52 protein-coding genes (2 of these 52 only partly in view) are annotated in these 57519 nt (G+C 53.4%); 23 read left to right on the top strand and 29 right to left on the bottom strand.

Translation table 11 applies throughout. The features are described from left to right. The 3 genes from AAIG26_RS03740 to blr form a co-directional block, all read right to left on the bottom strand. On the bottom strand, positions 1 to 291 hold the 5' portion of the coding sequence (locus tag AAIG26_RS03740) for a DUF2569 domain-containing protein (protein ID WP_016496265.1). The gene continues 150 nt to the left of window position 1, outside the view; 291 of the gene's 441 nt are visible here — the first part of the coding sequence; the start codon lies at positions 289 to 291; its stop codon lies off the left edge, out of view. Between the two features lie 86 nt (positions 292 to 377). Then, positions 378 to 593, bottom strand: coding sequence for a transcription modulator YdgT (gene ydgT, locus AAIG26_RS03735; protein ID WP_016496264.1), 216 nt, complete (start codon positions 591 to 593; stop codon positions 378 to 380). 245 nt (positions 594 to 838) lie between these two features. Continuing rightward, positions 839 to 976 (bottom strand): division septum protein Blr, encoded by a 138-nt coding sequence (blr, locus tag AAIG26_RS03730; protein ID WP_016496263.1) that lies wholly within the window; start codon positions 974 to 976, stop codon positions 839 to 841. A gap of 203 nt (positions 977 to 1179) precedes the next feature. Here blr and AAIG26_RS03725 point away from each other — a divergent pair, with 203 nt between their 5' ends. Next, entirely contained in the window at positions 1180 to 2220 is a 1041-nt protein-coding gene (locus AAIG26_RS03725; protein WP_016496262.1) for an oxidoreductase, read from the top strand. A gap of 45 nt (positions 2221 to 2265) precedes the next feature. Here AAIG26_RS03725 and add read toward each other — a convergent pair whose 3' ends face one another. From add to manA, 5 genes are all read right to left on the bottom strand, one after another. Beyond that, positions 2266 to 3267 carry an adenosine deaminase gene (gene add, locus AAIG26_RS03720; protein ID WP_343179685.1) on the bottom strand — a complete coding sequence of 334 codons (1002 nt, stop codon included), beginning with the start codon at positions 3265 to 3267 and terminating at the stop codon, positions 2266 to 2268. Between the two features lie 100 nt (positions 3268 to 3367). Then, positions 3368 to 4552 carry a MalY/PatB family protein gene (locus AAIG26_RS03715; protein ID WP_343179684.1) on the bottom strand — a complete coding sequence of 395 codons (1185 nt, stop codon included), beginning with the start codon at positions 4550 to 4552 and terminating at the stop codon, positions 3368 to 3370. A 4-nt stretch (positions 4553 to 4556) separates the two neighbouring features. Next, positions 4557 to 6170: a maltose/glucose-specific PTS transporter subunit IIBC gene (gene malX / locus AAIG26_RS03710; RefSeq protein ID WP_343179683.1), complete on the bottom strand. Its 1614-nt coding sequence runs from the start codon at positions 6168 to 6170 to the stop codon at positions 4557 to 4559. 167 nt (positions 6171 to 6337) lie between these two features. Beyond that, positions 6338 to 7867, bottom strand: coding sequence for a YdgA family protein (locus tag AAIG26_RS03705; RefSeq protein ID WP_160270484.1), 1530 nt, complete (start codon positions 7865 to 7867; stop codon positions 6338 to 6340). Between the two features lie 104 nt (positions 7868 to 7971). Then, the gene (manA, locus tag AAIG26_RS03700; protein WP_269230882.1) at positions 7972 to 9144 is read right to left on the bottom strand and encodes a mannose-6-phosphate isomerase; all 1173 of its coding nucleotides are present in this window, start codon (positions 9142 to 9144) and stop codon (positions 7972 to 7974) included. A 197-nt stretch (positions 9145 to 9341) separates the two neighbouring features. On the opposite strand from manA, the gene fumA reads away from it, so the two are divergent. Continuing rightward, a complete protein-coding gene (gene fumA / locus AAIG26_RS03695; protein ID WP_017456630.1) occupies positions 9342 to 10988 on the top strand; it encodes a class I fumarate hydratase FumA in 1647 nt (548 codons plus the stop codon). Positions 10989 to 11122: 134 nt separating this feature from the next. Further along, positions 11123 to 12523: a class II fumarate hydratase gene (gene fumC / locus AAIG26_RS03690; RefSeq protein WP_343179682.1), complete on the top strand. Its 1401-nt coding sequence runs from the start codon at positions 11123 to 11125 to the stop codon at positions 12521 to 12523. On the opposite strand, the gene tus is transcribed toward fumC, so the two are convergent. The 3 genes from tus to rstA all read right to left on the bottom strand — a co-directional run bounded on the left by tus (position 12520) and on the right by rstA (position 15564). Then, on the bottom strand, positions 12520 to 13449 hold the full coding sequence (gene tus / locus AAIG26_RS03685; protein ID WP_343179681.1) for a DNA replication terminus site-binding protein: 930 nt from the start codon (positions 13447 to 13449) through the stop codon (positions 12520 to 12522). The two genes, fumC and tus, sit on opposite strands and share 4 nt — an antisense overlap. 75 nt (positions 13450 to 13524) lie before the next feature. Beyond that, positions 13525 to 14820: a two-component system sensor histidine kinase RstB gene (rstB, locus tag AAIG26_RS03680; protein ID WP_016496253.1), complete on the bottom strand. Its 1296-nt coding sequence runs from the start codon at positions 14818 to 14820 to the stop codon at positions 13525 to 13527. A 21-nt stretch (positions 14821 to 14841) separates the two neighbouring features. Then, on the bottom strand, positions 14842 to 15564 hold the full coding sequence (gene rstA, locus AAIG26_RS03675) for a two-component system response regulator RstA (protein WP_269230885.1): 723 nt from the start codon (positions 15562 to 15564) through the stop codon (positions 14842 to 14844). Between the two features lie 128 nt (positions 15565 to 15692). Between rstA and AAIG26_RS03670 the strand changes: the two genes are divergently transcribed. Continuing rightward, complete coding sequence (locus tag AAIG26_RS03670) at positions 15693 to 16028, top strand: GlpM family protein (protein ID WP_016496251.1); 336 nt, start codon at positions 15693 to 15695, stop codon at positions 16026 to 16028. Here the strand turns inward: AAIG26_RS03670 and AAIG26_RS03665 are convergent. Beyond that, positions 16025 to 17407 carry an amino acid permease gene (locus AAIG26_RS03665; protein ID WP_343179680.1) on the bottom strand — a complete coding sequence of 461 codons (1383 nt, stop codon included), beginning with the start codon at positions 17405 to 17407 and terminating at the stop codon, positions 16025 to 16027. The genes AAIG26_RS03670 and AAIG26_RS03665 overlap by 4 nt on opposite strands. Positions 17408 to 17599: 192 nt before the next feature. Next, positions 17600 to 18544 (bottom strand): DUF1471 family protein YdgH, encoded by a 945-nt coding sequence (gene ydgH / locus AAIG26_RS03660; RefSeq protein WP_016496249.1) that lies wholly within the window; start codon positions 18542 to 18544, stop codon positions 17600 to 17602. Between the two features lie 502 nt (positions 18545 to 19046). On the opposite strand from ydgH, the gene pntA reads away from it, so the two are divergent. From pntA to AAIG26_RS03645, 3 genes are all read left to right on the top strand, one after another. Continuing rightward, the gene (gene pntA, locus AAIG26_RS03655; RefSeq protein WP_045513440.1) at positions 19047 to 20576 is read left to right on the top strand and encodes a Re/Si-specific NAD(P)(+) transhydrogenase subunit alpha; all 1530 of its coding nucleotides are present in this window, start codon (positions 19047 to 19049) and stop codon (positions 20574 to 20576) included. Positions 20577 to 20586: 10 nt separating this feature from the next. Further along, positions 20587 to 21975, top strand: coding sequence for a Re/Si-specific NAD(P)(+) transhydrogenase subunit beta (pntB, locus tag AAIG26_RS03650; protein WP_016496247.1), 1389 nt, complete (start codon positions 20587 to 20589; stop codon positions 21973 to 21975). A 106-nt stretch (positions 21976 to 22081) separates the two neighbouring features. After that, complete coding sequence (locus tag AAIG26_RS03645) at positions 22082 to 23194, top strand: mechanosensitive ion channel family protein (protein ID WP_016496246.1); 1113 nt, start codon at positions 22082 to 22084, stop codon at positions 23192 to 23194. A 29-nt stretch (positions 23195 to 23223) separates the two neighbouring features. Here AAIG26_RS03645 and uspE read toward each other — a convergent pair whose 3' ends face one another. The 3 genes from uspE to ogt form a co-directional block, all read right to left on the bottom strand. Further along, positions 23224 to 24174, bottom strand: a complete 951-nt coding sequence (gene uspE, locus AAIG26_RS03640) for a universal stress protein UspE (RefSeq protein ID WP_016496245.1) — start codon at positions 24172 to 24174, stop codon at positions 23224 to 23226. 145 nt (positions 24175 to 24319) lie between these two features. Next, positions 24320 to 25072 (bottom strand): fumarate/nitrate reduction transcriptional regulator Fnr, encoded by a 753-nt coding sequence (gene fnr, locus AAIG26_RS03635; RefSeq protein WP_016496244.1) that lies wholly within the window; start codon positions 25070 to 25072, stop codon positions 24320 to 24322. Between the two features lie 209 nt (positions 25073 to 25281). Further along, positions 25282 to 25797 (bottom strand): methylated-DNA--[protein]-cysteine S-methyltransferase, encoded by a 516-nt coding sequence (gene ogt, locus AAIG26_RS03630; protein WP_016496243.1) that lies wholly within the window; start codon positions 25795 to 25797, stop codon positions 25282 to 25284. Positions 25798 to 26319: 522 nt separating this feature from the next. Between ogt and smrA the strand changes: the two genes are divergently transcribed. Beyond that, positions 26320 to 26883 carry a DNA endonuclease SmrA gene (gene smrA, locus AAIG26_RS03625; RefSeq protein WP_016496242.1) on the top strand — a complete coding sequence of 188 codons (564 nt, stop codon included), beginning with the start codon at positions 26320 to 26322 and terminating at the stop codon, positions 26881 to 26883. 77 nt (positions 26884 to 26960) lie between these two features. On the opposite strand, the gene AAIG26_RS03620 is transcribed toward smrA, so the two are convergent. From AAIG26_RS03620 to AAIG26_RS03600, 5 genes are all read right to left on the bottom strand, one after another. Then, the gene (locus AAIG26_RS03620; protein WP_343179679.1) at positions 26961 to 27164 is read right to left on the bottom strand and encodes a hypothetical protein; all 204 of its coding nucleotides are present in this window, start codon (positions 27162 to 27164) and stop codon (positions 26961 to 26963) included. A gap of 10 nt (positions 27165 to 27174) precedes the next feature. Continuing rightward, complete coding sequence (gene buk / locus AAIG26_RS03615) at positions 27175 to 28245, bottom strand: butyrate kinase (RefSeq protein WP_269230891.1); 1071 nt, start codon at positions 28243 to 28245, stop codon at positions 27175 to 27177. 2 nt (positions 28246 to 28247) lie between these two features. After that, the gene (locus AAIG26_RS03610) at positions 28248 to 29138 is read right to left on the bottom strand and encodes a phosphate acyltransferase (RefSeq protein WP_343179678.1); all 891 of its coding nucleotides are present in this window, start codon (positions 29136 to 29138) and stop codon (positions 28248 to 28250) included. A 72-nt stretch (positions 29139 to 29210) separates the two neighbouring features. After that, positions 29211 to 29948, bottom strand: coding sequence for an acetoacetyl-CoA reductase (gene phbB / locus AAIG26_RS03605; RefSeq protein WP_313625580.1), 738 nt, complete (start codon positions 29946 to 29948; stop codon positions 29211 to 29213). A gap of 40 nt (positions 29949 to 29988) precedes the next feature. Next, on the bottom strand, positions 29989 to 31176 hold the full coding sequence (locus AAIG26_RS03600; RefSeq protein ID WP_343179677.1) for an acetyl-CoA C-acetyltransferase: 1188 nt from the start codon (positions 31174 to 31176) through the stop codon (positions 29989 to 29991). Positions 31177 to 31702: 526 nt separating this feature from the next. Between AAIG26_RS03600 and AAIG26_RS03595 the strand changes: the two genes are divergently transcribed. Continuing rightward, positions 31703 to 32143, top strand: a complete 441-nt coding sequence (locus AAIG26_RS03595) for a MaoC family dehydratase (RefSeq protein ID WP_016496235.1) — start codon at positions 31703 to 31705, stop codon at positions 32141 to 32143. After that, positions 32143 to 33336, top strand: coding sequence for an enoyl-ACP reductase FabV (fabV, locus tag AAIG26_RS03590; RefSeq protein ID WP_016496234.1), 1194 nt, complete (start codon positions 32143 to 32145; stop codon positions 33334 to 33336). The genes AAIG26_RS03595 and fabV overlap by 1 nt, the downstream gene beginning before the upstream one ends. An 83-nt stretch (positions 33337 to 33419) precedes the next feature. Here the strand turns inward: fabV and umuC are convergent, their stop codons facing one another. Further along, positions 33420 to 34682 (bottom strand): translesion error-prone DNA polymerase V subunit UmuC, encoded by a 1263-nt coding sequence (gene umuC / locus AAIG26_RS03585; RefSeq protein WP_045513413.1) that lies wholly within the window; start codon positions 34680 to 34682, stop codon positions 33420 to 33422. Then, a complete protein-coding gene (gene umuD, locus AAIG26_RS03580; RefSeq protein WP_016496232.1) occupies positions 34666 to 35100 on the bottom strand; it encodes a translesion error-prone DNA polymerase V autoproteolytic subunit in 435 nt (144 codons plus the stop codon). The genes umuC and umuD overlap by 17 nt, the downstream gene beginning before the upstream one ends. A 291-nt stretch (positions 35101 to 35391) precedes the next feature. On the opposite strand from umuD, the gene AAIG26_RS03575 reads away from it, so the two are divergent. Then, on the top strand, positions 35392 to 35661 hold the full coding sequence (locus tag AAIG26_RS03575; protein WP_016496231.1) for a hypothetical protein: 270 nt from the start codon (positions 35392 to 35394) through the stop codon (positions 35659 to 35661). 239 nt (positions 35662 to 35900) lie between these two features. On the opposite strand, the gene AAIG26_RS03570 is transcribed toward AAIG26_RS03575, so the two are convergent. Then, a complete protein-coding gene (locus AAIG26_RS03570) occupies positions 35901 to 37472 on the bottom strand; it encodes a methyl-accepting chemotaxis protein (RefSeq protein WP_343179676.1) in 1572 nt (523 codons plus the stop codon). A gap of 577 nt (positions 37473 to 38049) precedes the next feature. After that, positions 38050 to 38832, bottom strand: coding sequence for a MipA/OmpV family protein (locus AAIG26_RS03565; RefSeq protein WP_238328393.1), 783 nt, complete (start codon positions 38830 to 38832; stop codon positions 38050 to 38052). 130 nt (positions 38833 to 38962) lie between these two features. Between AAIG26_RS03565 and AAIG26_RS03560 the strand changes: the two genes are divergently transcribed. The 9 genes from AAIG26_RS03560 to AAIG26_RS03520 all read left to right on the top strand — a co-directional run bounded on the left by AAIG26_RS03560 (position 38963) and on the right by AAIG26_RS03520 (position 51436). Beyond that, a complete protein-coding gene (locus tag AAIG26_RS03560; protein ID WP_045513407.1) occupies positions 38963 to 39658 on the top strand; it encodes a response regulator in 696 nt (231 codons plus the stop codon). Next, on the top strand, positions 39655 to 40851 hold the full coding sequence (locus AAIG26_RS03555; protein ID WP_016496226.1) for an ATP-binding protein: 1197 nt from the start codon (positions 39655 to 39657) through the stop codon (positions 40849 to 40851). The genes AAIG26_RS03560 and AAIG26_RS03555 overlap by 4 nt, the downstream gene beginning before the upstream one ends. A 78-nt stretch (positions 40852 to 40929) precedes the next feature. Beyond that, positions 40930 to 42084, top strand: coding sequence for an efflux RND transporter periplasmic adaptor subunit (locus AAIG26_RS03550; protein WP_343179675.1), 1155 nt, complete (start codon positions 40930 to 40932; stop codon positions 42082 to 42084). Beyond that, positions 42081 to 45137 carry an efflux RND transporter permease subunit gene (locus AAIG26_RS03545; RefSeq protein ID WP_343179672.1) on the top strand — a complete coding sequence of 1019 codons (3057 nt, stop codon included), beginning with the start codon at positions 42081 to 42083 and terminating at the stop codon, positions 45135 to 45137. The genes AAIG26_RS03550 and AAIG26_RS03545 overlap by 4 nt, the downstream gene beginning before the upstream one ends. A 207-nt stretch (positions 45138 to 45344) precedes the next feature. Next, positions 45345 to 46952: an EAL domain-containing protein gene (locus tag AAIG26_RS03540; protein ID WP_016496223.1), complete on the top strand. Its 1608-nt coding sequence runs from the start codon at positions 45345 to 45347 to the stop codon at positions 46950 to 46952. A gap of 95 nt (positions 46953 to 47047) precedes the next feature. Next, positions 47048 to 48112, top strand: coding sequence for an AI-2E family transporter (locus AAIG26_RS03535; RefSeq protein WP_016496222.1), 1065 nt, complete (start codon positions 47048 to 47050; stop codon positions 48110 to 48112). 381 nt (positions 48113 to 48493) lie between these two features. Then, positions 48494 to 48850, top strand: a complete 357-nt coding sequence (mdtJ, locus tag AAIG26_RS03530; RefSeq protein ID WP_343179671.1) for a multidrug/spermidine efflux SMR transporter subunit MdtJ — start codon at positions 48494 to 48496, stop codon at positions 48848 to 48850. Continuing rightward, positions 48837 to 49166 (top strand): multidrug/spermidine efflux SMR transporter subunit MdtI, encoded by a 330-nt coding sequence (mdtI, locus tag AAIG26_RS03525; protein ID WP_343179670.1) that lies wholly within the window; start codon positions 48837 to 48839, stop codon positions 49164 to 49166. Before mdtJ ends, mdtI begins: the two co-directional genes overlap by 14 nt. A 107-nt stretch (positions 49167 to 49273) precedes the next feature. Then, positions 49274 to 51436 carry a bifunctional diguanylate cyclase/phosphodiesterase gene (locus tag AAIG26_RS03520; protein WP_343179669.1) on the top strand — a complete coding sequence of 721 codons (2163 nt, stop codon included), beginning with the start codon at positions 49274 to 49276 and terminating at the stop codon, positions 51434 to 51436. 1 nt (position 51437) lies between these two features. Here AAIG26_RS03520 and AAIG26_RS03515 read toward each other — a convergent pair whose 3' ends face one another. The 3 genes from AAIG26_RS03515 to AAIG26_RS03505 all read right to left on the bottom strand — a co-directional run bounded on the left by AAIG26_RS03515 (position 51438) and on the right by AAIG26_RS03505 (position 54532). Next, complete coding sequence (locus AAIG26_RS03515) at positions 51438 to 52268, bottom strand: serine protease (RefSeq protein WP_343179668.1); 831 nt, start codon at positions 52266 to 52268, stop codon at positions 51438 to 51440. Positions 52269 to 52548: 280 nt separating this feature from the next. Further along, positions 52549 to 52884 carry an acid resistance repetitive basic protein Asr gene (asr, locus tag AAIG26_RS03510; RefSeq protein ID WP_016496216.1) on the bottom strand — a complete coding sequence of 112 codons (336 nt, stop codon included), beginning with the start codon at positions 52882 to 52884 and terminating at the stop codon, positions 52549 to 52551. Between the two features lie 163 nt (positions 52885 to 53047). After that, positions 53048 to 54532: a carboxypeptidase M32 gene (locus AAIG26_RS03505; protein WP_343179667.1), complete on the bottom strand. Its 1485-nt coding sequence runs from the start codon at positions 54530 to 54532 to the stop codon at positions 53048 to 53050. 133 nt (positions 54533 to 54665) lie between these two features. Here AAIG26_RS03505 and AAIG26_RS03500 point away from each other — a divergent pair, with 133 nt between their 5' ends. Beyond that, positions 54666 to 54758, top strand: coding sequence for a KPN_01571 family protein (locus AAIG26_RS03500; protein WP_343179666.1), 93 nt, complete (start codon positions 54666 to 54668; stop codon positions 54756 to 54758). Positions 54759 to 54819: 61 nt separating this feature from the next. Here the strand turns inward: AAIG26_RS03500 and AAIG26_RS03495 are convergent, their stop codons facing one another. Beyond that, on the bottom strand, positions 54820 to 56070 hold the full coding sequence (locus AAIG26_RS03495) for an MFS transporter (RefSeq protein WP_016496213.1): 1251 nt from the start codon (positions 56068 to 56070) through the stop codon (positions 54820 to 54822). Between the two features lie 120 nt (positions 56071 to 56190). Between AAIG26_RS03495 and AAIG26_RS03490 the strand changes: the two genes are divergently transcribed. Together AAIG26_RS03490 and mlc are read left to right on the top strand one after the other, a co-directional pair. After that, complete coding sequence (locus AAIG26_RS03490) at positions 56191 to 57087, top strand: LysR substrate-binding domain-containing protein (RefSeq protein WP_016496212.1); 897 nt, start codon at positions 56191 to 56193, stop codon at positions 57085 to 57087. A gap of 129 nt (positions 57088 to 57216) precedes the next feature. After that, positions 57217 to 57519, top strand: the start of a protein-coding gene (gene mlc, locus AAIG26_RS03485; RefSeq protein ID WP_016496211.1) for a sugar metabolism global transcriptional regulator Mlc. It continues 918 nt past the right edge of the window; only the first 303 of its 1221 coding nucleotides appear in the window; it begins with the start codon at positions 57217 to 57219; its stop codon lies beyond the right edge, outside the window.

Here is a 57519-nt window from a genome sequence, read left to right as displayed (position 1 = left end):
GCAGACCAAAAGCCAGATAATATAGTGCTTCGGCACGCTGCGGCGGCGTTTAAAAAAGGCGATAACCAGCCAGAAAGTGTAATACCAGATGGCGATCGCGAAGGCGAAAGAGACGAACCACAGTATGGTTTGTTTCAGCGGTTGTGCGCCCAGCGCCGTTACCGACTGGGGTGTCATTAAGGCAGTGGCATACAGCAATAATGCCAACGAGGTGCTTAATAACGTGACCAGCAACCAGGCCAGAGGGCCGAGTAACCAGCCTCCGATTCTTTCTGCGGGAGTCGTTGTCATGCGTATTCCTCTGTTAAGGCATTAATGCTCTGAATGGTTTCGCCGGGCGAGGAGTATAAAGCATTACACAACGAATGCCAGCGGCGTTACTGCACGTAGCGCCATACCGAGCGCGGAACGCACCCAATGTCAAACAGGCGGCCGCCAGAAACCAGTTCAGCCCGGCGATGATCGGCTGCGCGGTACATGTTGATAATTTCACCGCTGTCGGTCAGCGTGTAGTTAAGGTGATCAAACAATTTTTCCAGACTTTCAAGCGAACTGATTTTGCGGAATTTTAATAAATAGTCCTGAACGGTCATGTCGAGGGGTGTCCATATAATAAGAAAGAGGCAGAAAATATACGCGGGCTAATTTTGTACGAATAATAAACATTATTACCCGGGCGTAAATAGCACAGGAATGGTCTGCCACTAAATTAAGAGTTTTCTTTTCAGGTGAAACCAGGCACCAGAACAGCGCCCGGCTGTGAAGATTAACGCCCTTCGTCATGGCTGGCAATAAGCATATGACGCTTAATTGCACTTTGCGCGTTTTACGGCGGCAATTATTTCTTTTGTGCCGCGACGCTCTGTTCAGGGGGCTGATAATTATCGATATGGCTGGCAAAAACCAAAAGAATGGTCGATACGCCGAGCACCACCCAGCCCATTAATTCAATAATCCGATTGAAAATTCCGGCCATACTTTTACTACTCCCTGATGTTTACTTTTGTCTGCGGCTGTCGATAAAAACCGACGCCCGGTTGCAGATTTAAGCAGATTTTTTAGGCAGAAACCAGGGCTGAGCGCGGTAAATTCATTCGTTTCGCTAATGGGTTGCTGAAGCGGTTGTCGCCACCTGGCAGATGGTGTGAAATAGACGTTCCAATAAGGAGAGACCCCTCTATGAGCGATAATATCCGTGTCGGATTAATAGGTTATGGCTACGCCAGCAAAACATTTCATGCGCCGTTGATTGCCGGAACGGCGGGAATGGAACTGGCCGCGATTTCCAGCAGCGACGAAGCGAAAGTAAAAGCGGATTGGCCAGCCGTGCCGGTTGTCTCTGAGCCGAAGCATCTGTTTAACGATCCCTCGATTGACCTGATTGTCATCCCCACGCCGAACGATACCCATTTCCCGCTGGCCAAAGCGGCGCTGGAAGCGGGCAAACATGTGGTGGTGGATAAACCCTTTACGGTGACACTGTCACAAGCACGTGAGCTCGACGCGCTGGCGCGCAGCCTCGGGCGTGTGTTGTCGGTGTTCCATAACCGCCGCTGGGACAGTGACTTTCTGACGCTGAAAGCCTTGTTGGCCGACGGTGCGCTGGGCGAAGTCGCCTATTTCGAGTCGCATTTTGACCGTTTCCGCCCGCAGGTACGTAACCGCTGGCGCGAGCAAGGCGGGCCAGGCAGCGGCATCTGGTATGATTTGGCGCCGCATTTGCTCGATCAGGCGGTTAACCTTTTCGGCTTACCGGTATCGATGACGGTGGATCTGGCGCAGTTACGCCCTGGCGCGCAATCCACAGACTATTTTCACGCGGTGCTTGCCTACCCGCAGCGGCGCGTTGTGCTGCATGGCACTATGCTGGCGGCCGCAGAATCGGCCCGCTATATCGTGCATGGTTCGCGCGGCAGTTACGTGAAATATGGTCTGGATCCGCAGGAGGAGTGCCTGAAAAGTGGTGCGCGGTTGCCGCAGGCCGACTGGGGTTATGACATGCGCGACGGCGTATTAACCCGCGTTGACGGCGAAGAGCGTAAGGAAGAGAACTGGCTGACGCTACCGGGCAACTACCCGGCTTATTACGCGGCCATTCGCGACGCGCTTAACGGCGTGGGGGAAAACCCGGTTCCGGCCAGCCAGGCGATCCAGATAATGGAGCTGATAGAGCTGGGCATTGAATCTGCAAAACATCGTTCCACGCTGAGTCTGACCTGAAAATCACCGCTCACGCATTGTCGTGAGCGGTTTTCTTCTTTCTTCTTACGCCTTCGCAACCCTATTGCGCAGCGCTTGTTTTTCCGCCGCGCTGAGAAAAGCCATCTCCAGCCCGTTAATCTGCGCCTGGCGAATCTGTTCGCGACTCAGCCCGGCGGCCGGGGCCGCAACCTGGTATTCATGACCAATTTCGACACCTTGCACGGCCGGGTCGTCGGTATTGATGCTCGCCAGAATGCCATGCTCAAGGAAGGTTTTCAGCGGATGGCGGGCGAGGGAGGGCACGGTACTGGTCTGAATATTCGACGTCAGACAGGATTCAATACCGATGCATTGTTCGGCGAGAAAATCCATCAGCGCGGCATCTTCGATCGCCTTCACGCCGTGGCCAATTCGTACGGCGCCGAGTTCACGAATCGCCTGCCAGATGCTTTCCGGACCGGCGGCTTCACCCGCATGAACAGTAATCTGCCAGCCCGCATCGCGCGCACGGTTAAAATGCGAAAGGAAAAGACTACCAGGGAAACCCAGCTCATCACCGGCCAGATCCAGCGCGGTAATGCCGTCGCGGTGAGCCAGCAGCGCGTCGAGTTCCTGCAAACACGCGGCCTCGCCGAAGGTACGGCTCATAATGCCGATTAAGCGCACCTGCACATTGAAATCACGGCTCCCTTCGCGCACGCCGGCAATCACCGCTTCGACAACGCCCGCGACCGGCAGGTTGTGGGTCATCGCCATATAACCTGGCGAAAAGCGCAGTTCAACGTAGTGCAACCCGTTCAGCGCCGCGTCCTGCATGTTTTCGTAAGCGACGCGGCGACAGGCATCCAGTGACGCCAGCACTTTGACACCCCAGTCGAGTTTCGCAAGGAAGCTGACCAAATCCGGTTCATTAGAGGTGACCTGAACGTGCGGACGCAGTGCTTCAAGGGTTTGTGCAGGCAGGGGCAGATTGTACTGGCGGCCAAGATCCAGAATGGTTTGTGCACGGATGTTTCCGTCGAGATGGCGATGAATATCAGTTAACGGCAGGTTGGGATCAATCATGGTCGCACTCTTATTTTAAGAAAGTGCTCGCCATTATAGAGACAAAAGGCGGTAAAAAGCTATCTTGCGCAACCCGAAGGGCGGGTTGCGCAAATCTGGCTTAATGAAGCGACGCTAATGCCGCGATTAATCCCTTCACACCTTGCTCAAGTTTCACCCGTGGGCAACCGACATTCAGGCGCACAAACCCGCGTCCTTCCGCACCGTAAGTATCGCCGCGCATGATGGCCACCTTTTGCTCCTCGATCAGCGCTTTTTGCAGTGCGGAATCATCAATCCCTAACGGGCGCAAATCTATCCATGCCAGATAGGTGGATTCCGGTACTTGCCAGTTCAGCACAGGGAAGGCGTTATTCAGGCGCTCTGCCAGATAAACCAGATTGGCGCGCAGGTAAGCACGAAGCGCATCCAGCCACGGCGCGCCGTCGCGGTAAGCGGCGATATGGGCGACGACCGACAGCACCGCCGGCGAGGAGAGGCCGTTGCTGTTTTTCAGCGCCTCCAGCCAGCCATTGCGCGACGACGCATCATCAATAAGCCCCCACGCGCCGGTCAGTGCGGGAATGTTAAAGCTTTTCGATGCCGAACTAAACAGCGCCCACGGCCCGCGAGCGACAGCGCACCAGGGGGTGTGCGGTTGGCTGCTCCAGACCATATCCATATGAATTTCATCGCTTACCACTTTCACGTTATGGCGTTCACACAGCGCCGCCATGGTTTCCAGTTCATGGCGAGTCCATACTTTGCCTGTCGGGTTTTGCGGGCTGCACAGTAGCAGGATTTTACTCTCCGGCCTTGCCAGCGTGGCGTCGAGCTGCGCCATATCGCAAAACCAGCCTGCATTGTTGTGTTGTAGCGGCACGGCCAGCAACTGCCGCTGATTCCCCTGAATGGCTTTATAAAACGCGTCGTACGCCGGGGTATGAACCACGATGCCATCGCCCGGCCGTGACCACTGGCGGATCATTTCGACAATCATCCAGATAACCGACGGACCATAAACAATGCTGTCAGCATCGATCTGCGTATTAAAGCGGCTGGTCATCCAGTGCGAAATAGCCCCCAGAAACGCCTCGTTTTTCCAGCGGCTGTAACCCAGTACGCCATGCGTAAGCCGCTGTTGTAACGCGTTAATCACGCACGGCGCGGTGGCAAAATCCATATCGGAAATGGTGAAAGGAAGCAAATCCGCGCGCCCAAAGCGATCGGCGACATAATCCCACTGCGTACACCAGGTGCCGCGGCGGTCAACCGGAGTGGAGAAATCGAAGATATCCGTGGTCATTTTATTATTCCGACTCCACCGGGGTGCCAAACCGTTGCGCATTGATAAGCTGCGCCATTTCATCTTTTACTGACTGCACCTGCGGCCCAATCACCACCTGCAAATCATGTTCATTCACTTTGATAACGCCAATCGCGCGGTTGGCCTTGAGGGCGTCAACATTGACGTTATCCATCTCCTTGACCGACAGGCGCAAGCGGGTAATGCAGTTATCCAGCGTTGCGACGTTATCCGCCCCGCCAAGCGCAGTAAGCAGGGCAGGGACGTCATAACCGGATTTGCCCGTCACGCCCTGCGTTGCAGAGGTTGTGCTTTCCGCTACAGTGTTGTCGCGCCCCGGTGTTTTCAGGTCAAAATGGGTGATCGCGAAACGGAATAAGGCGTAGTAAACGACGAACCAGATGGCGGCCACCAGCGGCACCAGATACCACTTCGTCGCCATGCCGTGCAGCACGCCGAAGACAATGAAATCAATCACATTGCCATCCGTGTTGCCGATCGTCACGCCGAGCACGGCCATCACGGTAAAGCCCAGGCCGGTGAGCACGGCATGAATTAAATAGAGCACCGGGGCGACAAACAGGAACAGGAATTCGATCGGTTCGGTAGTGCCGCCCACCACGCAGGCAATCACGCCGGAAATCATCAACCCTTTTATTTTATGGCGGTTTTCGGGCCGCGCGCAGTGGTACATCGCCAGCGCCGCGCCGGGTAAGCCGCCCAGGAACGCGGGCATCTTGCCTTGCGAGAGAAAACGGGTCGCGCTTTCGGCGAAACCGTGCGTTTGCGGGCAGTTAAGCTGCGCCTGGAAAATGGTCAATGCACCGCTGACGCTGTGTCCACAGACCTCCATCGTTCCACCGGCTTCCGTAAAACGGATCAACGCCACCAGAATATGTTGCAGACCAAAGGGCAGCAGCAGGCGTTCGCCAGTGCCGAAAATCATCGGCCCGAAATCTCCGGCGCGATCGATAATGTGCCCCAGGCCGCTAATCGCCATGGCAAACCACGGCCAGACCAGCGGGATCGCAAGCCCTACAACGCCCATCACGACGCTGGTGACAATCGGCACCGAGCGCGTCCCGCCGAAAAAGGCCAGCGCGTCCGGCAGGCGCAGGATGTGAAAGCGTTCATGTAGACGCCAGATAATAATCCCGGCAATCACCGCGCCGAGGATCCCGGTATCAATGGACTGGATGCCGAGCACATTCTGCACGTTATGTGCTTTGAGCAGTGATGCATCGGTAGTGGGCAATATGCCCTGCGCGGTAAGCCAGAAATTCACCGCCAGGTTCATCACTGCATAGCCGACAAAACCGGAAAAAGCCGCCACGCCTTTATCTTCACGTGCCAGTCCAAGCGGAATAGCGATGCAGAACATCACGGGCAGGAAACTGAACGCGAATGAGCCAATTTTGTTCATCCAGATAAAAATGGCCTGCAGCAGCGGATGGCCCAACACCGGCAGCAGTGTTATCACATCGCGGCTGCTCAGCGAGCTGCCAATGCCGAGCATGATGCCGCAAAACGACAGCAGCGCGACGGGCAGCATAAAGGTTTTACCGAGCTGCTGGAAAAATGCCCACAGGTTCGCTTTTTGCGCGGTTTTCCCCGCCATAACCTCTCCTCACGAAAAAAGAATGCTCTGGCGGATGCGCAGAGCGCAGACGGTTTTATCAGGTTTTGTCGCGCAAAAAGCGCGAGCCGGTAACGGGGTTGCCGTTTTCGGATTCCGGCAAGGTGGCCCAAAAGAAAATAAAAAGCCCCTCGAAAGGGGCTGGAAAATTACTGCTGCGGTACCGCCGGAACGGGCGGTGTCGCGTCGTCCGGCTGGGCAGGCTGCAGCCCTGGCATACCAAACATCCCGACAAACTGCTCGAGCGGCATTTTTTCGCCATTCAGCGTCACCTGGCCGTTAGCATATTGCAGGCTGGTGAGGATGCTGTTGTTTTCCACGGTGGTGATGCGGAACATCTGGCCCATCGCCGCAAGGCCTTTCACCTGCTGGCTTGCCAGTTTCGCCGCGTCCTCTTGCTGATAACCTTCAAGTTTCGCCACCTGAGTCATCATTTCGGTGGCCATATCCAGCGGGATCGTCAGCTTGCTGTCGAGGGATTTCACCGTGCGGTCAACTTGATCGGCCAGCGTTTGCGGCGTGCCGGTTGCGGTTGACGGATCTTTCAGGAACAGGGACATATTAAACGACGCTTCGCCTTTGGCGTTCTTCCAGCTTAGCGGCGCAATGGTCAATACCGGCTCGCCTTTCAGCAACAGCGGAACAATACTGAGGAACGCTTCAGTGGCTTTCTGCTGGTAGAGCTCCGGGTTCTGCGCGATATCCGGTTGCGCCATTAAGGCACGGATTTGCGCGTCGTACTGCTCGCTGGCCTGATGCCAGGCTTTGCCGTCAATCTGGCCCACTTTCAGCGTCAGTTTTCCGCTGCCGAGATCCTGACCCTGCACCTTCAGGCTGTTCAGGGAGTAATCCAGTTGGCTGTTAAGGCTCTTTTTGTCGTCCGCAACGTCCGATTTGGCGGTTAAGTTCATGCCTTCGAGCAGCGCCATCTCTTTATTTTCAATAGAGATCGCGAGCTTATCGAGGCTCATCTTCTGGTTGCCGGTACGCTCATCAAAGCTGGACATTTCGCTGGAGCCGTCGGTTTTCAGGTTATTGAACGACAGCTGCACTTTCTGCCCATATTCATTTACCGTATCCACCAGGCCGCTTTCGGCTTCGCCGCTCAGCGACAACGCGTTACCTTTGCTGTCTGCGCTGAAGCGGAAATGACCGCCGCTGAAGGCAACTTTGTCGCCATCTTTTTCTGAATTCAGCGGGCTCAGCACGACATCCGTGCGGGTATCGCCGCTGTAGCCAATGCGGGTGTCGGCGGAGAAGGGCGCCTGGCCTTTGGCGATATCAAACAGCCCTTTTGTCACTTCGTTATTGACCAGTTGCGTATGCACGGAAGCCATCGCAGGCGTCAGGCTAAAGGTTTTAAGCTGCGCCAGCGGGAAGGGTCCATGATCGACCGTCTCGTGCAGAACAATGGCTTGCCCCGGCTTCAGCCAGGTATTGGTGCTGCCGGCGAGCGGTTTAATGTTTAACGTTAACTGGCTGGAAAAGAGGCCGCGCTGGTAATCCTGCGCAGAGATCTCAATATTGGCCTCCGGCGCGTTGCGCTTAATTTGTGCGTTCGCCTGGCTGACCATCTCCGCCAGACGACCTTCAAGTTGTTTGCCGGTGTACCAGGCTCCGCCCGTCCAGACGATACCGAGCGCGACGATAATCCCCGCGGCAACCCACGTTTTTTTCATAGTATTTATCCCTAAAAAGAAACCAGGCGGTTAACGCCGCCTGGATGTCGAGTGATGTGCCTTCAAGCTTAGCAATCCTTGCTAAAAAGTTCAGTAACTTACTCTCACTTATTAAACACTCGCGCTACGCGACCGGTGCCGCTTACGCCAACAGGTGATTCGTCGGCGGCGATAAACGCTGATTCACCTGCCTTGAGCACTAATTGCTGGCTCGCTTTGCTGAGCACCGCCTCGCCTTCGACGCAGAAGACAATGGCCGCGCTCTGCTGCGCCAGCTGGGTTTCGCTGGTGCTGAGATCGTGCAGCGAGAAGGCAAAGTCGTCTACCGGGATAGGGAAATCCAGCTCCGCACCGTGCTGTGTCGGTTGCGTCAGCAGCTCATTCGCCGGTTTTGGCGTGAATTTTACGTTCGCCACCAGTTCCGGAATGTCGATATATTTCGGCGTCAGTCCGGCGCGCAATACGTTGTCAGAGTTCGCCATCACTTCCAGCGCCACGCCCTGCAGATAGGCATGCGGCGTTTCGGCAAACAGAAACATTGCTTCGCCTGGGTTCAGTTTCACCACATTCAGCAGCAGCGGAGAGAAGAGGCCGCTGTCATCCGGGTAGAACTCGCTAATCAGGCGAATGGTCTGCCACGGTTCGCCGGAGTGATTGCCGAGCGCTGATTTCAGCACCGCCAGCGCGCGGGATTTCTCCTCGCCTTGCATATTGAGCAGTGCGGCAAACAGCTCGCTCAGGCGCTCTGCGCCCGGCGCTTGCAGGAAATGGGCGATCGCCGGGTGCGCGCCCGCCACCGGTTGCAGCAGGGAAACAATGTCGGAAAACTCGCGAAAGGCGTTCATCGCAAGGAACGGCGTCAGGGCAAACACCAGTTCCGGCTTGTGATTTGGATCTTTGTAGTTACGTTCTGCGGCGTCCAGCGGAATGCCTGCGGCGTTCTCTTTGGCAAAGCCTGTTTCGGAGTTTTTCTTGTTGGGATGCACCTGAATCGACAGCGGCTGGTCGGCGCACAGCACTTTAAACAGGAACGGTAATTCGCCAAAACGGTTAGCGACGGCGCTGCCCAGCAAACGGGTTTTGTCCTGATCAATCACCTCACGCAGCGCACGGGTCTGGCCGCTGGCATCCTGCACCTTTGAGCTGCTCTTCGGGTGCGCACCCATCCACAGTTCCGCCATCGGCAGATTGTCAGGATTGGCGATGCCGTAGAGATCCGTTAATGCCGTTTTACTTCCCCAGGCATAGTTCTGCACGGAGTTGATGAGTTTTTGCATTATCAAGCCCTTTCTCATTAATGAAATTATGGCGTTATTAAAGCAACAAAGCCGACGGAAGTAACCTGTGAGGGTAAAAAGTCGTACTAGTCTCAGTTTTTGTTAAAAAATTGTGTAGGATATGGCGACTCGCTTTAACACAGGCAGATGGATTGACTGCCTGAACAATAACCAGATCAGCCGTAAGTGAGAGAACAATGTCGAACAAACCCTTTTATTATCAGGATCCTTTCCCGCTCGGAAAGGATGACACCGAATACTACCTGCTAAGCCGCGACTATGTTTCTGTGGCTGAGTTTGAAGGGCAGCAGATCCTGAAAGTGGATCCGCAAGCGCTGACCCTGCTGGCGCAACACGCTTTCCACGACGCCTCATTTTTACTGCGCCCGGCGCACCAGCAGCAGGTCGCCGATATCCTTGCCGATCCCGAAGCCAGCGAAAACGACAAATATGTCGCCCTGCAATTCCTGCGCAACTCGGACATTGCCGCGAAAGGCATTCTGCCGACCTGCCAGGATACCGGCACGGCGATCATCATGGGTAAAAAAGGACAGCGCGTCTGGACCGGTGGTGGAGATGAAGCGGCGCTGGCACGCGGTGTTTACAACACCTACACCGAAGAGAACCTGCGCTATTCGCAAAACGCCCCGCTGGATATGTACAAAGAGGTGAATACCGGTACCAACCTGCCGGCGCAGATTGATCTCTACAGCGTTGATGGCGACGAGTATAAATTCCTCTGCATCGCAAAAGGCGGCGGTTCGGCGAATAAAACCTACCTGTTTCAGGAAACCAAGGCACTGATCACCCCGGCGAAGCTGAAAAACTACCTCGTCGAGAAGATGCGCACCCTCGGCACAGCGGCCTGCCCGCCGTATCATGTCGCGTTTGTGATTGGCGGTACGTCGGCGGAAGCGACGCTGAAAACGGTCAAACTTGCCTCCACCAAATATTATGACGCGCTGCCAACTGAAGGTAACGAGCACGGACAGGCGTTCCGCGACGTGCAACTGGAGCAAGAACTGCTGGTGGAAGCGCAGAACCTCGGTCTTGGCGCACAGTTCGGCGGCAAATATTTTGCGCATGATATTCGCGTGATCCGCCTGCCGCGCCACGGTGCGTCTTGCCCGGTTGGCATGGGCGTATCCTGTTCAGCCGATCGCAATATCAAAGGTAAAATCAACCGCGATGGCATCTGGCTGGAGCGTTTAGAGCAGAATCCGGGCAAATACATTCCGGAAGCGCTGCGCGAGGCCGGTGAAGGCGAAGCCGTGAAAGTGGATCTTAACCGCCCGATGAAAGCGATCCTCGAACAGCTTTCGCAGTACCCGGTCTCTACGCGCTTGTCGCTTACCGGCACGATTATCGTTGCGCGCGATATCGCCCACGCGAAACTCAAAGAGCTGATGGACAGCGGCGAACATCTGCCGCAGTACATTAAAGATCACCCGATTTACTACGCAGGCCCGGCAAAAACGCCGGAAGGCTATGCCTCCGGTTCGCTGGGGCCGACTACCGCCGGGCGTATGGACTCTTATGTCGATCAACTGCAGTCACAGGGCGGTAGCATGATCATGCTGGCGAAAGGTAACCGCAGCCAGCAGGTGACCGATGCCTGTCACAAGCATGGCGGTTTCTACCTCGGCAGCATTGGCGGGCCGGCGGCGATCCTTGCGCAGAACAGTATCAAAAGCCTTGAGTGTGTGGCTTATCCGGAACTCGGTATGGAAGCTATCTGGAAAATTGAAGTGGAGGATTTCCCGGCGTTTATCCTTGTGGATGACAAAGGCAACGACTTCTTCCAGCAAATTCAATCCGGGCAGTGTGCCCGCTGCGTTAAATAGTATTGACCGCCCTTCGGGGCGGTTTTTTTAAGCACAAAGCAGTAAACAACATTATAAAAAGCATCAATACTTTTACTTGTTTGCAGGTGAGCAATGTCGCAACCCAATATCACTTTGTAACCAAGGAGAGAGTCATGGCAACGCATCGCAGTGAGAAAGATTCAATGGGCGCAATCGACGTCCCGGCAGACAAACTGTGGGGAGCGCAAACCCAGCGATCGCTCGAGCATTTTCGTATTTCAACGGAAAAAATGCCGGTCTCACTGATCCACGCACTGGCGCTGACCAAACGCGCGGCGGCGAAAGTTAATCAGGATTTGGGGTTACTGCCCGAAGAGAAAGCGCGCGCGATCATCGCGGCAGCGGATGAAGTGCTGGCCGGGCAACATCCCGATGAGTTTCCGCTCGCTATCTGGCAGACCGGGTCCGGTACGCAGAGCAACATGAACATGAACGAGGTGCTGGCCAACCGCGGCAGCGAAATCCTCGGCGGCGTACGCGGCATGGAACGCAAGATCCATCCCAATGACGACGTGAATAAAAGCCAGAGTTCCAATGATGTTTTCCCGACAGCGATGCATGTCGCGGCGGTGATTGGCGTGCGTGAGCAACTGATCCCGCAGCTACAGGTGCTGAAAAATACGCTTAATGAGAAAGCCACCGCGTTTGCCGGTATTGTCAAAATCGGCCGTACGCATTTGCAGGACGCGACGCCGCTGACGCTGGGCCAGGAGATCTCCGGCTGGGTGGCGATGCTTGAGCATAACCTTAAACATATCGAACAAAGCTTGCCGCATCTGAGCGAACTGGCGCTTGGCGGCACCGCCGTGGGCACCGGGCTGAATACGCACCCTGAATACGCCGTGCGCGTGGCGCAAGAGCTGGCCAGCTTTACCGGGCAACCCTTTATTACCGCGCCCAACAAATTTGAAGCGCTGGCGACCTGCGATGCACTGGTGCATGCGCATGGCGCGCTGAAAGGGCTGGCCTCTTCGTTAATGAAAATCGCTAACGATGTGCGCTGGCTCGCCTCTGGCCCGCGGTGTGGTATCGGCGAAATCGCCATCCCGGAAAACGAACCGGGTAGCTCGATCATGCCGGGTAAAGTTAACCCCACACAGTGCGAAGCGATGACCATGCTATGCTGCCAGGTGCTGGGCAATGATGTGGCGGTAAATATTGGTGGCGCATCCGGCAACTTTGAGCTGAACGTTTTCCGCCCGATGGTTATCCATAATTTCCTGCAATCGGTGCGTCTGCTGGCGGACGGCATGGAGAGCTTTAACGAGCATTGCGCCGTGGGGATTGAACCCAACCGCGAGCGTATTGATCAACTGCTCAATGAGTCTTTGATGCTGGTGACCGCACTGAATACCCATATCGGCTACGACAAGGCGGCGGAAATTGCCAAAAAAGCGCATAAAGAGGGGCTGACGCTGAAAGCTTCTGCGCTGGCGCTCGGCTACCTGACGGAAGCCGAGTTTGACAGCTGGGTGCGTCCGGAATCAATGGTTGGCAGTTTGAAACAGGCTTAACCCGCCAGATACAGGTGCAGCCGCGGGATGATCAGCGTCAGCGGCTGCGCCTGCGGTTTATAGCGGTGTTGAATAGTTTCCGCGTTGTAATCCAGCAGCTCGCCAATATCCGGAACGGTTCCACCATTCTCTTCTGAAATCAGCGTGATAAGCGGTGTCGGACAGGCATATTGCACCTGCTTTTGTGAACCGGCATACCAGACGCGGGCAATGGGCTGCACTTTCACCGGACGTTTGATTTTCAGCCGCGCCTGTTTTGGCAGGGCGGCGATATCGTTGTACTCCTGCTCAATACGTCCCAGCCACTCTTCTCGCGTCCATGCAGAGACGGCGCGCGGGGATTTCAGGCTTTTTTCCAGTTGCGCCAGTACCTCATCGCGGGTGAGGTTTTTAATAATGTGCTTATTCGCCCAGCCCAAACGGATGGTTGCCGGTGCGCGAATGGCCGTCAGTGTCCGGTAAGCATTTAAAGTGATAAGCCCCGGCAGATGGCGGTGAACCCATTCAAACCGGGCCGCAGGAGCCAGCCCCGATTCCTGAGTGACTATCCGTTCAAAGGTTAATTTCAGCGCGTTCACGGTACTGATGCGTTCAGCCAGCGCGCTAAGCGTGGCCTCATTTGCCTGGTAGCAGATAACGCCCGGCAGCCGCACAGCGGCTTTGCTGCTGCGGTTTTCCGACTGCTGCTGAATAAATAAATGGGTGAAATGATTGAGGGCAAGCGCTGCCGCCTGCTGACCAAGATGTTGTTCGACATGGATCGCGGTAAGCGGGTTGTGTTCCGCGCCTTTGGGGATATCCGGCAGACTAAATACGCGCGCAGCCATTAACCGGCACTCTGCTAACTCGGTTTTTAGCGCAGCCAGTTCCTGTTCCAGCTGCCGGAAGGTGGTGTTGAGGCGTTCGATCAAATCTAAGGCAGCCATTTTGCACTCCATTAGTTACAACATACTTATATTTATAGCACAGTCGCCGGGAGCAGGCCACTGTACGGTTAATGGTCAGGAGGGCAAAACAATGTGGTGGTAAATTGGCCAGTGGAAAGAAAATTTCGCGCCGCCCAGTTCGCTCTGCGCGCAACTGACTTCGCCGCCGAAAGCCTGCGCGATGGAATGCACAATCGCCAGCCCTAACCCGCAGCCGCCGGTCGCGCGGTCGCGGCTGGGATCGAGGCGAACAAAGGGCTCAAACACGCGTTCGCGCTCTTCGGGCGCAATACCGGGGCCATCATCTTCAACGATCATGCAGGCTTGTGAACCTTCGCGTTGTAAGGTGACTTTTATCGTTTGCTGGCTGTAACGCAGGGCGTTATTCACCAGATTATCCAGAACGCGCTCCATCAGACGCATATCCAGCGCGCCATAATCTTCACCCGGCGTTGTTGCCAGCAAAAAGGTGTGCTGCGGGTTCATGCTGCGCGCATCGTCAAGGTAACTGCTGAACCACGCCGGTAGATCCGGGGAGGTGAGTTTCAGTTCGGTCTGCGGGCGATCGAGACGGGCGTAAGTCAGCAACTCTTCAATCAGCGCTTCCAGTTGCCCGATATCGCGATTTAACGCCGCATGCTCGGTTTCGCTGAGGTTTTCGCTCATCTCCAACCGGTAACGCAGCCTGACCAGCGGCGTGCGCAGTTCGTGGGCTATGCCGTCTATAAGGTGCTTTTTACTGGCAATCAGCGCATTGATATTGTCCGCCATCTGGTTAAAGGCGATGCCGAGCCGCTCAAAACTCGAGGCACTGTCAAAATGAATGCGCTCCTCTAAATGCCCCTCGCCGAAGCGTTGTGCTGCCGATTCAAGCCGCAACATCTCCTGCCAGTGCGGGCGCATCCAGATAAATACCGGGAAGGCGAGAGAGATAGCAATTAACGCCATCAATCCCATATCCAGCAGCCGCGTTTCATGCAGGAAAAAGAGATACGGCACCGGACCGACCGCCAAAACATAATGGCTGCGGGGAATACGCTGGATAAAGGTGTATTCCGAATCAAGCGCCACGATATCGCCTTCGCGCAGCCGTTGCGCCGGACGTGGTTCCAGCGTGTATTTGCTCATTGGCTCAATGCGCAGATTAAACGACAGATTGAGATCCAGCTCCTTCAGGGTTCTGGCCCATTGATTGGGCGGGATCTCGCGCAGCTCGCTACGCATCAGGTACAGCGAGCTTTTCATCAGGTCGTCAAGGGACTGGCGGCCAGCGCGCTCGGCGGTGAATTTATAAACCAGACCCACCAGCATCGTCATGACCAGAAAGCAGACGAACAGCAAAAGGTAAAACTGGACGAACAGCTTTTTCATAGCGACACCTGGTTTTGCGTTTTAGTTGTCCCACGCATGCGGGGCAAACAGATAGCCTTTGTTGCGCACGGTTTTAATACGGTAGGGTTCTGTTGCGCTATCGAGCAATTTTTTACGCAGACGGGAAATCGCCACATCAACGCTGCGATCCATGCCATCGTAGCTTACACCACGTAAGTTTTTCAGCAGCGCATCGCGGTCCATAATCTGCCCGGCATGGGTCGCTAATTCCCACAGCAATTCGAAATCGGCGGTGGAGAGGGCAACTTGTTGCCCGGCCAGCAACACCTGACGGTTAACCGGATCGATAGACAAGGTGCCGAAGCTGATTGTCTTATGCTGTTTCAGTGATGGCGTGGCGGGTTCGGCGACGGTATTCACACTACTGCGCTGGCGCAAATGCAAACGCAGACGCGCCAGCAAGACGGCGGGCGGCGTGGTTTTCAGAATGTAATCGTTAGCGCCCATCTCCAGTGAAAGAATATGGTTCATATCACTGTCCAGCGAGGTGAGCAGCACAATCGGGCCGCTCCACTGGTTACGCAGGTCGCGGCACAAGGTCATGCCATCTTTCCCGGGCAGCATGATATCCAGCAGCACCAGTTCGGGTTTTTCGCGGGCGATCACCTCTTCGGCGCGATCGCCACGGGGTTCGACAATGACGTCCATATCGTGTTTGCCCAGATAAGCGGCAATCAGTGCGCCCACTTCCGGGTCATCTTCCACAAAAACGATCTTATTCATAAGCCATCGCGATTGTTCAAAAACGTCAACATACACCGCCTTGCTATAAGCTGCCATTAATCTTTTCTAAACGAAGAGGCTTCCGTTATGCTGTAGGTCGTTGTTGTTGCAGTGATAAAGGGAAAATCATGGGGTTGGTGATTAAAGCGGCTATCGGGGCGCTGGTGGTGGTGTTGATTGGTCTGCTGGCCAAAACAAAAAATTACTATATCGCCGGGTTAATCCCGTTATTTCCGACTTTCGCGCTGATTGCGCACTATATTGTCGCCACCGAGCGTGGCGTTGAGGCGCTGCGCACCACGATCGTGTTCGGCATGTGGGCGATTATTCCCTATTTTATCTATTTACTGTCGCTCTGGTATTTCACCGGTTTGATGCGGGTCTGGCCGGCGCTGGGCTGTGCGGTTATTTGCTGGAGCCTCAGCGCCTGGCTGTTAATTTATTGCTGGAGCCGCCTGCACTAGCGCATCAGCATCCAGGTGGCGGGAACGGCGGCGATTAACAAGGCACCAATCAGCGCTTTTTCATGTTGTTTGAGCATTTCCGTCATCTCATGTGTGCGACGGGCGTACATAAACACCAGCAGTCCCGGTGCGTAGAGCACCACCGACAGCAATAAATGCATCGGACCGGATGCGTACAGCAGCCACAAGCCATACAGGCAAGCGCCAATCGCCACCGCCTGGTGCAAAGGACGCTGCGCGATCTTCCACAGGAATGCGCCGACAAGGAAATAGGGCACCAGAATCATCTCTGACGCGATGGTCAGCAGCGTGTTGTAATCTGAACCGGTGAGCCAAATCAGCACCAGGCAAACCTGCACGCTGATATTGGTCAGCCACAACGAGGCAGCAGGCGCATTGTTTTTATTCTGCCGTGCGAAGATCTTCGGAAACGCTTTATGCGTTGCGGCCAGCAACGGCACTTCCGCCGCCATAATCGTCCAGCTCAGGTACGCGCCGCAGACGGAGACAATCAAACCTGCCGCGATAATGACTTCTCCCCAGCTTCCCAGCAGTTTCACCATCAGACCGGCCATTGACGGATTACGCATTTCCGCCAGTTCCGGGCGCGGGACGACGCCGAGCGAAAGCAGGGTAACCAGCAGGTAGACGGTCAGCGCAGCCAGCACGGCGAGCAGTGTGGCGCGGCCAACATCGTGCTTATTGCGCGCCCGGGCAGAAACCACAACCGCGCCTTCGACCCCAATAAATACCCACAGGGTGATCAGCATGGTGTTTTTCACCTGTTCCCATACCGGAACGCCCAGCGCGATGCCGCTGAAATCAAGGCGGAATTTGTCGAGGTTAAAGGCCAGCGCCGCCAGCACAATAAACAGCCCGAGCGGCACCAGTTTCGCCAGCGTCGCTGCCAGATTGATACTCGCCGCGGTTTGTACGCCGCGCAGAACCAGCGCATGCACAATCCACAATAGTGCGGATGCGCCAACAATCGACTGCCAGGTGTTGCCATCGCCAAACAGGCGCAACGATGGCGTGTCGGTAAAGAAACTCAGGGCGGAAAAGACGATAACCAGATAAGAGACGTTGGCGATAACCGCGCACAGCCAGTAGCCCCAGGCCGAACAAAAGCCAATCAGCTCACCAAAACCTTCACGGGCGTACGTGAATATGCCGCCATCCAGATCCGGGCGAATACGGGTCAGGATCAGCATGGCAAAAGCGAGCAATAAAATCCCCGCCCCGGTGATCATCCAGCCAATGATCAGCGCCGCCGGGCTGGCAACTTCCGCCATATTTTGTGGCAGGCTGAAAACACCAGCGCCCAGCATTGAGCTTAAAACCAGCGCAGTTAATGCGCTAAGGCCAAGTTTCTTTTCCATGGTTATCCTGTCAAAAAAGCAACTAATCCAGAATAATTATTTTGCCGTGGCGCATAAATATGGTGGATATCACTAAGGCGCGGGATTTTACGGAGAGTCGACGGACCATGCAATGAGGTGGGACGACAATTTTACGAAAAAGGGTAAAAAAATAAAAAAGGCGGCCGTAGCCGCCTGATTCATAAATGCAGGTTATTTATACAGATCGGCGCTGATGGTCATGTTGTTACCACTTTCTGACCACTGGCGGGTGATGTGATAGTACTTAGCACCTTTCTGCGCGGCACGTTTGGCGACCTGGTAAGAGATCTCCGTCATGTTGCCATAGTTGCCGGTGAACTTGATGCTGTCGAAAGGCACCATCTGCGCGGCGGTGATTTTATTCACCTCTTCAATTTTTGTTCCGTCAGGCAGCGTGACACTGTAACGACCGCCGGAAGACGACTGAGTTTCGAAGAAACGACCTACACCCACGCCCGCTGTCGCATCGCTGGCGACGCCTGGGATCTCAACTTTTTTGGCTTCTTCTCCGCCTTTAGCCAGCGCGGCGCGGCCAGCATCCGAGTCACGCGGGATAGCATCCGCGCTCTGGATAACGCGTTTTTTCGCGTCGGCTTTATAGATGAAGGCCGTGACGATCTGGTTGCCGCCCTGGTTAGCATCTACCTGGCGAACAATAAAGAAAGAGGCTGCGCCTTTCTCTTTGGCGGCTTTAGTAATTGCGTCGTTCACTTCCGGCTGGGTGCGGAAGAAACCCTGTACGGTCACCGTATCGTACGGCTGAAGCGCAATTGCTTGATCTTTAGGTAACTCGGTCACGCCGTTAATAACACGGAAAGCAGGACGCTCCGCTTTTGCTGCGTCAGCCTTGTATAAATCGACCGTGGCGCGCTGATTACCGCTGTTGCCCGCGTCGGAGGTATCAACAACGTAAAATGATGCGGCACCTTCTTTATCCGCGCGTTTGGATGCTGCGTTAACGACGTCGCCAATGGCATTAAAACGGCCGGTGATCACGATGCGATCGTAAGGTTTTACCGCTGCCGCTTGCTCCGGTGTTAACTCTGTCGCTGCGTTGGCGGTAAATGCCATTGCCGAGAGAAGTGCTGACGCCAGGAGGGTGTACTTAAGCTTCATAAAAATAATCCTTCGCCTTGCGCAAACCATAAACTGGTGTTGTTGTTGGGAAAACGTCGGTGATTATTGCATTTAAACAGCGCAACTGTCTGCGTCATTTTTCACTGACTGTGCTACCGGAAGGGAAATAACGATAACCTTTAGTGATATGTTTAAAAAACAGGCGCTTGACCAGCAAAACCGATAAAGGTTATGACTTTATTAAGTTAATACATTGTTAAAAAGCGCATCTTCGCTGGAGATTAATCGTGTTTTGCCGCTTCGTCTGAGCGGAATATCGGCCTGTATGCGTGAATTTAAGGCAAATAACCTTGCCTGCGGCCTCCGACAGGTAATTTTCACGGATAAATGCATAATTTCTCTTTTCCGGCTGTGGATCACAGGCGTTATTTTCAGTAGGTTATAGAAAGTTTGTTACTGTTTTATTTTCCGCAGCGTTGCGTAAATAACCGCGCCGGAACCACTGACAAACCATCATCTAAAACCGATGGAAGGGAAAACTATGCGTATTGGTGTACCTAAAGAACGGTTGGCCAATGAAACCCGCGTTGCTGCGACGCCGAAAACGGTCGAGCAACTGCTTAAGCTGGGTTTTACCGTCGCGATTGAAAGCGGCGCGGGCAAGCTGGCAAGTTTCGATGACGATGCGTTCGCCCAGGCCGGCGCGACGATTGTCGATGGGAGCAACGTCTGGCACTCGGACGTTATCCTTAAAGTTAACGCGCCGGATGACGAAGAGATCGCGCTGCTTAATCCGGGCACGACGCTGGTGAGTTTTATCTGGCCTGCGCAAAATCCGGCATTAATGGAGAAGCTGGCCGCGCGTAACATTACCGTGATGGCAATGGATTCCGTGCCGCGTATCTCCCGCGCCCAGTCGCTGGATGCGCTGAGCTCAATGGCCAACATTGCGGGATATCGTGCGATTGTTGAAGCGGCGCATGAATTCGGCCGTTTCTTTACCGGGCAGATCACGGCGGCGGGCAAAGTGCCGCCGGCGAAAGTAATGGTGATCGGCGCGGGCGTTGCCGGTCTGGCGGCGATTGGCGCGGCTAACAGCCTTGGGGCCATTGTGCGAGCGTTCGATACGCGCCCTGAAGTCAAAGAGCAGGTGCAGAGTATGGGCGCCGAGTTCCTGGAGCTGGATTTCCAGGAAGAAGCGGGCAGCGGCGACGGTTATGCGAAAGTGATGTCCGAAGCCTTTATCAAAGCAGAAATGGAACTCTTCGCAGCCCAGGCGAAAGATGTCGACATCATTGTCACCACGGCGCTTATCCCGGGGAAACCGGCACCGAAGCTGATCACCCGTGAAATGGTTGACTCCATGAAGCCAGGCAGCGTTATTGTGGATCTTGCTGCGCAAAACGGCGGTAACTGCGAATACACGGTACCGAACGAGGTCAGCACCACCGCCAATGGCGTGAAAGTGATCGGTTATACCGATTTACCAGGCCGTCTGCCTACGCAGTCTTCCCAGCTTTACGGCACCAACCTTGTGAACCTGCTGAAACTGCTGTGCGTTGAAAAAGATGGCAACGTGGTTGTCGATTTCGATGACGTTGTGGTTCGCGGGGTTACCGTGGTTCGCGACGGGGAAGTTACCTGGCCTGCGCCGCCGATTCAGGTTTCTGCACAGCCGCAGACTGCGCCAAAAGCGACTGCGGCACCAAAAGAAGAGGCCAAACCGGTTTCGCCGTGGCGAAAATATGCCTTTATGGCACTGGCGATCATTCTGTTTGGCTGGCTTGCCAATGTTGCACCGAAAGAGTTCCTCGGCCACTTTACCGTTTTCGCGCTGGCTTGCGTGGTCGGTTACTACGTGGTGTGGAACGTCTCGCATGCGCTGCACACGCCGCTGATGTCGGTCACTAACGCCATTTCCGGCATTATCGTGGTCGGCGCGTTGTTGCAGATTGGTCACGGCGGCTGGGTCAGCTTCCTGAGTTTTATTGCGGTACTGATTGCCAGCATTAATATTTTTGGTGGTTTCACCGTCACTCAGCGCATGCTGAAAATGTTCCGGAAGAACTAAGGGGTAACAGATGTCTGGAGGATTAGTTACAGCTGCATACATTGTTGCCGCGATCCTGTTTATTTTCAGCCTGGCGGGACTTTCAAAACACGAAACGTCCCAGCAGGGAAATAACTTTGGTATCGCCGGGATGGCGATTGCGCTGATTGCAACCATCTTTGGCCCGGACACCGGCAATGTCGCCTGGATTTTAGTGGCGATGATTATCGGCGGCGCGATTGGTATTCGCCTGGCGAAGAAAGTTGAAATGACCGAAATGCCAGAGCTGGTGGCCGTGCTGCACAGCTTTGTCGGCCTGGCTGCGGTACTGGTAGGCTTTAACAGCTATCTCGATCACGAAGTGGGACTGGATCCGGTGCTGGTGAATATTCACCTGACGGAAGTGTTCCTCGGCATCTTTATTGGTGCGGTGACCTTCACCGGTTCTATTGTCGCTTTCGGTAAACTGCGCGGGAAAATTTCTTCTAAGCCGCTGATGTTGCCGCATCGCCACAAATTGAACCTGGCGGCGCTGGTGGTTTCCTTCGTACTGCTGCTGGTGTTTGTGCGCACCGAAAGTGTCGGCTTGCAAGTGCTGGCGCTGTTGGTGATGACGATAATTGCGCTGGTGTTTGGCTGGCATCTGGTCGCTTCTATCGGCGGTGCGGATATGCCGGTCGTGGTTTCCATGCTGAACTCCTACTCCGGTTGGGCGGCGGCGGCGGCGGGCTTTATGCTCAGCAATGACCTGCTGATCGTGACCGGTGCGCTGGTCGGTTCTTCCGGTGCGATCCTCTCTTACATTATGTGTAAGGCGATGAACCGCTCCTTTATCAGCGTGATTGCCGGTGGTTTTGGTACGGACGGTTCTTCAACTGGTAGCGATGAAGAGGCGGGCGAGCACCGCGAAATCAATGCCGAAGAGACCGCAGAGCTGCTGAAAAACTCGCATTCGGTCATCATCACCCCGGGCTATGGCATGGCGGTGGCGCAGGCGCAGTATCCGGTGGCGGAAATCACCGAGAAACTACGCGCGCGCGGCGTGAAGGTGCGTTTCGGTATTCACCCGGTTGCCGGACGTTTGCCGGGTCATATGAACGTGCTGCTGGCGGAAGCGAAAGTGCCGTATGACATCGTGCTGGAAATGGACGAAATCAACGATGATTTCGCCGACACCGACACCGTGCTGGTTATCGGTGCGAACGACACGGTTAACCCGGCGGCGCAGGATGATCCTAAGAGTCCGATCGCGGGTATGCCGGTGCTGGAAGTGTGGAAAGCGCAAAACGTGATTGTGTTTAAGCGCTCCATGAACACTGGCTATGCGGGCGTGCAAAACCCCTTGTTCTTCAAAGAGAACACGCAGATGCTGTTTGGCGATGCCAAAGCCAGCGTCGACGCTATCCTCAAAGCGCTGTAATGCGTACCGCCTGAAAAACCGCTCTTCGGAGCGGTTTTTTTTGGTCCGCGTGGACGAAAGCAGAGTGTCTATACTTTTATCTTCATGTTTTTTATGAGGAGGAAGGATGACGTTTTTGTCACGTTTTGACTTCATATCCATAGTGATGCTGCCATCATTCTGGATTGGTCTTGCCACGGTGGTTATTGTTACGCTGGTTGTCTACTGGCTGTTCACCTACTTACTGAATATGGTGCTGAAAGGCGCGCGCAACTGGAGTGAAAAGCAGAGCGGCGTCGGCAGGCTGCAGCATGTTGTGGTGGATATGCTCAGACGCACCAGCAAATTCCTGCTCTTTGTGGCGGCGTTACTCTTCAGCCTGCGGTTTGTCGATCTCCCCGATCACCTGTTTAACACGCTTGGGCACGCCTGGTTTTTAGTGCTGGCGATCCAAATCGCCCTCTGGCTTGATCAGGGCGTGGTGTCGTGGATGCGTCACTTGATGTATTCGCCCAATACCAGTAAAAACCCGGTCACCATGGTGATTGCGGGTCTGCTGCTGCGCATGATGCTGTGGACGATGATGCTGTTATCGATTCTGGCGAATGTCGGGGTCAACATTACCGCGCTGGTCGCCAGCCTTGGCGTGGGCGGTATCGCCATTGCGCTGGCGGTACAAACCATCCTCAGCGATGTTTTCGCCTCGCTTTCTATCGGTTTTGATAAACCTTTTGAGATTGGTGACTTTGTCGTTTTCGGCGACGTTGCCGGCACTATTGAGCATATTGGCCTGAAAACGACGCGTATTCGTAGCCTGAGCGGGGAACAAATCGTCTGCGGTAACGCCATCCTGCTTCAGCAAACGCTTCATAACTACAAACGTATGCAGACCCGGCGCATCGTCTTCACTTTTGGTCTGGCGCTCACTACGCCGCCGGAAAAGCTGCGTAAAGTCGGCGAGATGGTGCGTAGCATCATCACTGATGTTGGCAACACGCGCTTTGACCGCGCCCATTTCCTCGGGTTTGGTACCGATCGGCTGAATTTTGAAGTGGTGCATATCGTCAACTCGGCGGACTACAACACCTACATGGATATCCAGCAAGAAATCAATATCCGCATCATGGAACATCTCGCCGCAGAGGAGATTGAGCTGGCACTGCCGTGCGTAGTGGTGAAAGGGGGAGTGGCTGTCGAAACGCCGCCCGCAGAGCCACAGGGGGAACAAACGGCCGTATAAAAAAACCCGCCTTGCGGCGGGTTGCTTGTTTAATCGTCTTCGTCGTCGTCCAGTTCGACAGGCGTCTGGTACTCATCCGGTTTAATGACCAGTAGGTCGCAGCGCAGATGATCAATCACCTGCTCGGCGGTGTTGCCAAGGAAGGCGGCGGAGATACCGGTGCGCCCGATGGTGCCAAGCACGACAATCCCTGCCTGCAGATGTTCAGCCAGATCCGGGATCACCTCTTCGGGTAACCCTTTTTCCACATGCGTGAGTTTTTCATCAATGCCAAATTTCTGCCGTAACGCTTTCATTGCCAGCAAGTGCTGACCGCGAATGGCGTCGTTGTATACGCTGGGGTCGAATTCCGGCAGTTCAATCGCGATGTTGATAGGCGTTACCGGGTAAGCGCCAACGAGATGAACTTCGGTGTGGTTTACCTGTTCGGCCAGTTGCAGCGTCTCTTTAACCAGCTTTTCATTCAGCGAGTTGTGGTAAATCTCTTCGCTGGCAAGGTTGACTGCGACCACTGCACGTCCGGCTTCCGGCCAGGGTTGGTCTTTCACCATCCACACCGGGCACGGGCATTTACGCAGCAGATGCCAGTCGGTCGGCGTAAAAATAACGGATTCCAGTTTGTCATGCTGGTGGGTCATCTTCAGCAGTAAATCGTGTCCACCTGCCAGAACTTCCTGAATAATGGCTTCGAAGGGACGATTGTGCCAGACCACTTTGATTTCGATTGGCACACCCGCGTCGATATAGTATTTCGCCTGCTCGCGGATCCACGCGGTACGCTGGCTGATGACGCCCTGGCGCATTGCGGTACGCTCGTCTGGGGACAGAAGGGTGGTCATTTCGTAAGAGAAGTCATAGATAGGCAAAAACGCTTTAATGCGGCCGCCAATCCGTTGATGCAAATACACAGCACGTCGTAACGCTGGCTGATCGTCCTGATTGGGATCGATGGCGACCAACATATTCTGATACTTAGCCATACAGGGTCTCCTTACATCTGTCACCACAGTCTGTCAGTAAAAGATAACCCATAAGTGCTGAATGAAACAGGGGAAAGCCTTCGCCAGATCAATAAATCAGATAAATTAATGACCCGGCAAAGGGGATATCAGGCGGGGAAAAAAATCAGGCAACGTTACGCGCATGACCGGCCAGTTGCGCCAGCATGTCGCTATTCTCAATGGTGATATATTTTCCTTTCACCGCCAGCATGCCGCTCTTCTGGAAACGGCCTAACAGACGGCTGATGGTTTCCACCGTCAGACCCAGATAGTTGCCGATGTCGCCACGCGTCATCGTCAGGCGGAATTCACGCGGGGAGAAACCGCGCTGTGCAAAACGGCGTGAGAGGTTATAAATAAATGCCGCCAGGCGTTCTTCTGCATTTTTCTTCGAAAGCAGCAGGATCATATCCTGATCGCCTTTGATCTCGCCGCTCATCAGACGCATCATCTGCTGACGCAGATTGGGCATTTTACCCGAAAGGTCATCCAGCGTTTCGAACGGGATTTCACAGACCATCGATGTTTCAAGTGCCTGCGCGAAGCTCGGATGATGGCCGGTACCAATGGCATCAAAGCCCACCAAATCACCCGCCAGATGGAAACCTGTGATCTGCTCGTCGCCCTGTTCGGTAATGGTGTAGCTTTTGATCGTACCGGAGCGGATAGCGTACAGCGATTTCAATTCATCCCCGGCTTTGAACAAGGTCTGACCTTTCTGGATGGGCTTTTTACGCTCAATGATGTTATCGAGCTGATCCAGCTCGTGTTCATTAAGAGTAAAGGGGATGCAAAGCTGGCTAATGCTGCAATCCTGGCAATGGATTGCACAACCGCCAGACTGAATGCGTCGTATAATTCGCTTTTCCGGGATCATAGGTCTGCTCAACGCCGTAATTGATATTGGTCAATTTTAACAGCTTTTTACTGGCCGCGTAAGCCCGGTAAAACGTCAATTCACGATTTATAAAACGGGAGGCAGAAATGAAAAGAGATGACATTGCACCATCTCTTTGAAATTCCATCATTTCGCTAAGGCTTTTACCACAAAAGAGGGTGAAAAGAACGCTAAATGTGCGTTTTTTCTCACAATAGAAGATACCCTTCATGGCGTAGCAACCACTCTTTTCGCTGCACGCCGCCCGCATATCCCGTCATTGTGCCGTTACTGCCGATAACGCGATGGCAGGGCACGACAATACTCACCGGATTTGAACCATTCGCTGCGCCGACCGCACGCGCGGCACCTGCACGTCCCAGTTTTACCGCCAGTTGACCATAATGCATGACCTGACCACAGGGGATGGTGCGTAGCGCTTGCCACACGTCGCGCTGAAAAGGTGTGCCGCCAGTTGCCGTCGGCAGAGTTTCAATCACTGCCAGATCGCCGTCAAAATAGTCCTGCAATTTTTGGCTTAGCCCGCCCGGATTATGCGCTGCCACGCGCTGGTAACCCTCCCGGCGATAGTGGATATTTAATAACTCAACCATCCGATCGCTGTGTTCTTCCCATTCAACCGCGCGAAGCTGGAATTGTTCATCGCACAGCACCCAAAGCGGGCCAAGCGGCGTGGAAATATTATCTTCAAGTAAAGTCAGCATCTGGCATCCTTTTCAGTGGGCAACGGCGCCAATTTACCAAACGTCCAGCGATGCTGCTATACCCCGAAAGAGACTATATTCTGGGTAAAGAAATAAGCTGGTGAAATAATAGTCAGCGAAGTATGCATTATTTAATAGATGATATATTGCGCTTATTTCGCGAATAAAAAAATAGAGCCTGCCGACATCCGTCAGGCTCTACAGTACACACAGCAGCGCATCCGTTCGTTATTTTTTGCATTTTCATCCTTGCGCGGTAAATATAGTTATAGCGTTCCTTCATCATATTTCCAGTAAGAATTGGTGATTGATTTCACGTTAATTTAACTGAAATTCAGAATATTAATTTTTCTTAAGTTGAGTTTTTCATAACATTACTAAGAGTGATGTTATTGGAATATCGTCCAGGAGAACCATTCGCTATTATTTTTCCGTGTGCAAAATCCATTTTGCCACCAGGCATTGTGAGCGCAGGCCCTGCCAGCTATAGTACGGGGGCTGAAGTAGCCGGAGGACTGCCCTATGAACCCTGACGACAAATTGCTTTTCCTTGACGCCATGGAAGATGTCCAACCCCTGAAGCGCAGTGCCGATGTGCACTGGCAACCGAGCCACAATTCGCGCACGCTACAACGCGTCGACACGCTGCAACTCGACAACTTTCTGACCACCGGGTTTCTTGATATCGTGCCGCTTGATTCACCGCTGGAGTTCAAACGAGAAGGCCTGCAGCAAGGGGTGCTTGATAAATTGCGCCAGGGAAAATATGGCCAACAGGCAAGCCTGAACTTACTGCGCCAGCCGGTCGAACAGTGCCGACAAATGGTGTTTCGTTTTATGTATCATGCGCGCCAGGATGGGCTACGCAATGTGCTTATCATTCATGGTAAAGCGCGTGAAGACGGTTCGCATGCGAATATCATTCGGAGTTATCTGGCGCGCTGGCTACCTGAATTCGATGAGGTTCAGGCGTTTTGCACTGCGCTGCCGCACCACGGCGGAAGTGGCGCTTGCTATGTTGCGATCCGCAAATCTGAGCAGGCGAAACAGGATAACTGGGAACGGCATGCGAAACGCAGCCGTTGAAAATCGCGGTGGTGTCGGATAATTAGTTTGCGAATGATAAATAAAAGGCGGGAACCAGACCGGTTCCCGTTGTTTTTTTAATCGGCATATTCGGCCGCAATAAGAATTTCATTTTGCCGGGTACCCAGCGCGCTTGAAAGATGTTCGGCCTCCATACTATTCAGCTCAATTGAAATATCCTCCTGTCCATCGTTGAAATCGATGTGCAGGCATACACTGCCATTAGATTTCGTCACGGAGATTTGATTTGGAAACAATGCAATATTCTTTTTACCCATCATTAATACCTCTTCAGTATTCGACTAACTCCCTTTGACCTTCCATCGCAGCCAGTACACCATCGGCCAGCGCGAACATTTCATCCTCACCAGGATAAACGACGATTTCAGATGTAATAAAACTGACGCGCTGACGAATAAGTTCGACAATTCTTCTGTTATAGGCAATGCCGCCGGTAATGATGATGGCATCGACCCAACCCTCCAGTACGGCGGCGCACGAGGCGATCTCTTTGGCTATCTGGTAGGCCATGGCTTCCAGAATGTCCTGCGCTTTTTTATTCCCATCCATAATCTGTTGCTCAACGTCACGGATATCCTTGGTGCCGAGATAACCATATACGCCGCCTTCGCCAATCAACTTCTTCTTCAGTTGCGCATACGTGTACTGCCCTGAGAAGCACAGTTTTAATAATTCATAGCTGGGAAGGCGGCCTGCGCGTTCCGGCGAGAATGGCCCATCGCCGCCCAGGGCTGAATTCACATCCACAATACGACCGTCGCGGTGAGCGCCCACGCTGATGCCGCCACCTAAGTGGGCAACGATCAATTTAAGCGTGGAATAGGGGCGGTTTGTTTCCGTGGCATAACGGTGCGCGACAGCTTTTTGATTCAGCGCGTGAAAAGCGCCCACGCGTGAAATCTCCGGCATTCCGGATATTTTTGCTATCGGGTCATATTCGTCGACGACGACAGGATCAACGGTATACGCCATCTCTTCTTTATTTACCGCCCGCGCGAGTTCCCAGGCCAATATGGCACCCAGATTAGAAGCATGTTCACCGTTCAGGCCGACACTGGCATCGTGAATATAGTCATCATTAATACGATAAACACCGCTTTGCAAATGACGAACCAGACCACCGCGCCCGATAAATATATCAATGTCATTTAAGCGAAAACCATGTTCCTGCAATATGTCGAGAATAATCTGTTTGCGAAAGGCTTTTTGATCCAGAATCGTGGAAAAAGCCGCCATCTCTTTTTCATCATGGTTAAATGTGCGGTAAATAAGCTGCGTGCGGTTGTTATATACCGCAATTTTTGTAGACGTTGAACCTGGATTTATCACCAAAATATACATAGTCAGTCCTTGCATTGAGATATCGCACAAGCAATAGCAAAATATTTTGTTTTAGCGCTGTCTGATCGCGAGGTAAATACCACCGGTTTTGTTGTTCCCGTCAGTGTGCTTGCGCTCAATGCTCCGCCAAGCTGCATCACCGTTTTATAAAAGACATTGGCGCTGTTGATATCCGGAAGGATGGCCAGGTCAATATCGCCGCCGACCTGCGAATGCAACCCTTTATGTCGGCAGGATTCTTTATTAAAAGCCAGATCGATGGACAACGGCCCTTCAACAATACAGTTATCATAAGCGATGCCGCTCAGCGCCGCGGCATCCACGGTAGCGGCGATTGCAGGCGTAATATGCTCAACGGCGGCAATCAGCGCGACTTTGGGCACCGCAATACCAACCTGATGCAGGACATTAACCGACTGGGCAATCATCGTGGCTTTATCTCGCTGATCAGGTGTAATAGTGATACCGGCATCAGTGATTGCAAACAGCTTGTGATAATGCGGGCTTTCGATAAACGCTAATTGCGTGACAAGCCGCGATGCCGCAATGCCAGTCTCTTTATTTAAGATCGCTCGCAAATAAATGGCACTATCGACAAGCCCTTTCATTAAAATATGTGCTCGCCCGGATTTAACGACGCTCACCGCCGCTTTGCAGGCTTCTGCTTTATCTGGAATATCAATTATTTCGATATGGCTGATATCAAATTTAAGATGTTCGGCGAGCGAGGTTATTTTATCCCGGCAACCAATCAGAATGGCCTCTGCCAGCCCGTCATTTCTGATCCATTTAATGGCTTCGAGTGCATGAGAATCTTCTGCGGCGGCAACGGCAATTATTTTCGGCCTTTTCCTGCGCGCAAGCTCAACAAACGAACTTAATTTTTCAAGCATGATAAAAAATCCTGAGTCCCCAATATTGCCTCACCAGATGTATCGCCGGTGAGGCCCGGAAATGGCATATCTTTAATACATATGCTGGCCGCCATTGATGGCGATATTGGAGCCGGTAACAAACCCGGCCTTATCACTGGCGAGATACAGGGCCAGTTCGGCGATTTCATCGGCTTCGCCGAGGCGACCAACGGGAATTTGCGCCACAATAGCTTCCAGTACATCGGTGGGGATGGCCTGCATCATCTCGGTGTTGATGTAGCCTGGGGAGATGGTATTAACGGTAATATTTTTACGTGCTACCTCCTGCGCCAGTGCTTTCGTGAAACCATGCACACCCGCTTTGGCGGCAGAATAATTAGTCTGGCCAAACTGTCCTTTCTGACCATTTATCGACGATATATTAATGATGCGCCCGCGCTGGTTAGCCAGCATGTTATCCAGAACGGGTTTGGTCATATTGAACATGCTGTTCAAATTGACCTGAATAACCGCATCCCATTGCGATTTATCCATTTTTTTAAAGGTTGCATCGCGGGTAATACCCGCGTTGTTTACCAGAACATCGATATGACCATATTGCTTCAGCAGTGTACCGACCGTGTCCTGACACTGCGCGTAATCGCTGACGTCACAGCGAATAGCGTCGGCTTTGGCAAACCCTGCTTCTCGCTGGATCTCAACCCACTCTTTCAGGCGATCCGCATCCGTATCAATGGCGATAACCTGGTAATGCTCCAGCAGAAAGCGAAGGCTGATTTTTCCACCAATACCGCGGATCCCACCGGTCACAAGCGCAACTTTACCCATCATCATTTCCTCACGTTAAATAACATTCTTCATCGCGGCGTTATTCCATTTCGACGGTGACGGCGATGCCCATGCCACCGCCGATGCACAGCGTTGCCAGACCTTTTTTGCTTTTTCTGCGCTGCATTTCATGGAGCAAAGAGACAAAAATCCGCGTGCCGGATGCACCGATAGGGTGGCCGAGCGCAATCGCGCCGCCATTGACATTCACTCTGGAGAGATCCCAGCCCATTTCCCGGTTGACGGCGATGGCCTGAGCGGCGAAGGCTTCATTGGCTTCGATAAGATCCAACTCATCAACCTGCCAGTTCGACCTGGTCAGCGCATGACGAGACGCCGTGATGGGGCCGGTTCCCATTATTTCTGGCAAGACGCCTGAAGTACCGAACGCCACGATCCTGGCCTGCGGCTTGATCCCCAGCTCACGCGCTTTTTTCGCCGTTGCCAGGATAACCATTGCTGCACCATCGTTAACGCCAGAGGCATTACCGGCGGTAACGGTGCCATCGGTTTTAAAAGCTGGTCGGAGTTTGGCTAAGCCTTCACGCGATGTTTGCGGACGGGGAAATTCATCGGTATCAAACAGGGCGGGTTCTTTACGAGGGCGGGTGATGTCAACCGGAACAATTTCACTGGCAAAATGATGTGTTTCTAACGCGATTGCTGCTTTGTGTTGTGACGCAAGGGCGAAAGCATCCTGTTCTTCACGTGTGATCGCATATTTTTTGGCCACATTCTCGGCCGTGATCCCCATGTGATAATCATGAAAAGCATCCCAGAGGCCATCCTTCACCATGCTGTCCAGCATTGGCCAGTTACCCATTTTCATGCCGCTGCGTGAATGGGGTAAAACATGCGGTGCCTGGCTCATACTTTCTTGCCCTCCGGCAATAATTAATTCGGCATCACCACATTTCAGCGCCTGCCATGCCAGTTGCAGCGCTTTTAACCCCGAGCCACACACTTTATTAATTGTCAACGCCGGAACATCGACAGGAATACCTCCCTGAATTAACGTCTGGCGCGCCGGATTTTGCCCGCTGCCTGCGGTAAGCACCTGGCCGATAATAACTTCATCGATCTCTTTTGTTGCAATGCCTGTTTTTTTCAGAAGCGCTTTAATCACCGTGGCGCCTAATTGCGGCGCACTAATCTCAGCAAGCGCTCCATTTAGTACGCCGATAGCAGTTCTTGCACAATCAAGAACGACAATATCCGTGTCCTTCATTTGTATTACCTTTTGATTTAAATGATTCAACTATTAATGCGCAGAGATTTTTCTACAGTATTGATATGCGTCAATACTTAAAAGTTGTTAACAATGGCGTTAAAATTACAATGTTTCTTATTTTTCTGTAATTAACCTTATTTACTGCATTTGCCTGGTGGTTTTTTCATTCATCATTAATTCATTGGCCATGATCTTTTTCTTAAACTTTAATAAGGATTGCGTGTAGATCTTTCTTGTTGGCACCGGAGGTATCTTATTGATAAAACGCTTTCTTCTCCTCGGGTAGCTACGGGGGTGGCGCTGTATGGCAATTTTCGACTTAAGTAAAAAATCTAATTTAAGGGGCAGTTTACACATACTCTGTATCTGAAAAGATAAATATAAATCCATTCTTATAGCTAATGACAATTCTATGGGGGTTGACGAGGTTGGGGGAAAAAGGTGTATATGGATACAATTAGTTGTTTCTCTAAATGCTTCCGTTAAACGCTTTCAAAATATATCTGAAAAGGACGTGTGCTTTATGGTTAATTCAATCCACAATTTGCATATTGGTCAGTGTGCAGAGTTTAAAAAAACATTGACGGATAATGACGTCGCAGATTTTGCATTGGCATCTGGCGATACCAATCCCGTTCATCTGGATGAGAGTGCAGGGCGGGAAAGTATATTCGGGCAACGTGTTGTTCATGGTATTTTGGTAAGTGGGCTCATCTCGGCGGTAATTGCTAATAAACTGCCCGGCAACGGTTCTATTTATCTTGGCCAGGATCTCAAATTTATTAAGCCAACATTTATTGGCGATACGATTACGGCGACGGCGGAAGTTATCGCGATTAATTGCGAAAAAAACCGGGTGCGGCTCAAAACCACGTGCACCAATCAGCATGGGGATAAGGTTATTGTCGGTGAAGCCGTCGTTCTGCCGCCGCTGGAAAAAGCGCTGGCTGAGGAGGTGAACTGATGGAGCTTATTATTCAAGGCAATGTGGCTAAAAACTGCCATCCTGAAGGTTTACGCCAGGGCATTGATAAACAAATTAACTATGTTGAGTCGCATGGGGAAATCTATGGTCCGCGCAAGGTGTTGGTGATTGGTGCCTCTTCCGGATATGGGCTGGCCTCACGCATTGCGGTGGCCTTTGGTGGCGGTGCCGATACGATTGGCGTTTCATTTGAAAAAAGTCCGGGCGAAAAAGGTATAGGCAGCGCCGGATGGTATAACAATATTTTTTTTCGTCGCCGGGCGCATGAGAAAGGGCTTATCGCGAAAAATTTTATCGCGGATGCTTTTTCCGATACGACCCGCAACGACGTGATTGCATACATCAAGCAGGAGTTTGGCGGCAGCATTGATCTGCTTGTCTATTCGGTTGCCTCTGGCGTGCGAATTTGCCCGGATGGTACGCGCTACACCTCGACGCTTGGCGTGCGCGGGCAAGCCTTTTCCGGCCCGGGTTTTGACCTGGAAACCCGCAAGATGGTGAATCAGACGCTGGAACCGGTGACCGAACAACAACTTGCCGATACGGTAAAAGTTATGGGTGGGGAAGACTGGCAACGCTGGATTGATATGTTATCGGCGGCTGGTGTGCTGGCTGAGGGGTTCAAAACGGTGGCGTACTCTTATACTGGCCCGAAATCAACGTGGCCGCTCTATAAAGAGGGCGCGTTAGGCGCGGCGAAAGCCCATCTGCACGCAACAGCCGACCAGCTTGACGCACAGCTCCAGCGCATTAATGGTCATGCCTATGCGGTGGTGTGCAAAGCGCTGGTGACCAAAGCCAGCGCCTTTATCCCTATGTTTCCGTTATATATTACCTTGCTGTACAAGGTAATGAAGCAGAAGCGGTTGCATGAAACCTGCATCGAGCAGATGCACAGACTGATGTTGAACCACCTTTACCCACCAATGGGCAACGTCGTAACGGATGAGGAGCGGCGGATCCGCCTTGATGATTTCGAGCTGCGCCCGGATGTTCAGCAAGCCGTGGAGTTGCTAAGAAAACGGGTCACCACCGAGAACTTTAAAACCGTTGGTGACTTTGCCGGGTATCTTGCCGAGTTTTACGCGCTGAATGGCTTCTCAATGCCGGACGTGGACTACTCCTCTGAGCTGGATCTGCGCCAGCTGGTAAAAGAGTACAGCCATGCATAAGCATGGCTGATATGACAAATGCGCCAGTCTGTCGGCGCATTTGTTGATGAAAATCGCGGTCGGTTATGGTTTCTGTACGGTCTTTATTTCACGACAGGCAGATCGGAATAGCGTGTGGTGTAGGCGGGGGAAAGCATGTCGCGTTTCATCGCCCAGTTTTTTTCAATTCCCTGTCCTGCAAACCAGACGCTTCCTCTCCCCGATGTATTTAAACGATCAATGGTTTCCATCAGCGCTGCGCTGTTCGCGTAGGGGCGATTCTCATCAAACAGATTGAGTTGGGCAACGCCGCTGCTGAAAAAATCTGAAAGCATCACGCCAGCCTTCATATAACGATGCCCCTCCCGCCATATCTGATCCAGCGAGCTTGTCGCAGCACGGATAATGTCGCGCGTATCATTAGTCGGCGTCATCAACGTCACGGATGCCTGATTTCCGTAGTAAATACGATTATCCGCATGCGGGCTGGTACGAATAAAGACGCTGATGAAGCGGCAGAACTGATGTTCCGCGCGTAACTTCTCTGCCGCGCGTTCAGCATAGGCGCAAATGGCCTGATGCATATCTGAATACTGCGTGATCCGCTTGCCAAAAGAGCGGCTACAGATAATTTGCTGCTTGGTGGGGGGAAATTCATCAAATGCCAGACATGATTCGCCGCGCAGTTCCCGCACGGTTCGTTCCAGCACAACATTGAAGTGTTTACGGATAACCCAGGTTGAACTGTCGGCAAGTTGCAGCGCATTTTCAATGCCCATTAACGCCAGCTTTTTACTGATGCGACGTCCCACGCCCCAGACCTCATGTATCGGCACGTGAAACAGTAACTTACGTTGCCGCTCCCGGGAGGAAATATCCACAACTCCCCCGGCGCTGGCCCATCTTTTGGCGGCGTAATTGGCCACCTTGGCGAGGGTTTTCGTTGGGGCAATGCCAACGCCCGTTGTCAGCCCGGTATTTTTCAAAATCTGATTACGGATCTGATGGCCGAATGCCTCAAGTGAAATACAGTTTGATACGCCAGACAGATCGATAAAAGCCTCATCAATAGAATAAAGCTCGACGGAGGGGGTGATTTCAGCCAGCGTCGACATGACACGATTGCTGAGGTCGGCATACAGCGCATAATTTGAGCTAAACACCGTCACGCGCTGACGATGAAGCTCATCTTTGATTTTGAAATAAGGCGCGGCCATGTCTATGCCCAGTTTCTTTGCCTCACGCGATCGCGAAATAATGCACCCATCGTTGTTGGATACGACAACGACAGGTTTCCCCTGCAGATCCGGGCGAAACAGCGTCTCGCAGGAGGCGTAGAAGTTATTCACATCAACAAGCGCGAACATGTCGATTTGACTTCAACGTAAATGTCACGACGCCAAAGATCTGCAACTCTTCCTCGGCCTGGAAAACAATCGGCGCATAATGAACATTATGCGGGATGAGCTGGAGAACAGGGCGGGTTCGCAACTCCTTCACCGTGAATTCCCCGGCAACCGCCGCAACAACAATATCACCGTGCACTGGGGTTAATGAGCGATCAACCACCAGCAAATCACCATCGCTAATCCCCGCACCGATCATCGAATCCCCGCTTACCCTGACAAAGTAAGTCGCGCTGGGGTGTTTCACCACCAGCTTGTTTAAATCAAGCCGCTCTTCGACATAATCCTGCGCCGGGCTTGGGAAGCCACAAGGAACGCGCTCAGCAAAGAGCGGAAGGGGAATGAGGCGATCACTCTCGGTCGATGGGATGAACTGCATGATGATGAACCCGGTTAACTGTGTTTATATACAGTATTGCTAAATTCTGTCACTGATCAAGAGGCGAAGCGGGCCGCATTCAGGAAATGTTTGAAGTAGCAAAGAATTTAGCTAAAAACGTTGCCATTCTATATTGATGGCCCTTACCAATATCATTTTAAAACCACTGGCTTAATAACCCGGCGTACAACACCGGATTACTTGCTGCCAAAAAATGCGGGGAAATAGCGCAGCATCAGAAATTCAGTAATGTGAGGGTTACTATTTTTCGCGTATTAAGGAGAGGCGTAGATGTTAAATATTGCCAGAAGCACCGGTAATTCCACCACCGGTGTGCATATGCTGCAACGCTTTAAAAATGGCTACCGCATTCGTTGTAATCGCGAGACCTTAAAGCGGTTCACTTCCATCGATGTTAAGCCGGAGTATCAACATCTGTTCGGCGCAGATGGCGAAGGTATCTACCATTCGGCAACCTTTCCAACTATTGCTGAAGGCGCGCAAGCGCTGTGCAACTTCATCCGGACGGTTTGCGGTCTGGAGTGTCAATGGAAACCGTAACGGTGTGGCGGTTTCACGCGATGAACCTGTAAAAATAAGGGTATTTTCGAACATTTTCGTGCCTGTTGGCGGCGTCTCATCCGCGCCGGGAAAGAGTGGCGATGCCGTGGCTGACGTTGAAACGGGAATTAGTGTCGGCTGGCAGGAGACCAGCCGACGCTATGATTGTTGCGCACGTCGCCGATTTACGGCGACGTATTCATCACCACCGTTTTACTGCGAATCGTGTTCGTTCAAAGTCAAACGCTCGCCGGAACCCTGAAAACGCTCACCAACTCTTTCATCACTCTGGCTTGTTCGTTGAGCATTTCAGACGCGGCAACCGACTCTTCGACCAGCGCCGCATTTTGCTGGGTAGTGGTATCAATCTGGCCGATCGCAATGTTGATTTGCTGTACGCCGTCACTCTGTTCGAGGCTCGCTTGTTCGATCTCTTTCAGAATACTGGAGACGTTATCCACGTTCTCGACCATTTCGTCCATTTTACCGTTCACCTGACGCACCATTTCCAGGCCGCGTACGCTCTGCTGTGTCGAGTTTTCAATCAGCGCACGGATATCTTTCGACGAATTCGCCGTTTTCTGCGCCAGATTGCGAACTTCCTGCGCCACCACGGCAAACCCTTTGCCATGTTCACCTGCGCGTGCTGCTTCAACCGCGGCGTTAAGTGCCAGGATATTGGTCTGGAAGGCGATAGAATCAATCAAATTAATAATGTCAGACATTTTGTCCGCCGAGCTGCTGATATTGTGAATTTCCTGCGTCAGCGAGGTCATCAATTTGCCGTTATCTTTCGCCGCGTCACTGGCTCTTGCAGAAAGCTGCGACGCATTTGCCGTATTATCACCCGTATTCTTAACCGTTGAAGAGATTTGCTCCATGGAGGCGGCAGTTTGCTCAATGGAACTCGCTTGTTCTTCCGTACGGGCAGATAAATCGCGTGTGCCGGCCATGATCTGCGATGCGCCAGTGGCAATATTTTCCGCGCCGCTGCGGATCTCCAGAACAATTTTTTTCAGCTCCTCCTGCATGTGGCCGATTGCGCCTGTCAGCAGCCCCGTTTCGTCTTTTGAGGTGACTTTTATCTCGGTGCCCAGATCGCCTTTCGCGATCCTGATCGCCGCATCAACGGCATGTTTGATAGGGCCAACAATGGCACGTGAAATAATGATTGCCATGATAATGCCGAATATAAAACAGATGAGGGTAATGAAGATCATCACCATTCGGCTCAGATTGTAATCATGCAAAAAATCACTATATGACGTTTGCATTTCATCCCGTTGCAGGCTGATAAAGTTATTAATTTGTTCAATATACTGACTTTCATAATTACGCGTGTTGGTTGTATATTCCGTGATGGCGGCGTCAGGATTGGTTTGTATATTGCCAATCACTTTGCTACGGGACTGAATATAGAGACTGCGCGCGGCGGTGATTTTCTCTAACAGAGCCTGCGACGCATCATCATCAGCCTGTTTATTCAGCTGTTTATACAGTTCGCTTATTTGTTCAGACCTGGCGGCAAGGTCTGTAATCAACTGTGCTTTTTTAGCTGCATCTTTTTCAATGATCGCATTAAGAAACAGTGTCGTTGAACCATTAACATCGCGGATTAAATTATTACCCAGCGCGGTGGTCGGGTAATCTTCAGTCACGATTTTGGATATTTTATTTTTCGCCTCATCAAGCCGGTAAATCGCATTTCCGGCAATAAAAAGTAATAACAATAATAATATCCCGAAAGATAGCATTATCTTATTTCTGATACTTATACCCTTTGGCTTACCGATCGTTGTTGTATTTTCCATGGTCTTCCCTTAGTGAAATTTATCTGCATGCCTGGCCGCTATAGCGGTCGGCATCTACGTTTTATCGGCCATGAGAAGGTATTGATTAGTGATCGATCGTTAAAATCTTAATAAAAATGAAAAGCAATAGTTTATATCTATCAATTGTAAGGTGATCGATCGTTGATATATTGTATAATTCTGATGCAGCAATTTTTTTGAATGAAATTGATATTGTTAACGTAAATTAAAGAAATATCACTGAGGAGAGAAACCGCGTAAATAAAATGTATGGCGGCAATAAACCGTAACGCACCGATCTACAGAGCAATATTTATTGCCAGAGAATAAATAATCACCTAAGTAAGTACTTCAGAATTATTGCATAAGAAATACATCAAACCAGACAGATATGGTCGCTTTGGTATGCCGCACGGCGTTCTCTATCCAGCGCGGCATTCACTATGGCTACTGCAACAGTATTTTTACGGTTAATTGCTGATATAGGTCAGATAAGCCGCCAGATAAACGACACCACAGGCAAACCATATTTTTGCCAGAAACTGATAATCGTTTTTGTCCATTTTTCCCGCACCTTTCAAAAAGTATACGTAATGGCAATGACCGCTGAGCTTTGGTTACGGCGCAGCACAATTGGGCTGTCAGCCGCGTGATCGTTCAGCCATGTGTAATTGGCGCTCAGCAATGTTCCCCAGTGGGCATCAAATTGATGGCTCCACGTCAGGCTATTATCGATCCCATAAAATCCCTGTTCTGCGTGGTAGCGCGCATAGCCGGAACGCAGACTTTGCTTTTGGCTGACACCGTAAAACGTGTTCATATATCGGCTATCGCCAAACAGCGCGGCAGACTGGAAAGCCAGCGTATCGCGGGTGGTCTGCACTGGCAGCAAAGTGAGGGACGCCTGATACTGCACCCCCTGGCTGTCGGTAAGTGGCAGGGTGGCTTTGCTTTCCAGCACCAGCCAGTCTGTGGCTTGCCAGCCAACCGCCAGCGCGGTATTCAGCGTGGCGTCAATATTGCCCATGCCTTTTAAGTTTTCCGCGCCGTCCCGCCAGCCAGAATCACGATCGGCGCGGCCTGACGCATAACCCAGCGTATGTTCCAGATAAAAACCATTGTCGGTTTGCAGGTCATAACCCAGCCCTTTTTGCGAATCAAAAAAGAGCGCATTATCGCGGATCTGAATTACCGGAACCACCTGCACACGTTGCTTGTCTGAACCGCTGTAGCGCGGGGCATATTCCCCGCCAATGCCCACCGTCACTCCGTTTTGCACGGCGGGGGCGTCGTCGGCTCTGGCTGTGGAGGCAAACAGAGCCAGCAGGGGACAGGCGCTATACAACACGGTTTTTCTCATTATCATCATCACATCTCGCTGGGTGGGGTAGTATGCTGCGGCGAAGGTTCGCCATGTCCTGACAAGGAATATAGACAGGTCATATCAATAAACGGTCAGGGAATTATTAAGAAATGGTCAAGGTAAGCAAATGATATCCCGTAGAGTGCTTGTGATTGAAGATGATGCCGATGCGGCCAGCGTACTGGAAGCCTATCTGCGACGTGAAAACTATGACGTTTCGCTGGCCGGAGATGGGCTGACAGGGCTGGACATGGCGCAGCGCTGGAAACCCGATCTGATCTTACTGGATATCATGTTGCCGGGCATGAATGGCACCGAGGTGCTGGCGGCGCTGCGGCGCATTAACGATGTCCCGGTGATCATGGTCACCGCCATGGGGGATACTTCTGAGCGCATAGGGGCGTTGCGATACGGGGCCGATGATTATGTGGTGAAACCGTATCACCCTGGCGAAGTGGTGGCACGCGTGCAGGCGGTGCTGCGGCGCAGTAAACGAACGAACACGCAGGAAGAGGTGCTCCGCTGGCAGACGCTGGAGGTGGATACTGTCGCCATCACCGCAACGGTCACGCAGGCTGAAAACAGTGTGCGCAGCCTGGAACTGACGCCAACGGAGTTTTCTATTCTGATAACGCTGATGCGCCACCCGACATTGCCGTTTTCCCGCCAGCACTTGCTGGAACACTGTTTGCCGGAGAGCGAAGCGCTGGAGCGCGTGGTCGATACGCATGTCTACAACTTGCGCAAAAAGCTGGAAAACGCGGGTGTTACCGGCGTTTTAGCGAATGTGCGCGGTATTGGATACAGGTTCCGCCAGCCATGAAAAATCGTGCTCATCAATCGCTGTGGCGCTGGATTTGCGCGCGCATCATCGCGCTGGCTATCGGCACTGTAATTGTCATTGCCCTGTGTATGTGGCTGCGTTGCGCCGTGCAAAACTTCTGGGTTTTGCATGATATGCCGTCTGCGGTGAAGGCGGAGTACCTCGCCCTGCTGGACAACCCGCAGGCGAACCCGGTGCGTTTCCATGAGATCGTCGATAAATGGTGGGGGATAAGCTATTCGAAGCCCTCCATCGCCTCGGCCGACTGGATCATGGTGGGCGTGCTGGTACTGGTGATGATCCCCTTTATTGTGATTATGGGGCTACGTTACGCCCGGCCACTCTCTTTACAGTTCAGCCACCTGCGCGAAGCGGCCGATGAAGTCACGCAAGGCGAATTTGGCCGCCAGGCGGACCTGGTAAAAGATGCGCCCGCCGAAGTGGTTCGTTTTGTCAGCGATTTTAATGACATGACCCGTCAGCTGGCGCGCTACGACCGGGAGTTGCGCGCGTCGCACGTTGCGATGGCGCACGAGCTGCGTTCTCCGCTCACCGCCGCCATTGGTCGCCTGCAAGGGATGCTTGATGGCGTCTTTGAACCCAGCCAGCAACAACTGGGGATGGTGATGAAACAGCTACAGCACCTGAGCCGCCTCACGGATGAGTTGCATCTGCTTTCGCTGGCCGATGCTGGTCAACTGACGCTTAATCTTCAGCCGCTGTCGCTGGAAGATCTGTTAGCCGAGCAGCTCGCCTGGCTGAAACCGCAGGCTGATGCCGCGGGAATAACTATGGCGCTGACGTCCCGTTCCTCTTCGCTGTTTACTGGCGATGCGTTCCGGCTGGGGCAGGTCTTTATCGTGCTGATGGAAAATGCGCTGCGCTATGGCCGGCGGGGCGGCCAGCTTGCGATCCACCTCAGTCAGCAGGGGAGCGCGTGGCGGATCGATTTTGAGGATGACGGACCGGGCGTGGAAAGCGATTTTCTGCCAATCATGTTCGATCGCTTTACCCGCGCGGAAACCTCCCGCGCCAGGCATTCCGGCGGCAGCGGGCTGGGGCTTTCTATCGCGCGGGCGATATGTGTTGCCCACGGCGGCAGTATCAGTGCGGCGCTGCCCGAAAAAGGCGGATTACGGATCAGCATTACTCTCCCTGTGGATGGTCGCGGCGAAAAAAAATTGCACTCTTGATGAATTCTTGACGAAACGTGGAGTGATTCTCGACGCACGCCACGTTAAATGGCGCCATTACCGATCCGGAGTGGCGTCATGTCAGAACAATTCACCGATTATTTTCGTCAAAGCCTGCACCACCTTTTTAATGCGGCACGCGCTTTATCCTTCCTCGCTCTGCTTCCGTTACTGGTTACGGCGGCGGTCATTCCGCTGTTGACGGGGTGCGGAGAGAAAAAAACAGATCACGCCGCACCGCCCAGGCCTGTGCGTTATCTGGTAGTCGCGCAGGCGTCGCCGAATCCGGGCACGGTACGAACCGGCGAGATCCACGCCCATGATGAAACGGTGCTGGCTTTCCGGCTGGATGGCCGTATGGTCAGCCGGCAGGTGGATATCGGCGCGCGCGTACATGCCGGGCAGGTGCTCGCCACGCTGGAAAGTGAAACCGGCAAGAACCAACTGGCCAGCGCCACCGCCGATATGGAAAGCGCCCGCGCCGCCGAACAGCTTGCCGCGCTGAACCTGAACCGGATGCAGAAACTGATGCCCTCCGGCGCGATCGCCCGCACGCAGCTTGATAGCGCCCGTGCCGACTGGCAGTCAGCCGCATCCCGCCTTAAAAGCAGCGCTGCAGCAGTGCGCAATGCCCGGGATAATCTGGCCTGGACCCAACTGACCGCGCCTGCCGATGGCGTTATCACCCGCGTTAACGCCTCTGCAGGACAAGTGGTCAGCGCCGGAGAAAGCATCTTCACGCTGGCGACCAGCGACGCGCGCGATGTGGTTTTTGCTATCGCCGATCCGCAATTACTGCCCGCGCAGGCAGCAAAGACGCACCTGTTTTCGGTCTCGCTGCTGGCCGACCCCACGCAGAAAACCACCGGCGTATTGCGTGATATCAGCCCGCAGGCCGATCCGCAAACGCGCACATGGCAGGTCAGGCTGACGCTTCAGTCCCCACTAGCGGCGATGGCACTGGGTGCCAGCGCCATCGTTGATATTCCGGTGGCGACATCGTCCGGCTTTGTGGTGCCCGCCTCGGCGTTGAGCCGCGTCGGCGACCAGCCGGCGGTCTTTGTCATCGACAAACAGTCGCAGGCGCAGCTTCGGACGGTCACGCTTGCGAGCTACACCGCCTCGTCTGCGGTGATTGCAACCGGCATCAGTGCGGGTGACCGGGTTATCACCGCAGGCGTAAGCAAACTGCGCGCCGGTGAAAAAGTGACGCCGGGAGAGCTGCAGCCATGAGCTCTGTTGAAACCAAACCGCGTTTTAATCTTTCTGCCTGGGCGCTTGAACACCAGCAACTGGTGAGCTTTTTTATGATGCTGGTTATTGCCACCGGCATCCTCTGTTATGAAAACCTGCCGCGCAATGAAGATCCGGCGTTTACCATCAAGACGGCGGTGGTCTCGGCGCAGTGGCCTGGCGCGACGGTTACCGACACTACCCGGCTGGTCACGGATGTACTGGAAAAAAAATTACAGGAGATCCCGTGGCTGGATTACATCGAAAGCGAAAGCCGGGCAGGCAGCGCCGTTATCTATGTAAATCTGCGCGATGACACCCCGCCGGCGCAAGTGCCGGACATCTGGTATCAGGTGCGCAAAAAGATGCAGGACATTGCGCCTTCGCTACCGCAGGGTGTGCAGGGACCGGCGGTAAATGACGAATTTGATGATACGTTCGGCACGATTTATGGCTTCACGGCGGAGGGCTACACGGCGCGTGAACTGCGCGATCGGGTGGAAGATATTCGCCGCGACCTGATGTCAGTGCATGATATTGGCAGAATCACTCTGCTGGGCGAACAGCAGGAGCAGATCGTCATTGCGTTTTCTCCCCGCCAACTGGCTGGCATGGGGCTGGATATCCAGCAGGTGAGCGATGCACTCAATGCGCAAAATGCCGTCGAGCCAGCCGGGATTATTCGTACCGGGCAGGATAACGTTGCGCTGCGGGTTAGCGGCGCGCTGACCACGGAAGAGAGCCTGCGGGCGGTTACCCTGCATATCAACGATCGCTATATTCCCCTGACCGATATCGCCACCGTGAGCCGCCAGCTCGCCGAACCGCCAGCGCCGGTGTTTCGTGTCAACGGTCAGCCTGCGGTGGGGCTGGCCATTTCCATGGCCTCCACCGGTAACATGCTGCGTTTCGGCCAGGCGCTCAACGCCAGGATGGCAGAGATTAAAACCCAGTTGCCCCACGGTATAGAGATGACAAAAGTCGCCGATCAATCCGCGGTGGTGAGTGATGCGGTTAGCGGCTTTGTGCGGGTGCTTGTCGAAGCGGTGCTGATTGTGCTGGCTGTTTCATTTGTCTCGCTGGGGATGCGGGCAGGGCTGGTGGTGGCCGCCGCCATCCCGCTGGTGCTGGCGATGACGTTTGCCGGAATGATGCTGGCCGGTATTGGCTTGCAGCGGATTTCTCTGGGCGCGCTGATCATTGCACTTGGCCTGCTGGTGGATGATGCCATGATCACCGTCGAAACCATGGTCGCCAGGCTGGAAGCCGGCGAATCGCGCAAAAGCGCCGCTACCTACGCCTTTAAAACCACCGCGTTTCCTATGCTTACCGGGACGCTGGTGATGATCGCCGGTTTCATTCCCGTCGGGTTTGCCGCCTCCAGCGCCGGGGAGTACTGCTTTTCGTTATTTGCCGTGGTGCTGATAGCGCTACTTTGCTCGTGGGTGGTGGCGATCCTGTTCTCGCCGTTGACCGGGGCCTGGCTGCTGCCCGCCAGAATAGAAAGCCACAGCAAAGGCAGCGGACGCCTGGCGCGTGTCTACCAGGCCTTACTGGCGCGCGCGCTGCGCCACCGCTTAATGACCATTGGCCTCGCAGTGGTAGCGCTGGCGCTGGCGTGCGTGGGGGCCACCCGAATGCACGGGGAGTTTTTCCCGGCATCGGATCGCCCCGAACTGCTGGTCAGCCTGTCGCTGCCCGCTAATACCGCGCAACTGGAAACAGAAAAGCAAGTCGAACGGCTGGAAAAGGTGTTGAACGGTAACAAGGATATTGATCACTACACGACCTATGTCGGCTCCGGCGCGATACGTTTTTATCTGCCGATGGATGTCCTGCGCGATAACGAAAACACGGCGCAACTGGTGGTGGTGGCAAAAGATTTAGCGGCGCGCGATCGCCTGCGCCAGCAACTGGACAGCGTGCTGGAAAGCCAGTTCGCCGGGTTTACCACGCGCGTTTCGCCGCTGGAGTTAGGGCCGCCGGTAGGGTGGCCAGTGAAATACCGGGTGAGCGGGCCGGATTATGCCAGGGTACAACAGTTCGCGCGTCGGCTGGCGAGTGACATTGGCACTTCATCGCTTGCCCGCGAAGTGAATTTGACCGCTGGTGAACCGGAAAGAACCATCACGTTGCAGGTGAACCAGACTGCGGCGCGGGCGGCAGGGGTTTCGTCGCAGAGCATTGCACAAATGCTGAATACGGTCTGGTCCGGGCGTACGGTAACCACGGTGCGGGATAATGATCGGCTGGTGGATGTGGTTCTCCGTGGCAACGATCGTGAACGGCTGGATATCGGCACGTTATCGACACTGATGTTGCCTGGCGCTAACGGCACGAAAATTCCACTGAACGAAGTGGCAACCGTGCGCTGGGGCGTGGACGATCCGGTTATCTGGCGTCGCCAGCGGCTGCCGTTTATTACGGTGCAAACCGATCTGGCACCCGGTGTGAGTGCCGAAAACCTGTCGGCTGGCCTGCGCCCGGCGGTGGATAAACTGCGTGCGCAACTGCCTGCAGGATACCGGATCGAAGAGGGCGGCACGGTAGCGGAATCGGCAAAGGGGAACGGCTCGGTTTACGCGGTGCTACCGGTGACGCTTATCGTGATGCTGGTGTTGTTAATGCTCCAGTTGCAGCGTTTTTCCCGCATGTTGCTGGCGCTGTTGATGGCACCTTTTGGTTTGCCTGGCATTGTGCTGGCGATGCTGCCGACCGGCACGCCGATGGGGTTTGTCGCCTTGCTTGGCGTGATTGCGCTGGCGGGGATGATAATTCGCAACGCCGTCATTTTGATAAGCGAAGTGGACAGCAATCTGGCGCAGGGGATGGCTGCGAACGAGGCGATTGTGGCTGCCGCAGAACACCGCGCCCGCCCGATTATGCTGACGGCATGTGCCGCCATTCTGGGCATGATCCCGATTTCACATCAGGTGTTCTGGGGGCCAATGGCCTATGCAATTATCGGCGGGCTGGTTGTCGCCACGCTGGTGACGCTTACCGTTTTACCGGCGGCGTTCAGCCTGCTGCTGGATAAAGAAAGACGCCATTAATGGAGGTGCCAGGAGGGGCATCACGCGCCAGGGCGAGATGTCTTTAAAGTAAATGCCAAAAGCGCCGATAAGGAGAGTGGGGCGCATGCAGGATTTTTCAGCGCCGGAAGCGATAAAGTAACCAGGATGTTGCCAAAAATTTTCTGCAAAAGGGATTGATGACAGGCAGACCGCCAGCGCGGGGTGGTCTGCATAAAGGTATTCAAAATGATAAAGGTGCTGAAAAAAGGCGTTTCCATATATATAGCAGCGTTATTATTATCTTTTGCTTTTTTCTATATTGTTGCGCAAGTCGCCTACTATGCTTTTATCCAGGAAAAAGTAGAAGATTATGCCGAATCGATACTTGCCCGCAGCGATAATATTATTCTTCAGGTTCGCGAAATCAACGCATTACGCGAAGAGTTTTCCGTCTACACCCCGTGTAGCGATCCCTATTTGCACGCGTTAAGAAAACGCTTATGGCCTTATCCGCTGATCAAAGATATTGGCTATGTTGAAGACGGCAGAATAATCTGTTCCGCGCTGTGGGGGAAATATGCTGCGCCGTTGTCTCTCAATGTGTTCAAAAACAAAGTGAGCAGAGGCAGTTATACGTGGGTGTTTGATGCACTGATTGAGAGCAATATCACTGCGGATGTCGTTTATAATAATAATTTTTCTGTTACAGTGTCACCTTTCGCTTTCACCCGTTTTCGCGAAGATTCTATCCGCTGGGGTTTTAATGCGGTGGTCGGAGACTACAACCACAAACAACATTTTTTCCGCGTAGGCAATAATACATCGCTGCTCGAAAATATAGAGCATGGTAAAGTGCATGAACTCTTTTTTATTACTGAAAAGTCATGTGATGCGCGGCATGATATCTGCGTTGTGGCTGGCGTCAGACACTCTTTCGTGTTTAATAACAACGGCTATATTCTTCTTTTCCTCTTTTGCGTCGCCTCGTTGGTGGGGTTGATTATTGGCGCGTTAATCAATAAAAATCAGCATGAGAACCAGTCATTATTAACCCGATTAGAAAATGCCATTATTAATAAAGAGTTGCATTTTGTTTATCAGCCGCTGTACCGGGTAAAAGATAAAAGTATCATCGGTGTCGAAGTGCTGTTGCGCTGGAATGATAAACAGATGGGAAATATCGGACCGGATATTTTCATTCCGCTGGCAGAAGAAAATGGCTTGATTAATAAGATAAGTCTCTACGTGGTTGAACATGCGATCAAAGAGTGTGGTGCTGCGTTGAGAGAAAAAGATATTACGCTAAGCATAAACGTCAGTTGTTCAGATATCTGTTCAAAAACGTTTTATCAGCGGCTTATCGATACCCTGCAACAAGAAGGCGTGGCAGGGAAACATATCATGCTGGAAATCACCGAAAGGCAGAGTGGCCGCATAGAAGATATTATGCAGTCAATATGTTTATATAAAGAGCATGGCGTGTTATTTGCGCTGGATGATTTCGGTACCGGTTATTCCAATTTAAAATGGCTGTCCATGCTGGATGTAGATGAAATAAAAATTGATAAATCAATAACGGATTCTATCGGTACACAATCCATTAACCGCCATATTCTGCCTGGTCTTATCGCCATGTTTAAAGATATGCCACGCATTATCGTTTTCGAAGGCGTCGAAAATGAAGCGCAGCATCTTTTTTTGCAAGGCAATTTGCCGGAATCCTGTGCACAGGGCTGGTATTTTTCCAAAGCATTAGCTTTTTCTGAGATAGAAAATCTTCTGGCACAGGTAAAACAAATGGGTGAATGCGCCGTTGAGGGCGCTGACAACAACGTCGCCGTAATGGCACCCTGACAGCGAAACGGCGCTGCCACCGGAGGCGGCTCTGTTTTTACAATCAATGGGTAACGCTCTACACTGGTGGGCAGTTTCCCCATTGGATGTCCCGGATGACGACACTTAAAAGTAATAATTTCTTTTTTATCATTCTGTTATTACTGGTCAGTCTGGCGTTTTTCAGCCTGATCCAGCCTTACTACTCCGCCATTATCTGGGCGGTGATCCTGGCGCTGATTTTTTACCCGCTGCGCATGCGTTTATCGGCGTTGCTCGGCGGACGTAACGGCGTGGCATCGCTTATCACCGTGTTGCTGATCTGCGTGATTGTCTTTATTCCGTTGATGATGGTGCTCTCCTCGATCGCCGTGGAGGTCAATAGTCTGTACCAGCGGTTGCAGAATAACGGCACCGATTTGCCGCAGTTGTTAAGCGACGGGATCGCGCATCTGCCGGAGTGGGCAAAAAATTCGCTGCGTGAAAATGATTTCGATTCGGTCGCCGCGATCCGCGAAAAACTCTCCGGCGTGGCGCTGAGCGTTGGGCGCTATCTGGCGGGCAGCGCGGTACTGATCGGCAAAGGTACGCTGGGAATTACGGTCGGCTTCTGTTTGATGGTCTATTTACTGTTCTTTTTACTGAAAGATGGCGCAGAACTGGTGCGCAAAATCTACGACGTGGTGCCGCTGTCGGCGACCATCAAACGCCGCCTGTTTCTGAAATTCGCCGGTGTGGCGCGCGCAACGGTAAAAGGCACGCTGGTCGTGGCCATTGTGCAGGGGGCGCTGGGCGGTATCGGTTTCTGGTTTGCCGGGTTCAACGGCAGCCTGCTGTGGGCGACGTTAATGGCGTTTTTGTCGCTGATCCCGGCAGTGGGGACGGCGATTGTCTGGGTCCCGGCGGTGATCTTTCTCTACTCCACTGGTGAGCTGGTCACTGCGACCGTTCTGACACTCTACTTCGTGATTGTGGTGGGGCTGGCTGACAATCTGTTGCGCCCGCTGCTGGTGGGCAAAGATACCCGCATGCCGGACTACCTGATCCTGCTTACTACGCTCGGCGGGCTGCAGTTCTTTGGCATTAACGGTTTTGTGCTGGGGCCAATGATTGCCGCGCTGTTTATTACCTCATGGAATTTGCTGGCGCAGTCGCGGGCGAATACAGAAAAACAAGCGTAATAATATTTAAAAACGCCGTCTGGAAATTTATGGCGGCGTTTTTGTTTGTCGTAAAGAAGTGCAAAGACTTTGAGTAAAATCTTAGCCTGTGATAAAAAAGGGCGGTGTTTAACTACTGAGGACAATTTATTTCCGCTACGATGAGAAGCAATTTGCGGATAATTGTAATTATATGGACATTCTGTTCAGCGTCTTAAAACCTGATTCTTCCCTCCCGTTTTCTTCCTGCTGCCTGCTGGCAGATGACCAGTACTGGCGCTCTGCGCTGTAGTTTTCTCTCTGCCTGAGCTGGCACGTTGTGCCCGGCTGACATCGTTGTTTTTCCGGTTTCCCGTCGTTCGGTAAGCCGCAGGAAAGTATGTTCTCAAGCAGGAGAAAAAAATGATTTACTGGATTTTATTAGCCCTGGCGATTGTTGCTGAAATAACCGGCACGTTGTCGATGAAATGGGCAAGTATTAGTGATAGTCACACCGGTTTTATTTTAATGCTGGTGATGATTGCGCTGTCGTATATTTTTCTGTCATTCGCGGTTAAAAAAATAGCCCTCGGCGTGGCGTACGCATTATGGGAAGGCGTTGGCATATTCATAATTACTATTTGTAGCGTCTTTCTTTTCGATGAACCATTATCGACGCTGAAAGCCGCCGGTCTGGCTACGCTGGTACTGGGCATTGTGTTGATCAAATCCGGGACGCGCAAAGCCGTGTGTCAGGAGCGTAACCATGCTGCAGTTTGAGTGGGTTCACGGCCTGTGGCTGGCAACGGCGATTGTGCTGGAGATCGCGGCGAACATCTTTTTAAAGTTCTCAGACGGTTTTCGCCGCAAGTGGTATGGTTTCGCTTCCCTTTTCGCTGTGTTAGCGGCATTTAGCGCCTTATCGCAGGCGGTGAAAGGTATCGATCTCGCGGTGGCGTATGCCCTGTGGGGCGGGTTTGGCATTGTCGCCACGCTCGCCGCCGGCTGGGTGCTCTTTGGGCAGCGTCTGAATTATAAAGGCTGGCTTGGCCTGGTTCTGCTGATTGTCGGTATGACACTGATAAAACTCGCCTAATGTTAAGTTGCCCACGTTTGTGGGCAATGAAATTCGCGGGCGGTATCAGGCTTAGGATACTATCTCCCCACACCTCTGTTTCCCTCGACACCAGTAAGGGACGGCCAATGTTTAATCCGTTAAGCTGGCGCAATCTCCCCACGGCAAGGACGCTGTTTGTCATGCTCTTTATGGCCGGCATCGGACTGATTGTTTCCGTCGTCGCGCTGCTCTATCTTTCGCTGCACCTCATTAGCACCAAGGCCAATGAAATTGATGAACACCGCACCGCGCTGTCTGTGCAGGGGGCGATTCAGACGGCGGTAAACCGGACCCGGTCGCTGGTCATTGATAACGCTGTCTGGGATGAAGCGGTTAAGGAAGCGTATCGTCCTCAGCTGGATAGTGCGTGGTTATACAGCACCTGGGGTTCGGGTTTTAAAATCAATAACCTGTACGACGGTACCTTTGTGCTGGATGAGAAGTTCGCTGTGCTGTGGGGGGCGTTTCGCAGCCAGCCTTTTAGCGGGCCTAATCTCGCGTTTTTTGGTGACGGACTGGCCGCGCTGATTCGTGATAACAGCGAGCCGCTGCGCGCGGGAAAAGAGGTTTTCGCGGGGATCACCCGCACCCGCGAAGGGGTGGCATTTGTCAGTATCGGACTTATTCGCCCGGCGAGCGGGCGGCTTAACGTTTATGACGAGACGCGCCGCTACCTGGTGATCACCCGCCATCTCAATGCGAAGCTCCTCAGCGATCTGGGAACGACCTTTCAGATTGATGACTTGCGCTTGCAGACGCGACATGCCGGCGTAGCCAGCATACCGCTGCGCGGTTCGGCAGGTGAAACGCTGGGATATCTGAGCTGGACGCCGCATTTACCCGGCGCGGAGGCCGCGCAGGCGGCAGCGGCCAATATCCGCCAGATAGCCGCGTTAGCGGCGGGGTTGATCCTGCTGTTTATCGCCCTCAGCAGCGCCGGGCTTTACAAACTGGCGCGTGGGGAAAAGCTGGCGCGCAAAATCGCCCTGACGGACTGGCTGAGCCGTTTGCCTAACCGCCGCGCGCTGATTGAACACCTCGATAACCTGAGCGCAATGGGCGATCCCGAAATGATCAGCGTGGTGTTTATCGATCTCGACGGCTTCAAAGACGTGAATGACATATATGGCCACGATGTTGGTGACCGGTTGATTGTGACAATCGCCGATACGCTACGGCAGAAAGTGCCGACCGGCGGCATGCTGGCGCGAATGGGCGGTGATGAATTCGCCATGACGCTCAGCGGCCCGTGGTCACTGGAAAAAGCCGACGATTTTGCGCATAACGTGTTGCGCTACCTTGAGATGCCCGTGCGCATTGGCAAACGTACTATCCATATTGGTGCCAGCATCGGTATTGCCAGCGGTACGCTGCTGGAGTGCTCCAGTTCAGAGTTGTTTCGCCGCGCGGATATCGCCATGTATCACTCGAAAATTACCGGCAAAGCGCGAATGACCCACTATGACGCAGAGCTGAACAGCGCGCGTGAACGGCAATTAATGATTGAGAATGACATCCGTGACGGACTGGAGCGCGATGAGTTTGATGTCTGGTATCAACCGATTGTCGACGCGCAAAGCCAGACGATGACTGGCGTTGAAGCGCTGGCGCGCTGGCCGCGCCGGCCGGATGGCGAACTCAAGCCGGATGACTTTATCCCGGTCGCCGAAACCAGCGGGCTTATCTACGCACTCGGACAGTTTGTGCTGCGCCGCGCCTGCAGCGATTTGCAGCAGCTTAATCATCTGAAATTGTCGGTTAATATCTCGCCTGCGCAATTTCGCGACCCGGAATTTGAAGACAAAGTGGCGCGGGTGCTGGAAACCTGCCTGTTTCCGGCGCACCGCTTACAACTGGAGGTGACGGAAACCTACGTGCTGGAAAACCCGGAGCGCGCCCGTTCGGCCATCGCCAATCTGAAAGCGCTGGGCACGGCGGTTGCGCTGGATGATTTCGGGACGGGTTATTCGAGTATTGGTTACCTGCGGCGCTTTAATTTCGACACCATCAAAATTGATAAATCGCTGGCCGGGCTGGTGGATGACGACGAACAAGCCTCGGCGCTGGTGAGCGGCACGATCCGTATTGCCAGCGCGCTGGGCATGCAGGTGGTGGCGGAAGGTGTGGAAAACGAGAAGCAGATGAAGCTGCTGCGGCTGGCCGGCTGCGACCAGCTGCAGGGGTACTATTTCAGCGAACCGATGCCGATTAAAGATATTTTGCAGTTACCTTTGCTGCGAAAGGGCTGAATTACTCGTCTGCCTCTTTTGCCAGCGCTTCCAGTTTGTCATGAAAACCGGTAACCGAAATGGCGCGGTTGTCGGCGCGCCAGCGATCTTTCGCCGCCGGCGCCGAGCTTTGCACGGCAATCAACTGCCAGCCCGCATCGGTTTTTAACATCAGTGGCGAACCGCTGTCGCCGGGCAGCGTGTCGCACTGGTGCGACAATACGCTATTTTGCGCCCAGCCGGTGACGACACAATCCTGGTGGCTGAACAGGCTATCAAGATGATCTTCCGGGTAGCCCGCCTGCGTGACTTTACGGTCGGTCGCTTTTAATGCAGCGGTGAGTTCATCTTTATCGCCGACAAAGATCGGCAGCGGGGTAATGCCGGAAGGGGGATACCGTAACACGATCAGCCCGAAATCCCAGGGCGCGGCAGAAGAGGGAACAATCCAGCCATCGCCGTCGGCTTTCAGGCGGTGGCCGAGCGACGGATCGACACGGCCTTCGATACCGTGAATTTCATACCGCCAGCTGCCTCGTTGCGAAACAAAGCGCAGCGCTACGGCTTTGTCCGCTTTGCCGCGCGGCGGTGTTAACAGGCAGTGTCCGGCGGTTAATGCCAGGTGCGGCGAGATAAGCGTAGCTGTGCACAGATTGCCGCTGGCGGTTTCCAGCTGACCAATCGCATCCCACGGCGCTTTGGTAGGGGTAGTAACAGGAACCCTGTCATCATGACCAAAAAAGAGCGTTTTCACATCACGGGCGCTTATCGCGTCATCGCCGCCATCGTCAGCATGTCCAACAGCGGAAAACAAAAACAGCGGTCCCAGCAACAGCACAACGGTTTTTCGCATATCACACTCTGGTGGGGTAATTATGATTATTAACGTAAGCCCAGGTAAACAAATATAGACGGGACGAGCAGAAAGTGGGAGTAAAATCAGCGTGCTACATTAATAAAGATAAAAGCGGACGGCAATCAGTGCGCAGATGATTAACATCGCCAGAATGACTTCAAAACGATAACGTCGCAGCATCATAGGCCCTCCAGAGAAAAACGGCGCTTCACCCTAAGGGTTCAGCGCCGACTTGTCACAGCGTTCTGATACGAACGCCGGTATCAGACACGTTTACTTATGCAGCCGGTTGTGCAGCCGGTTTGGTCGCAGTGTGTTTAACGTGTTTTTTGTGGTGTTTTTTCGCAGCCTGAGCTTTCTGCTCTACAGCTGGTTTAGCTGCTTTTTTGTGATGTTTTTTCACTTTTGCGGCCTGAGCTTTCTGCTCAACGGCTTTTTTGTGTTTTTTGTGCACTTTTTTAGCCGGTGCAGCTTTAGTGGTGGCAGCCGGTGCAGCGGTCGTTGCTGCCGGAGCAGCAGCCGGAGCCTGGGTAGAAGTAGCGGTGTCAGCAGCGAAAGCAGCAGAAGACAGACCCAGAGCAGCGGCAACAACCAGAGCTAATACTTTTTTCATTCCGATATCCTCGAATTGGTTTCTTCATTCAACCCCACTGCGGGGCCGTTGAAAGAACTATATCCCTGTAATTAAACGCCTTCCGTGAGTGATTGGTTTCGGCGTGTAACGTAATGTACAGAGCGAGGAACCGCGCCGGAACTGCCGCTCCGGCGCGGGTGTATCAGAGGTAACGGCGGAGAAGATGCTGGTGGAAATAGTCGGCGTTTAGCGCTTCGCCGGTGGCATTCTGAATAAGCTGCGCGGTACTGAAGCGGCTGCCGTGCTGCCAGATATTTTGTCGCAGCCAGTCAAAGAGCGCCGTAAGATCGCCTGCGGCAATCGCCTCGTCCAGTCCTGGCAGCGCGGTTCGCGCGGCGTGGAACAGTTGCGCGGCATACATGGCACCGAGCGTATACGACGGGAAATAACCAAAGCCGCCATCGGTCCAGTGAATGTCCTGCATACAGCCGTTGCGGTAGTTGCCTTCGGTGGAAAGCCCCAGCCAGGCCTGCATTTTTTCATTCCACAACCCCGGAATATCGTCAACCTCAATCTCGCCGTCGATCAGCGCGCGTTCAATCTCATAACGCAGGATCACATGAGCCGGGTAACTCACTTCGTCCGCATCGACACGGATATAACCCGGTTTTACGCGCTGGTTCCAGGCGACAAAGTTGCGCGCTTCAAACGCTGGTTGCATCCCGAAACGTTCAATAATGGCCGGTTGCAGACGGCGCAGGAAAGCCTCGCTGCGGCCTAACTGCATTTCAAAGAACAGGCTTTGTGATTCATGAATCGCCGTGGAACGCGCCAGCGCAATCGGCTGCCCCGGCCAGCTGCGCGGCAGATTTTGTTCATAACGCGCGTGGCCGGTTTCATGTACCACGCCGAACAGCGCGCTCAACAACTCATTTTCATCGTAACGCGTGGTAATACGCACATCTTCCGGAACGCCGCCGCAGAAAGGATGGGCGCTGACGTCGAGCCGCCCGCCGTTAAAGTCGAAACCGAGTTCCTTCATCGCCTGCAAACCCAGTTCACGCTGGTCGGCAATCGGGAACGGCCCCTGCGGTGCTATCAATGCTTGCTGCTCCTGTTTTGCCACCGCTTTTTTCAGCAGATCCGGCAACCAGGATTTTACTTCGCCAAACAGTTCATCAAGGCGGGCGCTGGTCATATCCGGCTCGAATTTATCCAGCAGCGCATCGTACGGTGAACACCCTTTCGCGGCGGCCCGCAGGCTGGCCTCTTCACGCGCCAGTTTAACCACCTCTTTCAGGTTGGCTGAAAAGCCTGTCCAGTCATTGGCCGGACGCTGTGTGCGCCAGGCGTGCTCACATTTGCTGCCCGCCAGCGACTGCGCTTCAACCAGCGATTCCGGCAGCAGTGCCGCTTCCTGGTAGTGCCGTTCAATTTCGCGCAGGTTGGCCTGCTCAATATCGTCCAGATCTTCTTGCCGCGCGTTGGCGATCCACTCGCCCACCTGTTTATCGGTCAGGATCTGGTGGCGCAGGACACTTAACTCTGCCAGCGCTTCGCCGCGTGCTGCGCTACCGCCTGGCGGCATCATGGCAAACATATCCCAGCTGGCAATCGAAGCGAGGTGTGAAAAGCGCGACAGGCGCAGGAAAGTGCGGGTGAGCTGGTGATAGTTATGCTTGTCCATAATGCCTCTGATTTTTAGCGTGTGATCGTGTAACCACCTAAAAGTAGTAGTTATTCAATACTTTTCCTGAACTGTATCATAATAGGAATAATCTATTTAAATAACCAATACCAACGCGTAACGCAGTAATATTATGAATCCTTTTATCTGGGTAATATTTGCTCTGCTGGCGCTTGATGCGGTGCGGGAATTAATGGGCGCGGCGTCGATTTTGAGTCTGTTTTAACACACACAAGCACAGAGTAAAAAAAAGCCCTGCATGCGCAGGGCCGTTAACTATCGCGGCATCAGTGCAGGCGAGAGTGGAGCCTGCTTCCTACCAGGATAGCAATCACCAGCATGGCGGCGATAAAACCGCCGACGCCGTTCCAGCCATAGCTGTGCCAGAACACGCCACCTAATGTCCCTGCCACGCTGGAGCCGAGATAGTAGCTAAATAAGTAGAGCGACGAGGCCTGGCCTTTGGCGCGTCGCGCGCGCGGGCCAATCCAGCTGCTGGCAACGGAATGGGCGGCAAAGAAGCCTGCGGTAAACAGCAGCATACCGATGAAAATCAGCCCCAGCGTTGAAAACAGCGTGAGCAACAACCCCAACAGCATGATGGCGGTAGCGCCAACCATCACCGGCCCGCGCCCATATTTATTGGTCATCACACCGGCTTTCGGCGAACTCCATGTGCCCGTCAAATAGGCAACGGAAAGCAGCCCCACCACCGCCTGGCTCAGCATCCACGGCGATTGCATCAGGCGGTAACCGATGTAGTTAAATAGGGTGACGAACGAGCCCATCAGCAAAAAGCCTTCCAGAAACAACAGCGGCAATCCCTGGTCGCGCCAGTGCAGGCGGAAATTGATAAACAGCGTTTTTGGCCGCAGCGAGGTTGGGCGGAAATGGCGTGATTCGGGCAGGATCCGCCAGAACATCAGCGCGGAAGCCAGCGCAAAGCAGCCAATTACCGCCAGCGCGATACGCCAGTTAAAAAAGTCGGTAAACACGCCGCTCAGCAGACGTCCGCTCATGCCGCCGATGGAGTTGCCGCTGATATACAGCCCCATTGAGAAGGCAACAAAACTGGGGTGGATCTCTTCGCTTAAATAGGTCATGCCAACGGCCGCAACGCCGCTGAGCGATAAGCCAATCAACGCGCGCATCACCAGGATGCCGTGCCAGCTGGTCATCATGGTTGACAATAATGTGCAGCACGATGCCAGCAGCAGCGCGGTGACCATCACTTTTTTTCGCCCGATGGCGTCCGAAAGCGGGCCGGTAAACAGCAGACCAATTGCCAGCATAGCGGTGGAGATCGAGAGGGAAATACTGCTGCTGGCCGGAGAGACGCCAAACTCCTGTGACAGCACCGGTAAAATGGGCTGAACACAGTACAGCAGGGCGAATGTCGCTAACCCGGCGGAAAAGAGCGCCAGCGTGACGCGCATAAATTGGGGAGTACCACGTTTAATAAATTGTCCCGGCAAAGAGACTGGTTTTTCGTCGACGACGCTTGCCGGCCCGGTGTCAACGGTTGTTGTACGACTCACTGGAGATCCTTAACGTTTTATACCCGTGATTTTGGTGACGGGCTTACCACGTCGCTAAGGGTATGAAAGTGGCAATATTCTGTCTAATATATTAATAATCTCAAATAATATGTATTAAATATGAATATTGAACTGCGTCATTTACGTTACTTTATTGCCGTTGCCGAGGAGCTGCATTTTGGTCATGCGGCGGCGCGGCTGAATATCTCGCAGCCGCCGTTAAGCCAGCAAATCCAGATCCTTGAACAACAAGTTGGTGCGCGCTTGCTTGCCCGCACCAACCGTAGTGTGTCACTCACGCCTGCCGGGCGGCAGTTTCTGGCAGATAGTCGGCAAATTTTAAGCCAGGTCGATGAAGCCGCCGCACGCGCCATGCGGCTACACCAGGGGGAAACCGGGGAGCTGCGCATTGGTTTTACCTCCTCCGCACCGTTCATAAAAGCGGTCTCCGACACGCTCTCTTCGTTCCGCCAGCGTTACCCGGATGTACATATCCAGACACGCGAAATCAATACCCGTGAACAGATCTCGCCGCTCAATGAAGGGTTGCTGGATTTGGGGCTGATGCGTAACACGCCGTTGCCGGAGACGCTGGCCTGGGATGTGATCCTGCGTGAGCCGTTGCTGGCGATGATCCACAAAGATCATCCTTTAGCGGCGCGTTCGGCGGTGTCGCTGGTGGAACTGGCACAGGAGCCGTTTGTCTTTTTCGATCCGCATGTCGGTACCGGTCTGTATGACGAGATCCTCGGCCTGATGCGCCGTTATCAGCTGGCGCCAACCATTACGCAGGAAGTGGGCGAAGCGATGACCATTATCGGCTTGGTGGCGGCCGGGTTAGGGGTGTCGATTTTACCGGCGTCATTCCGGCGTGTGCAGCTAACGGAAATGCGCTGGGTGCCGATTATTGAAGCGGATGCGGTATCAGAAATGTGGTTAGTCTGGTCAAAACATCATGAGCAGGGCAGCGCTGCCGCCCGCTTTAAGCAGCAGTTGATCACCGCGGCTGACGGATAAATTTTGCACATAAGTCATTGCAAAATGTGCTGTAAATCACACGCCGGGGTAAATATTTGACGGCGACCAGTGAAGTGTTTCACCATAGCCGAACGTTTATTTCGAAGCGTGAAAATAAGGGAGTCAGAGGTGGTTGCTGATAGTCAGCCTGGGCATATTGATCAAATAAAGCAGACCAATGCGGGGGCGGTATACCGCCTGATTGATCAGCTTGGCCCGGTATCGCGCATCGATCTCTCACGCCTGGCGCAACTTGCTCCGGCCAGTATTACGAAAATAGTACGTGAAATGCTCGAAGCCCACCTGGTGCAGGAGACGGAAATCCAGGAGCCTGGCAGCCGCGGGCGTCCGGCGGTCGGGCTGGTGGTTGAGACCGAAGCCTGGCACTACCTTTCTTTGCGCATCAGCCGGGAAGAGATCTTTCTTTCCCTG

The sequence above is a fragment of the Kosakonia sp. PSU_27 genome (genome assembly GCF_039409795.1).
Lineage (GTDB): Bacteria > Pseudomonadota > Gammaproteobacteria > Enterobacterales > Enterobacteriaceae > Kosakonia.
Note: the sequence above shows the minus strand (reverse complement) of the source record. Positions and strands in the feature narration are given on the sequence as shown.

What these genes read in the sequence shown, in the direction of transcription:
- ydgT (WP_016496264.1), bottom strand. Translation starts at nt 593, where the DNA reads ATGACCGTTCAGGACTATTTATTAAAATTCCGCAAAATCAGTTCGCTT.
- blr (WP_016496263.1), bottom strand. Translation starts at nt 976, where the DNA reads ATGGCCGGAATTTTCAATCGGATTATTGAATTAATGGGCTGGGTGGTG.
- AAIG26_RS03725 (WP_016496262.1), top strand. Translation starts at nt 1,180, where the DNA reads ATGAGCGATAATATCCGTGTCGGATTAATAGGTTATGGCTACGCCAGC.
- add (WP_343179685.1), bottom strand. Translation starts at nt 3,267, where the DNA reads ATGATTGATCCCAACCTGCCGTTAACTGATATTCATCGCCATCTCGAC.
- AAIG26_RS03715 (WP_343179684.1), bottom strand. Translation starts at nt 4,552, where the DNA reads ATGACCACGGATATCTTCGATTTCTCCACTCCGGTTGACCGCCGCGGC.
- malX (WP_343179683.1), bottom strand. Translation starts at nt 6,170, where the DNA reads ATGGCGGGGAAAACCGCGCAAAAAGCGAACCTGTGGGCATTTTTCCAG.
- AAIG26_RS03705 (WP_160270484.1), bottom strand. Translation starts at nt 7,867, where the DNA reads ATGAAAAAAACGTGGGTTGCCGCGGGGATTATCGTCGCGCTCGGTATC.
- manA (WP_269230882.1), bottom strand. Translation starts at nt 9,144, where the DNA reads ATGCAAAAACTCATCAACTCCGTGCAGAACTATGCCTGGGGAAGTAAA.
- fumA (WP_017456630.1), top strand. Translation starts at nt 9,342, where the DNA reads ATGTCGAACAAACCCTTTTATTATCAGGATCCTTTCCCGCTCGGAAAG.
- fumC (WP_343179682.1), top strand. Translation starts at nt 11,123, where the DNA reads ATGGCAACGCATCGCAGTGAGAAAGATTCAATGGGCGCAATCGACGTC.
- tus (WP_343179681.1), bottom strand. Translation starts at nt 13,449, where the DNA reads ATGGCTGCCTTAGATTTGATCGAACGCCTCAACACCACCTTCCGGCAG.
- rstB (WP_016496253.1), bottom strand. Translation starts at nt 14,820, where the DNA reads ATGAAAAAGCTGTTCGTCCAGTTTTACCTTTTGCTGTTCGTCTGCTTT.
- rstA (WP_269230885.1), bottom strand. Translation starts at nt 15,564, where the DNA reads ATGAATAAGATCGTTTTTGTGGAAGATGACCCGGAAGTGGGCGCACTG.
- AAIG26_RS03670 (WP_016496251.1), top strand. Translation starts at nt 15,693, where the DNA reads ATGGGGTTGGTGATTAAAGCGGCTATCGGGGCGCTGGTGGTGGTGTTG.
- AAIG26_RS03665 (WP_343179680.1), bottom strand. Translation starts at nt 17,407, where the DNA reads ATGGAAAAGAAACTTGGCCTTAGCGCATTAACTGCGCTGGTTTTAAGC.
- ydgH (WP_016496249.1), bottom strand. Translation starts at nt 18,544, where the DNA reads ATGAAGCTTAAGTACACCCTCCTGGCGTCAGCACTTCTCTCGGCAATG.
- pntA (WP_045513440.1), top strand. Translation starts at nt 19,047, where the DNA reads ATGCGTATTGGTGTACCTAAAGAACGGTTGGCCAATGAAACCCGCGTT.
- pntB (WP_016496247.1), top strand. Translation starts at nt 20,587, where the DNA reads ATGTCTGGAGGATTAGTTACAGCTGCATACATTGTTGCCGCGATCCTG.
- AAIG26_RS03645 (WP_016496246.1), top strand. Translation starts at nt 22,082, where the DNA reads ATGACGTTTTTGTCACGTTTTGACTTCATATCCATAGTGATGCTGCCA.
- uspE (WP_016496245.1), bottom strand. Translation starts at nt 24,174, where the DNA reads ATGGCTAAGTATCAGAATATGTTGGTCGCCATCGATCCCAATCAGGAC.
- fnr (WP_016496244.1), bottom strand. Translation starts at nt 25,072, where the DNA reads ATGATCCCGGAAAAGCGAATTATACGACGCATTCAGTCTGGCGGTTGT.
- ogt (WP_016496243.1), bottom strand. Translation starts at nt 25,797, where the DNA reads ATGCTGACTTTACTTGAAGATAATATTTCCACGCCGCTTGGCCCGCTT.
- smrA (WP_016496242.1), top strand. Translation starts at nt 26,320, where the DNA reads ATGAACCCTGACGACAAATTGCTTTTCCTTGACGCCATGGAAGATGTC.
- AAIG26_RS03620 (WP_343179679.1), bottom strand. Translation starts at nt 27,164, where the DNA reads ATGATGGGTAAAAAGAATATTGCATTGTTTCCAAATCAAATCTCCGTG.
- buk (WP_269230891.1), bottom strand. Translation starts at nt 28,245, where the DNA reads ATGTATATTTTGGTGATAAATCCAGGTTCAACGTCTACAAAAATTGCG.
- AAIG26_RS03610 (WP_343179678.1), bottom strand. Translation starts at nt 29,138, where the DNA reads ATGCTTGAAAAATTAAGTTCGTTTGTTGAGCTTGCGCGCAGGAAAAGG.
- phbB (WP_313625580.1), bottom strand. Translation starts at nt 29,948, where the DNA reads ATGGGTAAAGTTGCGCTTGTGACCGGTGGGATCCGCGGTATTGGTGGA.
- AAIG26_RS03600 (WP_343179677.1), bottom strand. Translation starts at nt 31,176, where the DNA reads ATGAAGGACACGGATATTGTCGTTCTTGATTGTGCAAGAACTGCTATC.
- AAIG26_RS03595 (WP_016496235.1), top strand. Translation starts at nt 31,703, where the DNA reads ATGGTTAATTCAATCCACAATTTGCATATTGGTCAGTGTGCAGAGTTT.
- fabV (WP_016496234.1), top strand. Translation starts at nt 32,143, where the DNA reads ATGGAGCTTATTATTCAAGGCAATGTGGCTAAAAACTGCCATCCTGAA.
- umuC (WP_045513413.1), bottom strand. Translation starts at nt 34,682, where the DNA reads ATGTTCGCGCTTGTTGATGTGAATAACTTCTACGCCTCCTGCGAGACG.
- umuD (WP_016496232.1), bottom strand. Translation starts at nt 35,100, where the DNA reads ATGCAGTTCATCCCATCGACCGAGAGTGATCGCCTCATTCCCCTTCCG.
- AAIG26_RS03575 (WP_016496231.1), top strand. Translation starts at nt 35,392, where the DNA reads ATGTTAAATATTGCCAGAAGCACCGGTAATTCCACCACCGGTGTGCAT.
- AAIG26_RS03570 (WP_343179676.1), bottom strand. Translation starts at nt 37,472, where the DNA reads ATGGAAAATACAACAACGATCGGTAAGCCAAAGGGTATAAGTATCAGA.
- AAIG26_RS03565 (WP_238328393.1), bottom strand. Translation starts at nt 38,832, where the DNA reads ATGAGAAAAACCGTGTTGTATAGCGCCTGTCCCCTGCTGGCTCTGTTT.
- AAIG26_RS03560 (WP_045513407.1), top strand. Translation starts at nt 38,963, where the DNA reads ATGATATCCCGTAGAGTGCTTGTGATTGAAGATGATGCCGATGCGGCC.
- AAIG26_RS03555 (WP_016496226.1), top strand. Translation starts at nt 39,655, where the DNA reads ATGAAAAATCGTGCTCATCAATCGCTGTGGCGCTGGATTTGCGCGCGC.
- AAIG26_RS03550 (WP_343179675.1), top strand. Translation starts at nt 40,930, where the DNA reads ATGTCAGAACAATTCACCGATTATTTTCGTCAAAGCCTGCACCACCTT.
- AAIG26_RS03545 (WP_343179672.1), top strand. Translation starts at nt 42,081, where the DNA reads ATGAGCTCTGTTGAAACCAAACCGCGTTTTAATCTTTCTGCCTGGGCG.
- AAIG26_RS03540 (WP_016496223.1), top strand. Translation starts at nt 45,345, where the DNA reads ATGATAAAGGTGCTGAAAAAAGGCGTTTCCATATATATAGCAGCGTTA.
- AAIG26_RS03535 (WP_016496222.1), top strand. Translation starts at nt 47,048, where the DNA reads ATGACGACACTTAAAAGTAATAATTTCTTTTTTATCATTCTGTTATTA.
- mdtJ (WP_343179671.1), top strand. Translation starts at nt 48,494, where the DNA reads ATGATTTACTGGATTTTATTAGCCCTGGCGATTGTTGCTGAAATAACC.
- mdtI (WP_343179670.1), top strand. Translation starts at nt 48,837, where the DNA reads ATGCTGCAGTTTGAGTGGGTTCACGGCCTGTGGCTGGCAACGGCGATT.
- AAIG26_RS03520 (WP_343179669.1), top strand. Translation starts at nt 49,274, where the DNA reads ATGTTTAATCCGTTAAGCTGGCGCAATCTCCCCACGGCAAGGACGCTG.
- AAIG26_RS03515 (WP_343179668.1), bottom strand. Translation starts at nt 52,268, where the DNA reads ATGCGAAAAACCGTTGTGCTGTTGCTGGGACCGCTGTTTTTGTTTTCC.
- asr (WP_016496216.1), bottom strand. Translation starts at nt 52,884, where the DNA reads ATGAAAAAAGTATTAGCTCTGGTTGTTGCCGCTGCTCTGGGTCTGTCT.
- AAIG26_RS03505 (WP_343179667.1), bottom strand. Translation starts at nt 54,532, where the DNA reads ATGGACAAGCATAACTATCACCAGCTCACCCGCACTTTCCTGCGCCTG.
- AAIG26_RS03500 (WP_343179666.1), top strand. Translation starts at nt 54,666, where the DNA reads ATGAATCCTTTTATCTGGGTAATATTTGCTCTGCTGGCGCTTGATGCG.
- AAIG26_RS03490 (WP_016496212.1), top strand. Translation starts at nt 56,191, where the DNA reads ATGAATATTGAACTGCGTCATTTACGTTACTTTATTGCCGTTGCCGAG.